The sequence below is a fragment of the Streptomyces alanosinicus genome (genome assembly GCF_014650595.1).
GTDB classification, from domain to species: Bacteria; Actinomycetota; Actinomycetes; order Streptomycetales; family Streptomycetaceae; genus Streptomyces; species Streptomyces alanosinicus.
On the sequence record NZ_BMVG01000034.1, the window covers coordinates 1 to 56,002 of the forward strand.

The window sequence follows — 56,002 nt, forward strand, 5'->3', positions numbered from 1 at the left end:
CGAGCCACCCGATCAAACGGACACGCCACTGGCGAGTGAACCTGACCAAGCCCTACTAGGTGCATTGATCACGAGCACTGTCAACGCCGGCCGGGCTCGGGCAGGCGCTCGCCGCGGGGCTCGGTAGCGGGGAGCAGTTCCGCCACGGCGTAGCCGAGGCACGGCCGGATCCACTCACCGTCGCGTTCTGTGCCGAGCACACCACCGAGGAAGGCCATCTCGAAGGTGCCGGTGGGCGTCTCCCAGCGGAACGGGACGCGGGAGATGTGCGAAGGGAAGTGCTCCTCGTCGGTGGTTCCCGGGCCGAACGACTGCTTGGGAAACGGTCCGTCGTCGGTGTATCGGTGGGCGAAGAAAGCGGTGATCCAGCCAGTGACCTTGTCGCCGCCGGAGGCCGACTCCCACTTGTAGAGCGAACGCCAGAACTCCTCGTCGATACCCCACCCCGAGGCCGTCGCACAGATCGAGTCCAGCACCGGGTGCAGGGCGGCGAACCACGGCCGTAGGCCGTCGAACCATCCTTCCAGCTCCCGTACCCGGGCCGCCAGCAGGCGCCAGTCCCGGTCCGTGCCCTCCAGTCGGATCCGGGGAATGCCGCAGAGCGAGACCCACCGGAAGCGGTAGTACGGGCTGACCACGTCCATCAGCGCCACCAGCGCGGCCGTGGCATCGGTGCGGGTGGTGGTCGAGAAGGCGGGCTGGAACAGGTCGGCTACGTCATCGCCGATGCGGGCACGCAGGGGCTGTTGGACCAGGTGGATCGAGCGCTCCCAATCCATCGGAGCCACATCGTCGCGGACGGCGATGGTCTGCTGGTGCCCCGGCGTTTCGGTGAAGAGTCCCGCGTAGGTGCCGGAGTTCAGGCGGACGTGGACGGCTACCTCGTGCACGACGGCGTACCAGAGCACGTCGGGTGAGAGGCTCAGTGGCAGGTGAGCCGTGAAGCACAGGTGGACGGCGCGCAGCAGGAGGCTGGAGGTGGGCTCGGTGTTCTCCGGAACATCGCCGGACCGGCCGACGAGGCGATCCGTGCTGCGGTGGTGGAAGCGTGCCTGGTCGCGTAGCACGGCCCGCAGGAAGCGCTCGTTGTCGAGTTCGGTGAGCTCGGAAGCGAGCCGAGCGGCCTCGGCGTCTTCAGCGAGCGGCAGGTCCATCTCGAAAGCCATCCGTATCCCCCGGAAACCGTGATCGGCCCTGATCCTAAAGGGCCGGTGAGACCCTCACGGCGGGCATGGCAGGCCAGGGCGTAGACGGGAGATCCCGGGAGCGCGGGAGCGTGTCGAGTGACCGGGTGGTCGGCGACGTACCCGAGGCTGTCGGCGGCGTCGGTCTCGGTCACGTGCTCCCGCGCTGCCGCGCTGCCGCAGGGCGCCGTCAACCTGTCTGATTTTGCCGGTCTGCGCTCTCGTCCGTGCCGGGTTTCCCGCTGATGGACTCCTGATAGACGTCCGCGTAGGTGCGTGAGTCCTTGACCAGGTCGTCACAGAAGGCGGCGACGTCGTGGCCGATGAGTTCCAACACTCCCTTGCCGGCCGCGACGCCTTCCTCGAAGAAGTCGACAATACCGGGGAGCAGGCGCCCGTCAGGTAGATCGATCGGGCCGACCTTGAACAGGTACCTCTGCATCTCCTTGTAGACGATCTGGTAGTCCGGCGGGAGCGCCTTGACCCGAGCCATGTGCGCCCGCCACTGCTTCTTGCCCTCGATGATGTCTTGGATGCCCACGTCAGCCTCCCAGCCGGCCCAATTTCCTTGCGACGTTCCTGTTCAACTGCTCGCGCCACCGGTCGCGATAGGTTCGGGCCCCCTCACCGCCGGCCAGTGCCGCGCAAAAGCCGGGGATGTCGTCGCCGAGCACCTCGTGGATGCTCTGCCGGTCCGCCGATGCCTCTTCGAGCAGCCCCAGGGCGGCGTCGAGGATCGGCATCAGGTTGCGACCGGTGAAGTCCGCGTAGGGGAAGAGGTGGCCCTTGATCTGGTCCCACGCCGGCCGGTAGTCGGCCGGCAATGCCTCTGCCCGGGCTTCGAACGCCTTCCATTCCCTGGTGAGATCGCTGCCTGTGATGGTCTCCCAGAAGTTCATCTCCCGCCCTCCTTGAGCTTGTCGATGCGTGATGAGAGGTACTGCCATTTCGCCCAGAACCTCGCGAGTTCCTCGCGCCCGGCGTCGTTGAGCGCGTAGAACTTGCGCGGCGGGCCCACCTCGGACGGCCGTTTCGTCACCTGGACGAGTCTGTTCCTCTCCAGTCGCAGCAAGATGGTGTACACCGTCCCCTCGACGACGTCGGTGAAGCCGAGCTCGTTCAGCCTGCGCGTGATGGCGTACCCGTAGGTCTCCTCGCCTGCGATGATTTCGAGCACGCAGCCCTCGAGCGTGCCCTTCAGCATCTCCGTCAGGTCGTCCATCGCTGCTCCTCTTCGCCCCTCCTGGTACCTCGTAGTACCGAGTACTGCTATACGGTACCACGCAGTAGACGGCCAAGCCCAGGCCGCGGGCGTCCAACTCACCTGCCAGCAGTAGCCGTCAGAGGTGAGCCCAGTCCCTCGATACGTACACACCACACAGCAGAGTGCGCCTGTGCGCCCCCGGTGCGGACATCCCAGCATCCGGGAGACCTCACAGGATGGAGGCTTGAGGCACAGGTGAGTTCGTTGAGGAGGACTACGGCATGACCGAGTCGCGCTCTGGCGGTATCAGCGGTGTGGCGGGTGGCAAGTCTCGGTTCGACGACATCTACGACCGGCCCGACCCGCGCGCGTACTTCGCCCGGCTGGCCCCGCTTCAGTACGAGATCCCGCACCACGCCCAGCCCGACTTCCGTCAGACCGCCGCCGAGCGGACCGCCCTCGACGACGGCCACCCACGCCCACCGGCGGTGCTGGACCTGTGCTGCTCGTACGGAATCAACGCCGCACTGCTCAACCACGACGTGACCCTGGCGGATATGTACCAGCGCTACACCTCCAGCACCGCCCAGACCATGTCGACAGCCGAGCTCACCGCCTGGGACAAGGAGTTCTACGCCGAACGCCGCCGGTCGGACGCGGTCCCCGTGTTCGGCCTGGACGTCTCCGGACCGGCCGTGGCGTACGCGCACGCGGTGGGCCTGCTGGACGTGGCGTTCACCGACAACCTGGAACAGGTCCCGCCCAGCCCCCGGCTGGGCCGCGCACTCGCACAGGTCGGCCTCATCACGCTCACCGGGGGCGGAAGCTATATCACCGCCCGGACCTTCACCACCCTGCTGGCCAAGGCCCGGCGGCCGATGTGGGTCAACGCGTTCGTGCTGCGGACCATCTCCTACGACCCGATCGAGCAGGCCCTGGCCGCACACGGACTGCGGACGACCTGCGATCCCTCCCGAACCTATCCGCAGCGGCGCTTCACCGACACCCGGGAACAGCGCTACGCCATCGAGGCGGTACGAGCACTGAGCCACGATCCCGCCGACCGCGAACAGGCCGGCCGCTTCCACACCCTGCACTACGCATCCCGCCCCGGCCCCGACACCTCCCGCTAGCCGAGCGCAGCCGCCCCTCCCCCGCACCGCGCACACGCCATGGCCACCCAGGTCGTCGCCTGTTGTCGGCACAGTGCTTGTGGTTGCTGGGGAAGAGCGGCTGTCCGGTGCACCTGTCCCGACCTAGGGCCTGTCCGGCCCTCAGGTCAAAGGCACCGCCCCACGCCCCCGGCCATCCCGCCGGCTTCAGCGAAGGCGGCTCGGAGCCCGGCACGAACGTCAGGTAGAGCGCGGCGCTTGTCGATGTCGTCGGGTCAGACGGCCGGCTTCTCGTCGGCGGTCGGCCTGGTGACGAGCAGTGCCGTGATCTCGTCGGCGAGGTGCGGGCCGAGCTGTCCCCAGCCGTCCTTGTAGCCGTAGACACTGGCCAGGGTGCGGGCCTCGTAGTCGCCGTTCATGATCTCGATGTCGTCGGCCGTGATGAGTCCCGGGTGGGCGACGCCGACGGCTCCCGACACCTTGATCAGCTCCCTGCGCAGGGTGCGCAGGTAGACGGCGGCCCGGGTGGCCTTCGAGGCCGGGTCGAGGCCACGGGCCAACCACGCGTTCTGGGTGGCGATGCCGGTGGGACACGTGTCGGTGTGGCATTTCTGCGACTGGATGCAGCCGATGGACAGCATCGCCTCACGAGCCACGTTGATCATGTCGGCACCCAGAGCGAAGGCGACCGCGGCGTTCTCGGGCAGGCCGAGCTTGCCGGAGCTGATGAAGGTCAGCTCGTCGGTCAGACCCAGCTCGGCGAAGGTTCCGTAGACCCGGGAGAAGCCCATCCGGAACGGCAGCGACATCGAGTCGGCGAAGATCCGCGGCGCCGCCCCGGTGCCGCCCTCACCTCCGTCGATGGTCACGAAGTCGACACCACGGTCACCGCGCGCCATCAGCGTGGCCAGCTCCTGCCAGAAGCCCATCTCTCCGACCGCGCTCTTGACCCCGACCGGCAGACCGGTCTCGGTGGCGATCAGTTCGACGAAGTCGAGCATCGAGTCGACGTCGCTGAACGCGGTGTGCCGCGACGGGGAGGCGCAGTCCTTGCCGACCGGGATGCCGCGGATCCGGGCGATCTCCGGGGTCACCTTCGCGCCCGGCAGCATCCCGCCCAGCCCTGGCTTGGCGCCCTGGGAGAGCTTGATCTCTATCGCCCTGACCGGAGCGCCGGCGACCACGTCCTTGAGCTTGTCGAGGTTGAAGCTGCCGTCCTCGTTGCGGCAGCCGAAGTACGCCGTACCGATCTGAAGGACGAGGTCGCCGCCATTGCGGTGGTACGGCGAGAGACCGCCCTCGCCCGTGTTGTGCATCGTGTCCGCCAGCGCCGCCCCCTTGTTGAGCGCCGTGATGGCAGCGCCGGAGAGCGATCCGAAGCTCATCGCCGAGATGTTCACCACGCTCGCCGGCCGGAACGCCTTGGCGCGCCCGCGCGGCCCGCCCAGCACCTTGGCCGAGGGCAGTGGCGCCTGCGGGTCGTGCGCGTCGGGCAGGGTTCCGGCGAACGTGCGCTGCTTCAGGTAGGCGTGCCCCTGCACGTGCTCGACGTCTACCTCGGTTCCGAACCCGAAGTAGTTGTTCTCCTCCTTCGCCGACGCATAGATCCAGGTGCGCTGGTCACGACTGAACGGGCGCTCCTCCTCGTTGGACGTCACGATGTACTGCCGCAGCTCCGGCCCGATCGTCTCCAACAGGTACCGGGCATGCCCGACCACCGGGAAGTTTCGGAGCAGTGCGTGCCTCTTCTGGACGAGGTCGCGGGCTGCCAGGAGCGCCACTGCGGTTGCCGCGGCCGCGCCGATCCTCCGGGCGTACATGAACGTTCCTCCTCGATGCACGACTCCATCGCCATGCGGTGGAGTCGTTGTGTCGCGTTGGGCGTTGGACGGCGGCCACGGCCAGGCGGGCATCAGCGTCCGTCGAAGAATGCGAAACGATATTAGGAGACCGCGCGCACAGGCATCTGCTCAGGGGGCCGGTCCGGGTCCGGCTCGCGCGGTACGGCGTGTGGGCGGCCGCGCCGGGTTCGCGTAGGCGCCGCAGCTCGCGGCCCGCGGCCCGCGGCTATCGCAGGCAGATCAAGGCGCAGGCCGACCTCCAAGAGGAGCGCCGCCACTGCCCGTTGGTGCGGCACCACATCGACATGCCCCGCGGACGGGTCATCCGAGCTTGCGGAGGTACGCCTCCAGTTCCGCGGCCCCGGTCAGCATCGCGCGCCCGCGGGCCGACAGCCGGCCGTGCCAGTCGCGCAGTGCGGCCTCCAGTGGCTCCAGCCCGCCGGCCGACCGGACCTGGGCGATCAGCGGAGCGATCTGCTCCAACAGGTAGCCGCCCCGCCTGAGCTGGTGAGCCAGCCGGGCGTCCCGTACGTCGGCCTCGTCGTAGACGCGGTACCCGGTGATCGGGTCGCGGCGCGGGCGCACCAGCCCGGCGCGCTCCCATTTGCGCAGCGTCGCGGGCCGGATTCCGAGCTTGTCCGCCAGCGGCCCGATGAACGTGCCCCCGGGCCCGGACACCGCGGCCGACTCGGACTCCGCGCCGGGCTCGGGCGCCGTAGCGGGACCAAGGTCACGGAGGGCGCTCTCCACGGCCTGGAGGGTCCGCCGGTCGTCGAGGAGCTGAGCGTGGCTCGCGTCGATGAGGCGGAGGGCCTCGTCGACCACTCCCTCGTTCACGGCCCGCATGATCGACGTCGCCGTCTGGTGGCCGTGGCCGGGCACCAGGGCGAGAAACGCGCGCAGGGCCCCCGCGTGCAGCGCGGTATAGACGCGGTAGCCGTGGAGTGTGCGATCCGCGGCGGGAAGGATGCCGGCCTCCTCGTAGTTCCTGACCGCCTGTGTGGACAGACCATGCCCGCGCGCCAGATCAACCGGCCTGAGCCGATCACCGTTTTGAAGGTTTCGCCCCATGGAACCGACGATATCGCGACCAAGTTTCAACCGAGGGTTCAGCGATAGCGTTGAAGGCATGGATGCTGACATCAAGGACACCGCCCATGCCGTCGAGGCTGCCGCCGTCATGAGGCTGCTCCCGGCCCGGCCGCGACTGCTCGCCCTGGGTGAGCCCAACCACGGCGAGGACGCTCTGCTCGACCTGCGCAACGAGCTCTTCCGACAGCTTGTCGAGCAGGAGGGCTACCGGACGATCGCGATCGAGAGCGACTGCATGACGGGCCTGGTCGTGGACGACTACGTCACCTCGGGCCAGGGCTCCCTCGACGAGGTCATGGAGCGTGGCTTCAGCCACGAGTGGTTCAACGTGTCGGCGCCCAACCGTGAACTGGTGCGCTGGATGCGCGCGTACAACGACGGCCGGCCCGCGTCCGAGCGGCTCCGCTTCGCCGGCTTCGACGGCCCGCTGGAGATCACCCACGCCGCAAGCCCCCGGCACGCCCTCACCGCACTCCACGGCTACCTCGTGGCCCGTGTGGACCCGGGCCTGCTCCCCTGCACCCCGGACACACTCGACCGTCTGCTCGGCGCCGACGACCGGTGGACCGCCCCCGCCGCGATGACGGACCCGGCCCGGTCCGTGGGGCAGTCGGCCGAAGCCGGCCGACTGCGGCTGCTCGCCGACGATCTGGTGGCACTACTCGACCAGCAGACGCCGCACCTGCTCGCGGCGACCTCACGGGACGACTGGGACCGGGCGCGCCTGTACGGACGCACCGCCGTCGGCCTGCTGCGCTACCACCACTGGATGGCCGACGCCTCCCCGGCCCGCATGACACAGCTGTGCGCGCTGCGGGGTTTGATGATGGCTGACAACCTCCTCGCCCTCGCCGAACGGGGCCCGGCCCTCGTCCACGCCCACAACTCCCATCTCCAGCGGGAGAAGAGCACGATGCAGCTGTGGGAGGGCGCGGTGGCGTGGTGGAGCGCCGGTGCGCTGGTGAGCGCCCGACTCGGCGAGGAGTACGCCTTCGTGGCCACGGCCCTCGGCACGATCCGGCACCAGGGAGTCGACGCCCCGCCCCCGGACACCGTCGAAGGACTCCTGTACGCGCTCCCGGAGGACCGCTGCGTCGTCGACGCCCGGCGGCTGGCCGCCGCCCTCGCCGGCATGCCGCCCGCCCCCCGCGTTTCCCCCTGGTTCGGCTACGCCCCGCTTGACCCGGCCCACCTGGCGAACAGCGACGGCATCGTGTACGTCAAGGACGTCCCGCGCAGCTAGGACCGTGTAGGTGTTCAGGACGGCCGGGTGTGTGTCTCCGGGGCGGCCGCCACCGATTCCCACAGCTTCGCGGTCACCTCGTCCAGTTGGTCGAACCGCTGCGTGATCCGCTGCCGCACCGACGGCGCGGACGTCGCCTCGTAGCGCAGGGCGAGCACACCCATGGCTTCCCAGTGCCGCGTGGCCTCCGCATGCAGGGTCAGGCTGCGCTCCGAGGCACCGGCGGCCCGCAGGGAGTGGGCCATCAGCTTCAGGCTGGGCACCGCGTAGAGGACCGAGGCGTGGTGGAACAGTCGACGGGCGCCGTAGGCGGCACGTTCGGACGAGCCTGCGAAACACTCCTCGCACAGCGCCTGATAGCGGCGGATCGCCTCCCGGAAGCGCTCCTCGGCGAAGAACCGCTCCGCCTGACGGGTCAGCGCACCGCTCAGCTCCGCGCCGTTCGGGCGCCCCTCGCCGTCGGCCGCGGCCGGGTCCGGGGAATCGGCCGCGAGGAGGTCGTCGGAGACGGCGTAGAAGAAGCCCATCGCGTCATGCGCGTCGCTCTTGATCCGGTCGGCCGCCGAGCGGACGAGGTCGTCGATGGTCACCACGGCCCGGCAGCTGTACGGCTGCGGGCCGACGACGAGGCTGTCGTGTACGTCGACGTGGCTGTGGTTGGCGGCGATGCCCTGGACCACGACCGCGTGCAGGTACGGGTTGTTGTCCCGGTAGACGTCGGCGTAGTTGAGGTGGGCCGTGTTGACCCACACGATGACCGCCCGGTGCCGTGCCAGCAGCGCCTGAAGGTGCGGGCCCGGCGCGTCGAAGTCGATGGGCTCCTTGTGCACCGTGAACCCCGACCGGGTCATGCCGAGCGCCCCCGCCTCCTCGACCGGGAAGATGTACTCGGGGTATCCCGACTCGTCCAGGCCGGCCTGGAACAGATAGCCGTCCCCGCACTCGAAGACGGTCTGTTCCGCCACGGGGCGGCCGGCGAGGCCGGCGAGGACCGAGTAGCTCCCGGTGAGGCAGTTGACGGCAGACTCGCCGTACCGCTCGACGATGTGGCTGTCCATCGGCGTCAGCCCCGCAGTTCCAGGGTGCAGCACTTCACGCTGCCACCCGCCTTGAGGAGTTCGGTGAGGTCCACCCCTATCGGCTCGAAACCGCGCTCGGCGAGCCGCCCGGCGAGTCCGGTGGCCGACTTCGGAAGCAGCACGTGCTTGCCGTCCGAGAGCATGTTCAGCCCGAACACCGCGGCGTCCTCGTCGGTCGCGAGCACGGCGTCCGGGAACATGGCGCGCAGCACCGCCTGGCTGCCCTCGGTGAACGCCTTCGGGTAGTACGCCACCTCGTCCTCGGACAGCACCGCGAGCGCGGTGTCCAGGTGGTAGTACGACGGGTTCACCAGCCGGAGTCCGGTGACGGGCAGCCCGAAGAACTCCTGTGCCTCGAAGTGCGAGCGCTGGTCGGTGCGGAAGCCCGTGCCGGCGAGCAGCCGGCGGCCGACGACCAGATAGTCGCCCTCGCCCTCGTTGATGTGCTCCGGCCAGTACAGCTCGTCGAAGCCCTGCCGCTGGAACCACTCCAGGTACAGGGGGCCCTCCGCGGTGCGCTCGACATGCCGGAAGCGAGCGCCGAACACCTTGCCGTCGACCACGGTGGCGCCGTTGGCCGCGAAGACCATGTCGGGCAGGCCGGGAGCCGGCTCGATCTCCAGCACGGTGTGCCCGAGTTCCCGGTACAGATCGCGCAGCCCCTCCCACTGGCGCAGCGCGAGGCCGCCGTCCACGGGCTTGCCGGGGTTCATCCAGGGGTTGATGGAGTAGGTGACGCCGAAGTGGCGCGGGGGGCACATCAGGAACCGGCGCGGGGTCGCCGTCCGGGTCCGGTTGTCTGCCACGGACTGGTTCGCAGTCATGCGTGTTGCTCTCCTGAATAGGCGAATGAATGGGCGAAGCGGGCGGCATCGAGGTCGCTCCCGCCGTCGAGGGCGGGGGTGGTGTGCGCGACGGCGGCAGCGATCAGCCGGCCGTCCGGGCTGCTCCAGTCGGCGAACCGCCAGTCGGCGAGGAGCCGGTCGGCGTGCCGCCCGTCGGCCGACCGCCGGCCGGCCGGTGCGCCGGAGGCCGCGAGGTCGGTTCCGCGCAGTTCGCCGAGCGTTGTCACGCCCACCTTCACCAGGGCCTCCTTGCGCACCCACAGCCGGAGGAAGGACCGTGCGGGGTCGGGGTCGGCGTGGACCGCGGCGAGTTCGGCGGGGGCCAGGGCCCGGGCGGCCACCCGCGGGGAGAACACCGCGTCCGCGGCGTCCTCCACATCCACACCGACCGGGCCCATGCCTGCGGCGCCGGCGACGGCGCCCCTGGCGTGGGAGAGGCTCACGCCCACGTCGGGCCGGTCGCGCAGGAACGGCCGGCCGTGGTCCTCGCCGCCGCACTCGGCGCAGCGTTGACCGAGCACCAGGGCGGCGGGGTCCACGTCCAGCAGACGCGCCGCGCACAGCCGTACCAGCACATGCGCGGCCAGGTAGTCCGCGCGGCGCTCCCCCGCCGGCAGCCGGGCGGCCCGGTCCCGTTCGTACGGGGCGAGCGTGACGGCGTCCAGCAGCGGCAGGACGTCCTCGGTGGCGCGAACCAGGGCGAGGGGGGTGGGCGTGCCGGGGCTCGGGCTCGTGGTACGCGGCGGCCGGGTGGACACTTCCTGTTCCTCCTCGTGTGGGGCGGATCCGGCCGTCCGTGCTGCGGTGCCGGGTGGTGCGCGTGCCGGGGTGCAGGTCAGTGGCCCATGCCGACCCCTCCGTCGACGCGCAGCACGGTGCCGGTGACATAGCCCGCGTCCTCGCCGGTGAGGTAGCCGACCGCCGCCGCGACCTCGTCCGGGGTGGCCATACGGCGCATCGGCACCGTCGCCAGCAGGCTCTGCCGCTTCTCCTCGGGCATGGCCGCCACCATGTCGGTGTCCGTGTAGCCGGGAGCGACGACGTTGACGGTGATGCCGTGGCCGGCCACCTCCCGCGCGAGTGACCGGGCGAAGCCGATCAAACCGGCCTTGGAGGCGGCGTAGTTGGTCTGTCCGACCGCGCCGGACAGCGCGACGGTGGAGGACATCAGGACGATGCGGCCCCAGCGGGCGCGCATCATGCCGCGCAGCACAGGCTTGACTCCGTGGAACGCGCCGAGCAGATTGGTGTGCAGCGGCGCCTCGAAGTCCTCGGCGGTCATGGCGGCGAACGGCCGGTCCCGGGTGATGCCCGCGTTGTGGACGAGCACCTCCACCGGGCCCAGTTCCGCCTTGACCTGTGCGCAGGCCTCGGTCACCGCCTCCGCGTCGGTGACATCGCAGCGTACGGCGGACAGCCCGGCGGGCGGCTCACCGGAGCGGTGGCTGACGGCGACCCGGTCGCCGCGGGCGGCCAGATGCCGGGCGACGGCCAGGCCGATCCCGCGGTTCCCGCCGAGTACCAGGGCAGTACGGGGCATAGTGCGAGCCCTTCTCCGTTTCGTGTCCGGTCCCACGGGACCGCTAGCGGTCCAGCTGCGGGGCGGTGTTGTCGAGCGCGTCCAGCGCCTTGGCCACCAGGTCGCCGATCTCCCGGGCGGGGCGGGCGTTCATCATCTCCATGTGGGCGCAGGCGATCCGGTGCTCCAGCAGCCGGCCCTCGACATACGGCAGCCAGGGCTCGCGGAAGGTCGGCGGCCGGCCCGGTTCCTCGGCGGCGACGAAGAACAGCACGTCGCCGCGGTAGCGTTCGGGACGGAACTGGTCGCGCACCCGGATCAGGTTCTCCACGACCGCCAGCAGCCGCTTCTCGTCGGGCACGACCTGGCGTACGGCGGCCGTCTCGGCCTCGATCAGCTCCCACACGTCCGCAGGGGTGTGCTCGTCGCCGGTGACCATCACCGTGTCCAGCATCGCGACCAGTTCGACCCGCTCGCCCTCGGCCTGCAGCCGTGCGGCCAGTGAGTGGGCGACCAGGCCGCCGAAGGACCAGCCGAGCAGCCGGTACGGCCCGTGCGGGCGGACGGCGCGGATCTGGCTCAGATAGTCGTCGAGCAGTTCCACGTAGCTGTCGGACATCTCGTCGGCGGTGGTGATGCCGCGGGCCTGGAGGGCGTACACCGGCTGTTCGGAGTCGAGCCTGCGCATCAGCGCGGCATAGCTCCAGCTGAGCCCGAATCCCGGGTGGACGCAGAACAGCGGGGGCCTGCTGCCGCGGGTGCGCAGCGGCAGCAGCACCCCGAAGTCGTCTGTCGGGGCCGCTTTCGCGGCGGCCGCTGCCGCCGGTGCGGCGGGGTCCGGGCGCAGCCGCTGCGCCAGGCCCTGCACGGTCGGCGTCTCGAACAGGTCACGCACGGTCAGCTCGGTGCCCAGCCGCGCGCAGATCCGGCGGACCAGCCGGATCGCCAGCAGGGAGTGTCCGCCGATGTCGAAGAAGCTGTCGGTGGCCGACACCTCGGGCAGACCGAGCGCCTCGGCGAACAGCGCGGCGAGGGTGATCTCGTCTTCGGTACGGGGCGGCCGGCCCGCGAGGGCGCCGAAGCCGGGGTCGGGCAGCCGGCCGCGGTCCAGCTTGCCGGCGGGCGACAGCGGCAACGCGTCGAGCGGTACGACGGCGGCCGGGACCATGTACTCGGGCAGCAGCCGGGCGAGCGCGGCGCGCAGTCGGTCCGGGGCCGGTGCGGCGCCCGGTGCCGGTGTGACGTAACCGACCAGCCGGCGTTCGCCCTGGCCGTCCTCGTGCACGACGACGACGGCCTGGGACACCTCGGGCTGTGCTCCGAGGACCGCCTCCACCTCGCTCAACTCGACCCGGAAGCCGCGGAGTTTGACCTGGTCGTCGGTGCGTCCGACGTACTGGAGCTGTCCGTCGGGCCGGCGCAGCACGATGTCGCCGGAGCGGTACATGCGCGCTCCGGGCTCCCCGAAGGGGTCGGGGACGAAGCGGGCCTCGGTGAGGTCGGGCCGGTGCAGATAGCCACGGGTGACGCCGGCGCCGGCGATGTACAGTTCGCCGGGCACGCCCACGGGCAGGGGCCGCATCCGGTCGTCGAGGACGTACAGGCGGGTGTTGCGCAGCGGGCGGCCGATGGGCGGCGCCTCCCGCGCGGCCCCGTCCGCTTCGGTGCCCTGGGGCGCGGACGCGCTGGCGTACACCGTCGTCTCGGTCGGGCCGTAGGCGTTGACCAGCCGGGCGCCGGGTACGGCGGCCCGCAGCCGGGCGGCGACCTGCGGGGTCAGTGCCTCGCCCGCGAGGACGAGGTGGTCGGCGCGCAGATCAGGGGCGCCGTCGGCGATCAGCCGGTCCAGGACCGAGGGGACACCGCTGACGAGTGTGCCCTGCCAGCCGCCGCGTTCGCCGATCTCCAGCAGGTCGCGGACGATTTCGATGCTGCCGCCGTTGAGCAGCGGCCCGAGGATCTCGAACACGGAGACGTCGAAGCTGAGGGAGGTAGCGGCGAGCACCCGCCCGAGCCCGTCACCGAAGGCGTCGGCCGCCCACGCGACGAGGTTGGCGATGTTGCGGTGGGTGACCGCGACGCCCTTGGGCCGGCCGGTCGAGCCGGAGGTGTAGATGACATAGGCGGTGTGGTCGGCGGTCACGGCGGACGCGAACGGGTCCTCGCCGGGCGCCTTGAGAAGGGCCGTCACCTGCGGGTCGTCCAGCAGCAGGACCGGGGGTGCGCCGGGCCCGGCCGGGAGGCTGGCGACGGCGGAGGTCTCGCTGATCACCAAGGCGGGGGCGGCGTCCTGCACCATGAACGCCAGTCGCTCTCGCGGATATACCGGGTCGAGCGGCACATAGGCGGCTCCGGCGCGCAGCACGGCGAGCAGGGCGACGACGGTGGTCGTGGAGCGGCGGGTCGCCAGGCCCACGAAGTCGCCCTCGCGGACGCCGCGTTCGGTAAGCAGCCGGGCCATCCGGGCGGAGCGCCGGTCGAGGTCGCGGTAGCTGAGGCGGTCCGTGCCGCAGACGACGGCGAGGGCGTCGCCCCGCCGGGCGGCCTGCCGGGCGAACAGGGCCGGCGCGGTGTCGTCGGTCCGGGGCGCGCCGGTGTCGTTCCAGTGGTGCAGGACGCGCCGTCGCTCCTCCTCGTCCATCAGGTCGAGGTCGGCGAGGGGGACGCGGGGATCGGTGCAGACGCCGACGAGCAGGTGGGCGAGGTGGTCCGCGAGGGCATGGACGGTACGCGCGTCGAAGCGCTCGGTGTCGTACTCGACGTAGAACCGGATGTCGTCCCCCGCCTCCACGAAGGTGAGCATCAGCTCGAACGCGGCCGTGGAGTTGGCTATCGGCAGCGACTCCACGAGCAGCCCGGCTTCCGGCTCTGCCGCGGGACCGGTGCGGACGTGGTTGAGGGCCAGTTGGAAGACCGGCTGACGGCCCGCGGACCGGGGCGGGTTGACGGCGTGGACCAGTTCGTGGAAGGCCACGCCCTGATGGCGCAGCGCCTGGAAGGTACGGCCCTGGACCTGGCGCAGCAGCGGCAGGAAGTCCTCGTCGGCGTCGAACCCGATGCGCAGCGGCATGGTGTTGACCGTCAGGGCGACCAGGCCTTCGGAGCCCGGTTCCAGCCGGGTGGACAGGGGCACGCCGAGCACGATGTCGCGCTCGCCGGTGTAGCGGCCGAACAGGGCGAAGGCACCGGCGGCCAGTACGGAGAAGAGGCTCGCGCGGTGTTCGGTGGCGAGCGCGCGCAACCGGGCCGCCACCGGTTTCGGCAGGTCCCGGCGGTGGGTGGCCGCGCGCCGGCGGGTGGTGCCGCCGAGCCGGGCCATGGGCAGGTCCAGGGTGGCGGGCGCGCCGTCGAGTTCGGTGCGCCAGTGTTGCAGGGCCCGGGTCCGGCGCCGGTCGAAGGCCTTGGAGAGCCGGGCGGCGACATGGTCGGCGTATCCGAGGGCGGGCGGCGGCAGCGGGTTCTGCCGTCCCTCGGCGCGGGCCGCGTAGAGGGGGCCGAACTCGCGGGCGAGTACGTCGAGGGAGTCGCCGTCCGCGATGCTGTGGTGCGCCACGAGCAGCAGGACGTGCCGCTGCCCGCCGAGTCGGAACAGGGCGGCCCGCAGCAGTGGCGCCCGGTCGAGCGGGAACGGCCGGTCCTGGGCTTCGGTGAAGTACCGGTCGAGGACGGCGTCGGCGGGGTCCTGGTCCGGGGCCGCGAGGTCGACCTCCTCCAGGGGCACGGTCACCGCGTCCGCGATCGTCTGCCGCGGCCCGCCCTCGTGCTCGGTGATGCTCACCCGCAGCGCCTCGTGCCGCTCGGTCAGCGCGCGCAGCGCGCCGTCGACGGCGGCGCGGTCGAGCGGGCCGGTGAGCCGCAGCGCCAGGGCCAGGTTGTGGGTGCCCGGCCGGCCGTGTGCCGCCTCGGCGAACAGCACGCTCTCTTGGGTGGGGAGGAGGGGAAGGCTCCTGGCCTCAGTGTTCATGTCTAGTCCCGTCGGCAGGGGGCGGGCGGTCCGACTTCCGGGCGGCTCGGGCGGAGTCCGGGGCGCGGGTGGCGAGGCGGTGCGGGTGCGATCCGGGCGGCGCGGGCCGCGGCCCGGGGATCACGGCCCGGGGACCACGGCCCGCGGAGCGCGGTCACGGTCGTGCCAGGGGGGTGCGGTGTGCCGGGCGGACGCGGTCGGCGGCGTCCGCCCGGCGGAATGCGCGGGCTGGCGGGGCCCGGACCGGAGCACGGCCCGGGGGTCGGTCGTTCGGATCGTGCCGGGGTCGGCGGCCCCGTCGGACGCCGTCGACCGGCCCGGGGCCGACCTGGCCCTGCGACCTGGTCCGGCGAACTGATCCGGCGGACTGATCCGGAACAAGAGTCCAGTCCTAGGCGGGGGTGACCCGCGGTGTGTTCGGGTCGGTGGCGAGGAATGCGACGGCGCGAGCGGCGAAGTCCTCAAGGGTCTCGTCCGGCGTCGCGGCGGAGATGTACATCGGCTCCTCGATGTCCGGCGCCAGGTGATAGCCGTCCTTCCGGATGCCCGCGTACAGCGTGGTGTAGGGCGAGTGCGGCTGGGCCGCGACATCCGCCTTGCGGCGGACCGGGGTGCCGCGCGGGACGAAGATGAACGCGAAGATGCTGCCGGTGCGCACGAAGTGGAAGTCGAGCCCCTTCTCGGCCCGGTGGCGCTCCACCGCCGCCTCCAGCAGGGCGCCCTTGCGCTCCAGCTCTTCGTAGAAGCCGGGCTCCGCGAGCACGTCGAGCGTGGCGAGGCCGGCCGCCATGGTCAGCGGGTTGCCGGCCAGGGTGCCGCCCTGCAGGACCCGCTCCTCGTCGAGCAGCCGCATGATGTCTCGGCGGCCGCCGAACGCGCCGACGGGCGTGCCACCACCGATGATCTTGCCGAACGCGGTGAGGTCGGGGGTGACCCCGAGCAGGTTGCTCGCGGGGCCGTAGGTGAGCCGGAAACCGGTGATGACCTCGTCGAAGATCAGTACCGCGCCCTCGCGGTCACAGATGCGGCGCAGGTCGGCGAGGAAGCCGTCCTCGGGCAGCACGAGGGACATGTTGCAGGCGATGGGTTCCACGACGACGGCCGCGATCTCGCCGGGATGCTCGGCGAAGGCGCGCTCGACGCTCGCGGTGTCGTTGTACTCGGCGTAGACGTTGGAACGCATCGCGGCCGGGTCGAGACCGGCGTCGCGCATGCGGGCCTCGTCCTTGTTCTGCACCAGGTCGAAGTGGCCGTGGTAACCGCCGTTGAAGCGCAGCACTCCGGTGCGTCCGGTGTAGGCCCTGGCCAGCCGGAGCGTGGACATCACGGCCTCGGTGCCGCTGCACACGAAGCGCAGTTGCTCCAGGTGTCCGGCGGTCGCGGTGATGCGCTCGGCCAGCTCGATCTCCTGCACGCAGTACGTGCCGAACAGGGTGCCGTCCACGGCCTGGCGGGCGATGGCGGAGCTGACGGCCTGCGGCGCATGGCCGAGGATCAGCGGCCCGAAGCCGTACATGAAGTCGATGTACCGGGTGCCGTCGATGTCGTGGAGGTACTGCCCGTGGGCCTCGGCGACGACCAGGGGCTCGGTCTCCACGTTGCGGCAGGCGCGCAGCGGCGAGCTGGCGCCGATCGGGATGGTGTGCAGGGCACGCTTGATTTCCGGCCTCATGAGGACTTTTCCGTTTCGGTCTCGATCGTGCAGTCGGTCATCAGGACATCCAGCAGTGCCTCGGCCTCTTCCCGGGTGTCCCGGGCGAAGTAGGCGGTCAGGACCGTCTCGAAGTTGAGTGGCGGAGCGAGCACGAACTGGCCGTCCTGGCGGTGCAGGTGCACGGTGGTGACGCCGTTCTTGCGGCAGACCTCGACCGCGCGGGCGGTGTTCCTGAGGAAGCCGCTGCGCTCGATGGGGGCGTCGTACTCCAGCGCCACCCGATGGTGCAGCGGCTTCGGGTCGACGGCCTCGCGGCCCAGCCGGTGCAGCAGGTCGTAGGCGTCGAGTCCGGTGCAGATGCGCAGTTGCTGGTAGGTGGTGGTGCCGCCGCCGCACAGGCGGGGGGCGAGTTCGAGGATGCGCAGGCGGCCCTGCCCGTCGAACCGGAACTCCGCGTGGAAGGGGGAGTTGTCCAGGCCGACGCCCGGGATCACGTTCTCCAGCAGGGCGGTGAAGTCACGGCCCAGTTCCGCGTCGAACGGCTCGGTCAGATAGGCCACTTCGTGGAAGAGCGGACCGACCAGGGGCGGCAGCTTGCGGTGGACCTGGAGCGGGATGATCCGGCCGTCGCTGACCATGCCGTCGACGGCGTACTCGTTGCCGTCGAGGTACTCCTCCGCGAGCATCCGGGACTGGCCGTTGCCCTCCCGCAGCACGGTGCAGACGCGCTTGGTCTGCAGGAACGCCTTCGGGAACTCATCCGGTGTCTCGGCCTTCACCACGCCCGCGCTGTAGAAGCCGTTCGACGGCTTGACCACGACGGGGAAGGACAGGTACTCGGTGACGGCGGCGAGTGCCTGGGGCGCCTTCGCCGAGGAATCCAGTTCGATGTGGCGGGTGATGTGGTCGCGGACCGCGGGGTGCGCCTTGAACCGGGTCTTGTCGGCGAGGCACAGCAGTGTGTCGATGTCCCGGGTGGGCATGCCCAGTTCACCCCGGAGCAGCTCCAGCTGGATCTGGTAGCTGTCGTGGAAGGAGATCACGTCGTCGAGGCCGGTGAGGTCCACGACGGCGCGCGCGGCGCCCGCGACGGTGTGCCGCCAGTTGTCGCGGTCGTCGGCGGCGAGCTGCGGAGGGGCGAAGAAACGGACGGTGATGCCCCGCTGCTCCGCGTAGTCGAGGTAGTCGCGGCAGTCTTCCTCGCGACCGAGAAGGAGGATGTTCACGGAAAAAGGCCACGCTCTCTGTCTGGTGGGCTGTCAGGCGGTCTGCTGGACCGGATCGGTGGTGTGGAGCCTGTTCTCCTCGCCTGCGACGGCACGCCGGACGCGCCACAGGCAGACCACCGCCATCGCGGCCTCGAAGGCGGAGAAGATCACCCACATGATCGGCAGCATGTCCGGCCTGTCTCGGTTGAGCAGCACGAACACGGTGATCGTGGGCACGCACAGGACCCACATGAGGACGATCCGTGCCACGAACCCGAAGCGGGCGAGGCCGAGGCACTCCAGGACGCCGGAGCCGACCATGGAGAACATGAAGGCTGCGGAGTACGTCCACAACACCCGCGAGGTGTCCACGGCGTGGCCGGTCACGGCGGAGTCGGCACCGTCGAGCCCGAACGGGCTCAGCAGGAGCGTCGGGGTGGCGATCTGGAGGACGGCGACCACGGCGACGTACACGCCGGAGGTCATCAGCGTGACCCGCATGATGTGCGGGATGTCGCGGTGCCGGCCGGCGCCGACGGCCTTGCCGCACAGGATGTTGCAGCCCATCCCGAGGCCGATCAGGGGGATGACGGCGGCGTAGTTCAGGGCCAGTGCGACGTTGTTCGCGGCGAGCGCCACCGACCCGAGGACACCGGCCAGCCACACGAACGCTGTCTGCCCCAGCTCCTCCAGGCTGAGCGAGCCGCCCGCGGGGGCGCCGCGCCGCAGCCGCAGCCAGAGCACCTGGGCGACCTGCCTGACCCCCTGGCGCACGAGCCGGACCAAGCCCGACGCGTAGCCGCGGGGCAGGCACACGACGTAGCCGAGGCACATGACGGACACGGCGCTGAGCGTGCCGAGCGCGGAGCCCCGCATGCCCATCTCCGGCAGTCCGAAGCGCCCGAAGACCAGCCCGATCGTCATCACGACGCCGACCGCCTGCCCGATGATGCCGACGGTCATCGGGATCCGGGTCCGGCCCATCCCGTTGAAGTACGACGACAGCGCCATGTTGAGGGTCATGACGGAGCCGTAGACGGTGGACAGGCCCAGGAACTGCGCCTCCAGTGCCTCGATGTGCGCGGGCTGCCCGCTCAGCTGCGGCATCCGGGTCAGCAGCGGGGTGGCGAGCAGCAGCAGCGCGGAGAGCAGCAGGGCGAGGACGACTCCGTTGGCCCCCTCGTCCCGCGCGCCGCGCTCGTCACCGCGGCCGTGGGCCTGCGCCACATAGGAGCGGGTGATGCCGACCGCCCCCGTGGTCACCATGATCACCGTGGTGGCGGTGAAGACGGCGGGCCCGGACGCCTTGAGGGCGTCCTCCGAGTAGCGGGCCAGGCAGATCCGGTCGACCAGCATCAGGACCAGGTTGCCGACCATGCCGAACATCAGCGGCACGGAGACACGGATGACCTCGCGCATCGCCCCCAGGTCGAGCAGCCGCGTCCGGGCGGTGCTCATCGCCTCTCACCGGCTCCGGACGCGGCGGTCACGGGGTCACTCCGGATTCCACGAGCAGTTCGTGGACGCTCTTGAGCAGGGCCTCGCGGTCGGACAGGTCGAAGGGGAGCACATCGCCGACGTCGAGCATGGCGTCGAGCCGCTCCTCCAGGCCGACCAGGAAGCGCATCTGGTCGAGCGAGCTGATGATGATCTGGGACGGTTCGGCGTCGGCCGGCACGTCCCGTGCCTGGGCGAGCTGCTCCAGCAGGTCGTCGACGACCTTCTTCAGGTCTTCCATGGAACTCATTCCCTCGATGGGTCGGTTTCGGTGTGCCGGCCGGGTCAGGCCGGGGTACCGAGCAGGCCGTACGACAGCAGCGCGTAGGTGAGCCGGTCCAGGCCGATCCCCGCGCAGCAGGTGCCTTCGGCCCCGAGGTCGCGCAGCCCGAAGGAGTCGGCGAACACCTCGCCGTGCGCGTTGACGCTGGCCACGGACAGTTCGCCGGTGCCGAGCGGGACCCGTACCTCGAACTTGCTCTTGTTGAGCAGCTGGGCCTCGCGGGTCATGGTCGGAGCGTCCCCGAAGAACGTGTCGGAGGCGCTGACGATGCGGTGCGGCACGCCGAGTTCGGCGAAGAACTGCGTGAACGCCTTCAGCATGCGCTCGAAGTCGTCCGCGACCTCCTCGGCATTGCCCATCCGGACGAGTTCGAACATCCGGAACTCGCCCAGCCGGGTCGGGCTGTGGTTGTGCGACTCGTGCCGGAAGACCGGACCCTCGATGGCGAACAGCCCGGTGCCGTAGCGGTCCCTCAGCTCGGCCGCGTTGGCGTAGACGTGGTAGCAGGTGACCGGGGTGAGAACGGTCTCGGCCGGCCGGTAGAAGGAGTCCCGTGCCTCGGTCTGGCCGGGCCGGAGCTGGGCGACGGTGACGCCGTCCCAGTAGTGGTCGCGGATCCGGGCGACCGCGTTCACCAGGTTCGGGAACTTCTGGTAGTACCCGGCCCGGACCAGCACGTCGCGGGCGAGCTGTGCCGGTCCGGCCAGCAGCGGTGCGCCGAACGGCTCGGCGAGCCGCTCCCGGCACAGCCGGCGCACCTGGTCCATCGCGGCGGTCCACTCCGGGCCCTGCAGATAGGCGCCCCTGGCCGCGGCCACGCGGTGGTCGTCGGGCACGGTGCAGGTCAGTCCGGGGCGTCCGGGATGCTCGGCGACGACCGTGACCGGCACCTCGCGATGGCCGCGCAGGAAGTGGCGGACCATCTCGCCGAGTTCGGGCTCGGTGGGACCGGCCGCGACGACGACCTCGACACCCTTGTCCAGCGGCTCCACGGTGACGTCGCCGTAGTGGAACGCGAGGGCCTTGCGCAGTTCGTCGGCTGCCTCGGCGCTCACCGGGCGCTCATGGCGGTAACGCACGCCGTTCATGTGCTGCCCCCTCAGATGCGGTGGCGCATGGGCACCCAGTCGGCCAGCAGGATGGCCCGCTCGCCGGGCCGGTCGGCGGCGCCCTTGCGGATGGGGCCGACGTAGTGGCTGACGAGGTGGTCGGTGATGGCGTACGCCTCCAGGGACTGTTCCATCTGGAAGTCGGCGAGGCGGTCCGCGGGCGGGACGTCCTCGGGCTGCTTGCCCCGGTACTCGGGAGTGGCGATGAGGTTGGCGCCGCCCTCGGCGTTGTCCCGGTAGATCAGGTGGGCGAAGACGTACGGCTCGCCGTCCTGGTGCAGCTCGTTCGGGGAGGAGACGGCCTCCCGGCCCTCCTCCTCGATGTGCAGTTTGATCAGGTGGACGCCGACGTAGAGCGGCCAGACCGCGTCGTCCTCGCTCCAGCGGGTCTGCGAGAAGTCGAACTGGATGATGTCCAGCAGGAGCTTGTTGTTGCAGACCTCATCGCTGATGGCCGGTAGATTTCGAGTGACGTTCACGTACTCCGGGTTGTTGTCACCCTGGTAGTAGCCGTTCATGCCCTCCCGGGCCTGGCTCTCCGTGGCCGGCATCCAGAAGAATTCCTTGGACCACGGCAGGAAGACGCCGCGGGCGTAGCGCCGGTATCGACCCGAGCCGAGCGCGTACGGGTCCTCCGGGAGATCGCCGTAGGCTGCCCGGAGCGACTGGTAGTCGCCGTCCGAATCATCGATTCCGAATTCCGTGCCGAGATTCCAGCGGTCCCAGCCCTGGCGTGAGAGAGTCGAAGGGTTTGCCGACATGACGAAATGTTCCCCCGTTTCGAATGCCACCAACAAACACCGGAATTTAGTGCGAGGCGACACACACCGGCAACGTGACGTGACTCACGAAAAGTTCCGTCTGCAGGGCGAGTTGGCTGGAAAAAGTGCCAGCCATTGGCGCATGAGCAGGCGATTCTTCTCCACCCCGAGCAGATCGTGCTGGCTGATTTCCGCTCTCTGGGTGCACTTTCCGATCAAGCCGGCCACATACAATCGCGCCCCGCTTTATTTCGCCAGGAGCGGCGCTGGAGTTCGCTCGGAACTCATTGACAAGCTGCTCGACACCTGGTTAGGGTCCGGGACTGTCAAGCGTCTCTTTCACAATGGGGGAAAGATGTCGGAGAACGTCATCGACGGTCGTATTTCCGAGGTGCTGAAGCAGATCGCGGAACTTCCGGAATCCTTTGAAATCACGGCTGACCAGGACCTCAAGACCGATCTGAACATCGATTCCCTCAAGCTGATCGATGTCGTCGTCCAGGTGGAGGCGGTTCTGGACGTCGAACTCGGCGACGAATTCTCCCGTGATCTCGTCACGGTGGGGGACCTCCAGCGGCACGTGAGCGAGCGGGTCGGCGGCTGACCGTCCGCGCGTCCCGCCCACCCGAAGCATCGCCTTGGAGAGTTGTGTTGTTTGAGTTCTTCCTGGGCCCGGTCACGCTGTGCGCGCCCGGCTCGACGAACGGCACGGACGACCGCGAGGGCCTGCCGCCCGACTGGCACGAGGTGATCGGCACCGCCGGCGACCAGTTCCGCGACGCGTTCACCCGGACCTGCCTGTATCTCGTCCTCGGCGCGGCGGACGTCTCCGAGGCGCTCACGGACGGCGGGACGCGCTCCGACGACACCGTGGTGATCGGCACGGAGTACGGCAACACCGCCGCGCTGGCCCGGCTCCAGCGCCACGCCGCGGAGAAGGGGAAGCTGCTGTCCGCCCAGTACTTCCCCAACGCCACGTCCAGTTCGGCGTCGGCGTTCGTCAACCTGCGCATCGGCGCGACCGGCCGGAACATGACGATCAACGCGGGTGTCCTCACCCCGGTCGTCGCCCTGTGGCAGGCGCTGTCCGCCCTGGAGCGCGGACGCTCCGACGTCAGCCGGCTCCTCGTCGGCGACGTCTACGCGCCGGAGGCCGTCGCGGACGCCCGGCTCGACACACCTGACGCACCCTGCCGGGACGGCGTCGCCCACGCGTTTCTGCGCACCGGCACCGACCTCACCGCCGAGTTCGACTTCGGCGCTGCCGACACCCCGCGGCCGAGCCCTCGGCCGGGCACTCGGCCGGGCCTGATGCGCACCGTCTGCAAGGCCGTCGCGCACGGCACCGACGCCGGCGACGCGGCGCCCGTGGCCTTCGCGGAGCGCAACAGCGCCTTCGTCACCCGCGCCTTCCTGGACCTCGTCCACACTCTGGAACCCGCCGAGCGGGCCGTCCTCGAATGCCATGCCCCGGACGGCCGCCACGCCACGGTGACGGTGACCCGGCGACACGCGAACAGCACGGACAGGGAGTCCCAGTGAGCCAGACGGCGACAAGGGTGAACCGGGGAGCGGCAAGGGTGAACCAGGGGGCGGCAAGGGTCTTCATCACCGGTGTCGGCATCATCTCGCCGGCCGGCGCGGGCGCGGCACCCTTCTGGGACGATGTGTGCGCGGGCCGCAGCCGCTTCGTGGAACTGCCTCCGCTGTACGCCGGCATGAAGCCCGGTATCCTCGGCGGCCGGGTACCGCGGGAGGCCCGCGAGACCGCCCTGGCCGAGGTGGACGCGGTCACCCGCGAACGCCCCCGTGACGCTTCCCTGTTCGCGGAGTTCGCCGCGCTCGAGGCGCTGCGGGACGCCGGGCTGGTCCCCGGCGACCCGGCGCTGCGCACCGCCGTCGTCTGTGTCGGCAGCAGCGACGGCCAGGCCGAGGCGCTGGAGGACGTGGTCGCCGGGCGCCGGGGCATCGCCGAGACCGGCGGCTTCTCCAGCTACTCCATCGCCCAGGGCGTGGCCCGCACCGTCGGCGCCGCGGGCCCGGCCTATCTGCTGCAGAGCACCTGCGCCTCCGCGAACGTGGCGCTGTCCTGCGCACTGGAGATGCTGCGCGCGGGCGTCGCCGACACGGCGGTCGTCGGGGGCTGCGACCCCTACTCGGAGAAGAACATCATCGGGTTCAACACCCTGCAGGCCATCGGCTCCACGCCCTGCAAGCCCTTCACCAAGAGCCGGCGCTATGTCACGCCGTCGGAGGGCGCGGGCATGTTCGTCCTGCAGACCGAGCGCGCCCTGCGCCCGGACGCCACCCCCTACGCCGAGGTGCTGGCCACCGCGGTCAGCAACGACGCGAGCCACCCCACCGCGCCCGACCGCGAGGGCGTCGCCGCCTGCCACCGCAGGTCGCTGGAGGAGGCCGGCCTGAAAGCCGACGACATCGATGTGATCTTCGCGCACGGCACCGGCAGCCGTGCCAACGACACCATCGAGGGCGGCATCTTCGCCGAGCGGTACCCGCGGGCCGCGGTCACCGCGATCAAGAGCACCATCGGGCATCTGATGGGCGCGGCCGGAGCGGCTGGTGCCGTGGCGGCCTGTCTGTCGCTGCGGCACCGCCTGGTACCGCCGACCGCGGTCGACCCCGACGACGTGGAGCTGGACCTCAACCTCGTCACCGGCGCCCCGCTGGCCTTGCCTGGCCTGCGGCACGTCCAGAACAACGCCTTCGGTTTCGGCGGCAACAACGCGATCAGCATCTTCCGGAGCGTGTCATGACGCTCCCCTCGTCTCTCACCGGCGACAACGCGGTCCTGCGGCTGACCTTCGACGGCCCGCTCGCCGTACTCACCCTGCACAGCCCGCCGTTGAACCTCTTCGACGAGGCCATGTGGACCGCGTGGAGGGACGCGGTGGCATGGTTGGCAGCCCATCCGCCGCGGGCCCTGCTGGTGCGGGCGCAGGGTCGTGTCGTCAGCGCCGGTGTCGACGTGCGTGTCTTCGCCGAGCTCGACCCCAAGGACGCCGAATCCTTCTGGCGGAGCCGGCTGGGCATCACCCAGGCGCTGGAGGCGCTGCCCTGCCCCACCGTGTTCGCCGCGCACTCGCTGACGCTCACCGCCGCCTTCGAACTGGCCCTGGCCTGCGACCTCGTGGTCGCCACCCCGCAGGCCCGGTTCGGCCTGGTCGAGCGGAAGGTTGCGTTCACCCCGGCGATGGGCGGCACCCAGCGGCTCGCCGAGCGCGCCGGAGGGGCCCGGACCCGCGAACTCGTCATGACCGGCGACCTGTACCGCGGGTCCGTTCTGGCTGACTGGGGCGTGATCAACGCCCTCTTCCCGCCGGAGTCGTTCGACACCGACGCGCACTCCTACGCGATGCGTCTCGCCACCGGGCCCACCCGGGCGCACCGGGCCACCAAGGAGGTCGTCCGCCGCTGCCTGGACGGCGGCGTCCCCGCAGCCGACGCCGCCTTGCCCGCCCTCGCCGCGGCGGTGACGGACACCGGCGACCACCGCCGCGCCGTCACCGCGTTCCTGACGGACGGTCCGGAACACACGACGGATTACCAAGGACACTGACCAGTCCCCCACCGAGGAAGTCCCGCGCCCACAACTCTCGCTTGCTACTTGAGGCCGCTGAGGACGACGCCGCGGATGTAGTACTTCTGCAGCAGCACGAAGAGGATCAGGACCGGCAGGATGCTCAGGACGAGGCCGGCCATGACGATGGGCAGCGTGCTGGCCGGGTCGACGTAGTCCTGCAGGAGCTGGATGCCGACAGGCAGGGTCATCAGGTTCGGGTTGGCGGTCGCGACGAGCAGCGACCAGATGTACTCGTTCCAGGCGTCGACGAAGGTCAGCAGCCCGAGCGTCACCATGACCGGCATCGTCTGCGGCAGTACGATCCGCCACCACACGGTGAACTCGCCGGCTCCGTCGACGCGTGCGGCGTCGAGGACGTCGTCCGGGATCGAGACCATGAACTGGCGTGTGAGGAAGATCCCGAAGTTGTTGACGAGGAACGGCATGACGAGCGCCGCGATGCTGACGGTCAGGCCCGCGCCGCCGCGCCCGAGCAGGTTGTTGCCGCCCGCCAGCGGCCAGTGCACCAGGATCAGGAAGTGCGGGATGAGGAAGAGGAACGGGGGGAACATCATCGTCGACAGCACCAGGCGGAAGAGGAAGTTCCGGCCGGGGAAGCGGAGTTTGGCGAGCGCATAGCCGGCGAGTGACGACGTGCACAGCACCGATGCGGTGATCACCGTGGTGGCGATGACACTGTTGCGGAAGAGCACCGGCAGGTCGAGCTGGTCGATCGCCGCCCGGTAGTTGGACAGGTCGAACGCCTTGGGCAGGAACCGGTACGGCAGCCTGCCGGACTCGCCGGGCCCCTTGAAGGACGTCATCACCATGTCGAGGAACGGCACCACCGTGAGCACGGCGCCGGTCACGACGACGAGGCAGGACAACCACGGGAAACGGCGGCGGATCATGCGTCCTCCCCCTTGCGCCGGAAGATCCACAACTGTGCCAGGGTGACCATGAGGACCACCACGAACAGCACGAAGGCGGCGGCGCTCGCGGTGCCCCAGTCGCCGTACGAGAAGGCCTGCTGGTACATCTCCAGCGCGGCCACGTCGGTCGCGTCGCCCGGCCCGCCCTTGGTCATCACGATGATCAGCGCGAACGACTGCAGGCCGGTGAGGAACTGGGTGATGCACACGAACAGCAGACAGGGCCGCAGCAGTGGCAGGGTGATGTCCCGGAAGACGACGACGGGCCCGGCGCCGTCGAGCGCGGCGGCCTCGTAGTACGAGGCGGGAACGGACTTCAGCCCGGCGGTCAGGACGAGGATCGCCGAACCGAACGACGCCCAGGCCTGTACGACCACGACCGAGGGCAGCGCGGTGTCCGGATCCTGCAGGAACGCCACCGAGCCGAGACCGAGGGTGTTGAGGGCGCCGTTGACCAGCCCGCCCGGCTCGTACATGTACTTCCATACGTTGCCGACGGCGACGACGGTCGTGACGATCGGCAGGAAGTACACGGTGCGCCACATCCCCTGGAATCGCAGCCTGTCGATGCAGGTGGCGACGAGCACCGAGCCGGTGAGCGCGAGGACCACGGTGCCCAGGGCGAACAGCAGCGTGTGGGTGAGGACCGGCACCAGGAACGTCGATCCGTCCGCGAAGAGGCGGGTGAAGTTGTCCAGGCCGACGGGACGGATGCCGCCCAGGTCGAACCCGGCCCAGTGGGACATCGACAGCAGCAGCGCGAACCCGAGCGGCAGGATCAGGAAGACGGCGAAGAAGAGCAGCGTCGGCGCCAGGAAGAGACAGGCGACGACGGTCTGGTGGCGACGGTGCCGGGTCCCCCCGCGACGGCCGGCGACCGGCCCGGCGGACCGCTGGCTCTGTGCCCGCTCAGTCGTCGCCGGGGACGGGGCGTTCACCATGGGCGCGACATCTCCTGATCAACCTGACGACGGGTGGAGCGCAGCGCCGCGTCGACCGACTGCTGGCCGGTCCACAATGCCTCGATGTTCTTGCGCAGCAGCGACTTGGCCTGCTGTGCGCCCGGCACATCGGGCTCCGGCACCGCGTACCCGAGCGCGTCCAGGAACGGGCGCAGGTTCGGATCGCCTTCCTTGCCCAGCAGGGTGCGCATGTCGTCGGCGCGGCCGGTCATGGAGCCGGCCGACACCTGCAGGGTGCTCATCCGGGTCGCCGTCGCGCCCTTCTCCGCGCTCTGTACGCTCATCTTCTCGGCGTTGAGCCAGCGTAGGAACTCCCAGGCCTCGCGCGGGTACGCACTGGCCGTGTCGACCCCCAGCATGAACCCGGTGGAGAGCGTGGCGCGCTTGTCGTCCGCCTCGGGCACAGGCACGGGCGCGACGCCGACATCTCCGTAGTTCTTGCCCATCAGGGCCTTGAGGCTGGCGGTCCACCAGCCTGCGCTGATCACCATGGCCACCTGCCCGGACGGGAAGGCCTGGTAGACGTTGACGCCCGGGGCGCTCGCACCGTTGACGACGAGGCGGTGCTCCAGATCGAACACGGCTCGGCCGGCCGGCGAGTCGATGGCGGTGCTCCTGCCGTCCGCGGAGACGAACCTTCCGCCGGCGGCGTTGAGCAGGGCGAGCGTCTGGCCGACGGTGGTGGAGTCGTCGTAGGTCGACAGCCCGAACCCCTGGACCAGCGTGTTGCCGTACCGGTCCCGTTCGGTGGTGCGGTACGCCGTCTCCTCCAGCTCCCGCCAGGTGCGCGGCGGGCGATCGATGCCGGCGGCGCGCAGCAGCCGCTTGTTGTAGTAGAGGGCGTAGGTCTGCACCTCGGTGGGATAGCCGTAGACCTTGCCCCCCACCGACGCGGAGCCGACCGCCGCCTCGCCGTACCCGCGAGTGATGTCCTCGGCATGCTCGGACGGAGCGGGCCGCAGGACGCCGGCCTGGACGAGCTGGCCGTTCCACAGGCAGTACGGGTGGAGGATGTCGGCACCCTGGCCCGCGGCCTGCCGCACCATGAACGTGGTCAGCAGGTCAGCGAACGCGACGGCCCTCGTGCGTACCTTGACCCGGTCATGAGTGGCGTTCCACTCGTCGACCGGGCCCTGCAGGGCCCTCTTGAGCACCCCGCTCGCGTAGTGGGAGAGCAGGGTGAGGACGATCGGGTCCCCGGGCCGCCCGGTGCCCTGACGTGGTGCGGCGCATCCGGTGGCGAGCAGCGCCAAGGGGAGCGCGCGCACGAAGTGACGGCGGCTCAGGGTGCCGGCGCGGCGTGACGGGGTCATCGGGCGGCCTCCCGGCGCATCACGCGGAACAGCCTGGTGGTGGTGAAACCGGCCTCGCGGTACAGGCGGCCCGCCGGGGACTGCTTGGTGGTCCACAGGAACCATGCGGAGTGCGCTCCGCGCGCCCGCATCCGTTCCAGGACCAGGTGGAGCAGGATCTTGCCAAGCCCGGTGCCGCGCATCTCCTCCAGCACGCCGAACGGGCCGAACCGCTCGTCCGCCGACTCGTACGCGCCGTGCATCGCCCAGCCGACCAGGCGGCCGGAAGGGTCCTGGGCGATGACGATCCGGTCGACCGGCGTGCCCGTGACCAGACACTCCCGGATAGCGTGGGCCCAGTCCGGCGTGAAGTGGCCCCCGGCGAGCGCGACAAGTGGCACCAGGTCGTCGTCGGACGGGGTCGCGAACCGGTAGCCCCGCGCGGTCAGTTCGGCCAACCGGCGCGCGACATCCTCCGGGAAGCGGTAACCGACCAGGCCGCGGTCCATCGCCGCTGCCTCGTACAGGGTGCGGAAGTCCAGGGACTCAAGGAGGCCGGCCGCTTCCGGGTACGTCTCGGCGTCCAGGCCGGGGAGGATGTAGTTCGGGGTGTACGAAGAGAAGTCCACCCGCATCCGGCCGTGGCGGTGCAGCCAGTCGAGGGCGTCGGTCAGCAGCCGACGGCCGAGGCCGCGCCCGCGGGCGGCCGGGTCGACGAAGAAGAACGGGATCCAGCCCTGCTCCGGCTCCCGGTCGGTGCCGGTCATCGGCGTCAGACGGCGGACCGCGTAGGCGGCGCCGACGACACGGTCACCGACGACGGCGACCCGAAGTCCCTCCGGATCGAAGTTGGCGTCGAGCAGCACCAGGGAGCGGAAACGGTGCGGGGTGATGGGGTCGGCCGGTGCACTGCGGTGCCACGCCTGCACCAACTGTGGGCCGTCTCCGACCCGAAATCCACGAATCCCGGCCCGGGATCTCACCGTGTGATCGGTCATCAACAGGGTTCGTCCTTCCATACGCAGACCGCCGGCGGCGTCGAACGTCGCCCGCAGCTCAGCCTCGGTCTGGTGCGGGTGCGCTGCACCGCGGCGGTCAGCATGCGGTCTGCGGCGGCGGGTTGGGCGAGGTGGGTGAGATGGATGGGGTGGGTGAGATGGGTGAGGTGGCCCGCCATCGCGCTCGCGTGCGGTCCTGCGCCGTCCGTCTAACCGATCTCGTCGGCCGCGGGGCGCGGGCGCATGCGCTCATCTCTCTCGATCCGCGGGGTCTGATGGTCAAGACGGGGTCTGATGGTCAAGACAGGTAGCGGTTCTTACGTTCCGGTGTCCGCCGGGCTGGAGTTGTGTCACCCGAATGGCGGGTGGGAGTTCACCGTGCTGGTGGCCACGCGGGCCAGTGCCTGGGAGAGAGTGAAAGAACCGGAGTACAGGGCTCGGCCGATGAGAGCGCCGTCGACTCCGTGCGGGGCCAGCGCGGCGACCGCCCACAGGTCGTCCAGGGTGGCGATGCCACCGGCGGCCAGCACGCCGGCGTCAGTCCGGCCGCATACCTCACTGAACAACTCCAAGTTGGGGGTGGAGAGGCTACCTTCCCGGCTGACGTCGGTGACCACGTAGCGGGAGCAGCCGGCACGATCGAGCACGGTGAGGGTCTGCCACAGGTCTCCGGCGTCCGTGCCCCGCCCCGGCCCGGCCAGGCGCGGGCCGCGGTCGGTCAGGCGGACGGGCAGGCTGACGCCGATCCGCTCACCGTGCCGGGCGATCACCTCGGCGCACCAGGGGAGGTTGGTCAGGGCGCTGCGGCCGAGGTTGAAGCGGGCGCATCCGGTGGAGAGCACCTGCTCAAGGACGCTCTCCTCGTTGACTCCGGCTCTGCACATCAGCTGGACGTCGACGCTGACAGCCTCGATAACGCGCCGGGCTTGCCCGAGGTCGAAGCCCCCGTCGTCCTCTTCCGCCATCACCAGATGCAGCCACGTGGCGCCCTGCTCCTGAAAGGCCAGCGCGGCCTCGACCGGATCGCTCCGGTCGAGTTCGGCTATGTGACCATCTCCGACCAGGTGCACCACCCGGCCACCGGCCACATGCACCGAGGGAAAGAGCTCGAACCGTGTGCCGGCATCGGCCCCCTGCGCGCCGACCGGAGCCTGCGAAATCCGTGGCACCCACACCACCGTCCCTCCCGAACCACGCCGAAGAACCCCACCCACTCCGGCAGCACAGTAAGGACGCTGCACCTCAGCCGTATACAGCACGAACCCGCCATGCTGACGACAACACTCACTGGCGGCTGCCCTCCCGGCATACGGGTGGTCAGCGTGGCCGTTGCCGGGTAAACCGTAGGTGTCGTCGTTCGGCCAGTTCCTCCACGCCGACCACGGTCAGGACCGGCGTAGCCGGCGGCGCGAACATGGTCACCACCAGCTGCGACTGCGCGTCCGGAAGGTTGTTGGCGCCCTGGTAGTGGATCACGTCGCCCCCGGGTTCGAACAGGGCGTCGCCGGCTTTGAGCACCCGCGGCGGCTGCCCCTCCAGCTCGAAGAGGATCTCGCCCTGGGTCACGTAGCCGAAGAGCGGCCCGGGGTGCCGGTGCGGCGGCGCGCCGGGGTCACCGGGCGGCAGAGTGACCCGGATGGTCCTGGCCTCGGCGCCGGCCGGGATCCGGGCCGCTGCTTCCGGCGGGGTCGTGATCACCTCAACGCCCGCGGGCAGATGTGTGTGCTCCGTACTCATGTGTTCCTCCAAACAGGGACTGTCTCCAGCGAAGACAAGACAGCCTCCCCGTTTGTGACAGCCCTGCGCCTCTGACAGCCCTGCGCCGCGAACCGCTCCAGGGCCGCCACACTGTCACGGCGCGATACGGGGCCTCAGCTTGCTCTCTGAGATCGACGGCGACGGTCGTCGTACCGGTCCTCGATGACCACAGCCACAGGGGCAGGGGGTGGGAGGGTGGGAGGACCCACCGTGCCTTGCACGAATCGCCGAAGGTGCGCACGCACGGTGTCGGGCTGCTCCAACCAGGGTTCGTGCCCAGCGCCCTCGATCCGCGTCATCGGAAGAGCGAGCCGGAGCGCGAGTGATTCGAGTGCCGACACGGGGCGGGGATCTTCGGCCCCGCCGAGGAGCTCCGCTCGCGTGGGCAGGCACGCGTGCAGCTCTGCGAGATGTTCATCGAGCGGGTCCGCGCGTCCTTCCCTGCCGAGCTCACCGTTCATAGCCCAGTTGACCGGGCGACGCCGCCGGGCGGCCTGCGCGGCCCAGTGCCACCCGCGTTCGGGACCGGCGTGGTCGGTGAACCAGGCCAGCGTGAGCAACTCGACTTCCTGCTCCTCCGTACGGCGCGGCAACTCCTCCAATTCGCGGAGCCGCTCCCGCTGCGCCGCGGACATGCGGTGGTCGCGCTCCGCTCGGTACCCGGTACGCCACTCACCGACGAACGGCCCGCACATCAGCAGCATCGCGGCAACCCGGTCAGAGTGCCTCAGGCAGAACCGGCTCGCCAGGTCGGCGCCATAGGAGTGCCCCATCAGCACGGCCTCGGACACGTCCCATGCGTCGAGCAGCTCGGCGAGATCGTCGGCATGCCGGGCGAGGGAATGGCGGCCCTCCCACGGGGATCGGCCGGTGCCACGCTGGTCGTACCGGTACACGGGCGCGAGGTCCGCGACCATGGGGGCGACATCGCCCAGGTAATCCGGCAACCCCGGACCGCCATGAAGCATGACCACGGGCAGCTGCCGAGTCGTGTCCCCCAACGCCACCCAACGTAACTGCGCCCCGTCGCTCATCGACGCGAGGCCCTGCGTCTCCATCAAGGTCACCGCGGAGAACCTACCGGTGTCGCCGAAGCTCCGCCAATAGGCGTATGAAGCGGTTGCGGACGAGCGTTTCCAGGGGTCGAGGGCTACGGCAGCGAGGTCGGCCAGGCTGCGTTTGACGCGCCGCCGGGGTCAGGCCGGATCTTTTGTCGATGCCTCGAAATGCCTGCCCAGCATGGACATCGCGGTACGCATGACAGGGTCGTCGGAGGCCCTGGCCCGCCGCCACACATCCCTGCCGACGGGAGGGAAATCGACCGCCGGTGGTGTTTCAGCGATGACAAAATCAACAGTGTCCCGGCATGTTCTTCGGACAGCGCGATACAGCACGGTCTCCCGCCCGAAATCGTTCATCCACCGCAGACCTTCACTCATGTTGTATTGCAAGGCGGAAACCGAGAGGTGTGTACAGCCCTCCGGTTCCTCACCGAACCGCCCGACCAGGACGTCCTTGTTGAGTCCGTGAAGTGCCTGTACGGATTTCACCCACCCCTCCAACTCCACCTCGACCCACCCCGTCGACTTCAACGGGTAGGCACGCGCCATCTGGTGGCTCGCCTCGGAGAAGAGATGACGCCTCACGACGGGATGGCAGTAGGCGCCCGTGTGATAAGCGCCGATGTCCTTGCGCTGCACGTCATACAGGGCATGCACCATTGTCACGGCATAGGACATCCGCAGGTGAGCCACCCCCGCCTCGTCCAACTGGCCCGAGCCTCTGAGGCCAATCCATTGGGCGTCCAACGCCCAATGGGTGCCCATAAGATCGGCGGGAGATCTCGGCCCGTGCGAACAGGTCCTCCAACTCCGCCAGACCGAGCGGGACCACTATTACGTACTCCCCCTCACTCACCTCCTTCGTCCTGCAGGTGAAGAAGGGCGAGTTCACCAACTCCAGTCGCGTGCGGACCCCGGTCCTGTTGTCGCCTTCGCTCAGCCACGCGCGCGAGAAGAGTAAGGTGCCCGTGCATATCTGGGACAGGCGGTCCCGGAGAAAGGGAGGATAGTCCTCGCTCGTGACGGCTCCTCCGGTTGCCGCTACGAACTCATCCGCAAGCAAGTGACTACGGCCCTCACTCGTCACCACTGCATATCTTGCGGACACCCACATAAGCGACCTTGACCGCAAGCACGGTGACCGGGACGTCGACCTTGAAGTTCACATTCAGCAGCGCATCCACGATCGCCACGGCCAGCAGCTGATCGTTCTCCCCCGGATTCTCCAGCACCCGCTCGATCGCCTCCTGCCCCGCAGATGGCGCTGCGCAGCCTCCCCCGCAGCGAGGCGAACCACCGACCCGCGCCGGAGAGGTGCGCGAGGAACTCGGCATCGCACTGGAGATTGGTCTCCTGCTTGCCGTCGACTAGGCTCCTAGCTCCTCGGAGGGCGACAAGGTGCTCTGTATCTTCGATGGCGGCATGCTGTCCCCAGAGGAACAGGGCGATATTCGGCTGCAAGCCTCTGAGATTGCCAGGTACGGCTTCCACCAGGCTTCCGCGATCCCGGGCCTCACGATCCCCCGATTGGCGCGCCGCATCTGCGCGACCGCCGCTGCTCGGGCAGAGGGACTCACGGCCCCCTGGAGTACGGCCGCCAAGCAGGATCGCTTTCGCCCGCATGTTGCCGCACGAACCGATCCGGCCCACGAACTCGATGCGCAATCTATCTCTTAAGACGACTTCGCATCGCCAGCAATGCCAATCCAAGGAATACTGGCTCGATCGCCCTGGAAACCATTTCGATGTATGTTCCAGATGTCGTCAGTACTTGGCCGGATGACCGGAATACAACAGAGTTGACCACAACCCGCAACCCCTTTTCGAAGCGCTGGGAGGTGGCGCGACTGGAAAGCGAGCCAGTCGGATTTACCGGCTTCGGCACATTCGTGACTTCCTGGAAATTGTGGCCGCTTATCACGCCACTGGAGACGGCTGTTGGCGCCTGAGACGGCAATCCCCAAAAAACCATAGCAACCAGAGTTGCAACGATTGTTACCCCGAACCACAATAGTGCGCGGCCAGCACGGAGCCCGTATCCAGAGACGAGACAGTAGAGCGCAAGTAGATAGCGCTCCGAATGCGGTCGATTCGAGTCATTCCGTCGCATCTCCATTTCACCGTAGTAAAAGTCGGCTGCGTCGGGTTCATTTTTCGAATCCTCGAAGGATTTACGCAGATGCCTGTAAGTGGCAGATAGGGCCGCAGGGGTCACACTTGTTGTTGCGGACGGGGCCCTCCAGCCGCTCGGCCATGGCCTGCCTGCTCGCCACTCGGCCTCTTCCGCCAAAACCCGTCGCTGACTCCATCGCGCTATCCGCCAGCCATCAATATGGATTCCGCGTGGAGAGTTGCTAAACTGACACTCCCCTTCAAGGCGGATTTGATCAAGGTGCATCGCGCCAGCGAATCTACATTCTCGAAGGTCGACATCCACAAGCAAAAGCCTTGAGACGTCTGCACCTTGTAGTGAAGTTATCTTAGCAGGAACGGATTCACCAATGCGCGAGTCGTCGAGAGCGCCGCCGTCTGAGTAAAGGAAGAATGTGGGCATGGTTGCGACGATCATGGGTGCTGCGAAAGTGGCACCACTCAAGTTAACGCTGGCATATCTGACCCGTAGCACGCCCGTGGATGACCACTCTGTTTGTTGAAACCCGAGATGCGCGGCAGATGCTTCGATAATCAACGGGCTTCCGAACGATGCCCCATTGAATATGATGGATTTTTCGGAGACTATGGGGCCTATGTGTTTAGCTCGTTCGAAAATAGCTCCCACAAAATGGGCACCCTGATTGAATCGCGAATCGCGAAATAGCGCCGCCTTGCGAAAGAGTGCGTTTGCGAAATGAGCCCTATCGTTAAACTGCGCTTTACTGAAGATTGCGTCATCAGAAAAGGTAGTATCGTTGAAGCCGCCTCGACCGAAGGTCACATTTTCAAAGTCAACCTCGCGCGCAAAAGTGACTCCAGTGAAAGTTCCGCTGGTTATTGAAGAGTCTGTGAACTTGGCCGCAGAGTGAAACTGAGCCGCCAGGAACTGCACCCCCCTCTGGAACGAGCTGGCGGAGAAGTCTGCCGTGCGAAAAAACTCAGTATGGGAGAATCTTGACTTCCTGCCACTGAACGTTGATCCAGTAAAGGTGCATCGATCTCGGAATTTCGCCCTCATGAAGGAGGCGGTGTAAAATCGCGCCGATCGATACTCCGCCGCATCTGCGAAGGTACAGTCCGCAAAAGAAGTGGCCTTTCGGAATGAGGCGTTGCTGAAGTTGGCGAGTCCGAGAAACTTGGCTCGTTCGAATCTCCCGTCACCTTCTATTTCAGATTCCGCAAATTGGGCCCCCTTGTGAAATATTGCCCCGGCGAAGTGTGCGTCTTCGTGGAATTTGACCCTAAGGAAAGTGGCGTCTCTCAGGAAGTCGACGGAGTCAAAATTTGCTGGGCCGATAAATGTGGCCCCGGAGAACTTGGCCGAACCGAAGCCGGCTCGTTCGGCTTCTGGGTCGCGCATGAATTGCAACAGTTGGTTAAGTAGCTCGCTTGTAAATGTAGTTCCGCTGAAGTCAACGTCCTGGCCGTAAGAAAGAGATGTCAAGAAGGAAAGTCTTGCCTCTTCGGACATATGAGCTAAGCAGCGACCGGAGGGCAGTCGACGGCCGGGGCATGGCGGCTGATCTGGTTGGCTGTAGCAACAGGCGTTACGGCGAGGTGGTCGAACCATGCAGTGAAGGACACGCGGATTGGCAGCTTGGTTGCACTTGTCTCACCGAGCCGTTGTCGGAGTGCGCCAGTACGCCTACTGGACACCCGTCGGCAAGGCGGGCCCCGACCAAGGACTGGCCCGCCCTCGCGCGAACGCGGAGATCTTTTCCACCCGCTCCATCGCGCAGACCATAGCGGTGCCCGCCGACTTCATCGGCGACGTGCGCAGCCGCCTCCAGCTCCGGGCGCATGGGCACCTGGGTGAATGTCCCGTACGCCTCGGCCTGCTCATCAGTCAGGAACTCCACCGGCACGACCGGACCGTAGCCAGCGCCAACCGCCGCCCGGTGATCTTTCCACTAACCCCAGCGGCAGCCGCATCCCATGTCCTGGCCGACCGTGGTCAATCTCAGCGGCACTTTCTGTACCGCAACTACTCACCCGTGTCTGCGGTGGCGCGACGCCAACACGCCACGACGTCCTGGCAGCCGAACGCAAGAAGCGCGCCCGTATCCGAAGTGAGAAAAGTGTCCGCTGGAGAGGTGCCGATCCCTCGACTCGACGCCTTCGCCTGGCCGTTTGCCTCCTTCCGGCTCACAGTTCAGGCCGGGTGTTGACGGGCGGACCGATTCTGCGGTGGGCCATCAGGCTGACAGGCCACCCCGCGGGTGGACGACGGCACTCGGCGATCGATAGCAAGGACATCCCACTCCCCCGCTTCCCAGGTGGTGCCCATGCCTCTTCCCGCCAAGGTCAAGCCCGGTGACATCGTCCTCTCCCGCGGAACCGGATGGATCTCGCAGGCGATCTGTCTGCTCGACGGCAGCGAAGTCAGCCATGCGGCGCTCGCCTTGGAAGCAGACCGTGTCGCCGAGGCCGTCGGTGAAGGCCTGCGGACCATCAACGGTGACGAGGTGATGAAGGACCACGACCTGATGGTCGCCAGGACCCTGGCGGCGCCGGCCGACATGGCACCGGTGATCGGTGTGGGCAACACCTACCTGCGGCGCGGCGCCAAGTACGCCCACCAGCAGGTCGTGCTGCTGGCCGTGCTCTGCGTCTCACGACGCATCCCCCTTCCCCGGGGAGGCAAGCAGATGGTGCGCACCGTGCTGGACCAGGCAGCCGCAGCCGTCAACACCATGCTGGAGCGCGGACAACAGCCCATGATCTGCTCGGAGTTCGTCTATCGCTGCTACAGCGAGGCCCAGCCCCACGCCCCGTACACGCTGAGAATCGGGCAGGAGCAGGAGGTGCAGGGGGATGGGACCCTCCTCGACTGGGCCCGGACGCACCCCGCCCTCAGCGCGCTGCGCCCGCCCCAGCCGACCGCAGGCTTTGCCACGGCGGCAGCGGAGACCGCACTCGCTCCGCTGGTGTCCGCCTACGCGGCGGCCACCGGACAGGCCGCGCCGCTGCCCAAGGTCCCGCTCACCGCCGGGCTGCCCGACCCCAGTGACGAGGAGCTGCTGTCGTCCATGACCTCTTTCGGTGCGGCCCTGCACAAGGCCAGGACCGGACCGGACGGAGCAGCAACCTCCGAGCAGGCCCTCGACGCGATCCGGGCCAAACACGCAGAGCCGAACTTCGTCACCCCCGGCGACCTCCTGCGTACCGCATCGCTCGGCCAAGTCCACCGCCAGAGCGCCCCGTCCACGCCCCTCCGTGGAGCATCCGCACTCTCCGGGTGAGCAAGCTCGGAGGCTCGTACCCGTGCGTGGGTGTTGAGGTGTTTCTCAACCGGGCTGGCGGGCTGCTTCCTGGCGGAGCGCACGGATGATCTCGGTAACGGCTGGCGGGCATGGTCCTGGCAGGCGGGCGAGGACCACCCGTCGGCGTTCAGCGGGGCCGCCCTGGACCTCGACCAGCCGCACGCCGGGTGGGACCGTGTCGGCCAGGCCGGGTGGCACGGTGGTGATGCCGCATCCGGCCGCGACCAGATGAAGTTTGGTCAGCCAGTCGCGGGCGGTGTGGACGATCCGGGGCCGTCCTGGCGCGCCGGGCCAGACGCCCATCGTCGGTTCGGCGGTGCTGGACGGGCCGGCGATCCAGTCCTGGTCGGCGAGCGCCTCAAGCTCCACGGTGTCCCCGGCCGCCAGGGGGCTGCCGGCCGGTACCGCGAGGAGCAGCGTCGTCTCGCTGAGGGTCAGGCTTTCCAGAGGCGGAGCCTGGTCGTCCAGCTGCCGATGCGGTGGCCGGGAAGCGAGGACCGCAAGGTCGATAGTGCGCGCTCGAATCGCCCGAACCAGCGCCGGGGTCGTGGCCTCTCGCGTGGTGACTCTGATACGGGGATGCGTGCGACGCAGCGCTGCCAGGGCCCGTGGCAGGATCAGCACTCCGGCGCTGGGGAAGGTGCCCAGTCGAACGATGCCGTGCTCGGGCGGAAGGCCCTTGAGTTCGCGGTCGGCCGCGGCGACGGCGTCGAGTGCCACCACGGCGTGCCGCAGCAGGGTGAGCCCGGCGGCGGTCAGCGTGACGCCGCCGACCTGGCGGTCGAACAGGCGCTGTCCTGTGGCGCGTTCCAGCGCGGCGGCCTGCCGTGAGACGGCTGACTGCGTATACCCGAGCTGCGTAGCCGCGGCGGTGAAGCTGCCGCGTTCAGCGATCTCGCGCAGCACCCGCAGGCCGGTGAGTGAGGGGTCCATGACGGTAAGGCATACCAGCCATGCCGGACTTTCGCTGGCCGCATGGAGTGCCCGGACCTAGCGTTGCCGGTGTCAGCCGCGCCGATGAGCGCGACGGCGGATCCTTCCCGATACCCGAGGAGCCTTCCCGTGCCATTCGTCGAGATCTACCTCCGCAAGGGCAAGACGCCGGAATTCCGCAAAGCCGTGTCCCAGGCAGTGCACAAGTCGATGCGGCAGGTGTTCCAGATCCCCGAGGACGACTTCTTCCACATCGTGCACGACATGGAGCCGGGCGACTTTCTCCAGGCGCCGACGTTCTTCGGTCTCAAGCGCAGCGCCGACTCAGTGATCATCCGGATGACGTTCAACCACCGGCCACCCGCGCAGAAGGCCGAGCTGTTCGAAGCCGTCGCCGACCACCTCGTCGAAACCGCGGGGATGCGCCGCGAGGACGTCCTGCTGACCATCCTGGAGACCGCCGCGGAGAACTGGTGGGCACAGGGGCGGACCATCGATCCTGAGACCGGGTTCGACACCCGGATGAGTCCCGAGGCCATGGCCGCCGGCCGACTCGACTGACGCCAGCACCACTGCCGGGCCCCGGGGCGTGCCGCGAAGCAATCGGCACCTGGCGCCCCGCCTGGTGTTCACCCTTCACCTGAACGAGTCGCTGCTGCGGGAGCCAGTACCCGCGGTGATCGGTGTCCTCGTCCGGCGCAGCGCCGACTTCGCGTCGGCCGAGGATGCCGTGCAGGAGTCCATGATGCGCGCGCTGCAAAGCCGGCCGGACGGTCCACCGCGCGATGCGAAAGCCTGGCTGGTCGCGGCCGCCTGACGCAAGTACCTCGACTCCGCCCAGGCCGAAGCCTCGCGGCGCGGACGGGAACTCGCCGTAGAAGTCGAGCCGCCGACCGGTCCGGTACCGGGCACGGACGACTCGCTGTGGCTCTACTTCCTGTGCGCGCACCCGTCGCTGCCCCCCGTTCCGCCGTCACGTTGACGCTGCGCGCGGTCGGCGGCCTGACGAGGCGGCGAGGCGGTGGTGCATCGTTGTGCGCCGTGGCGACGGTGACAGTGATCGATACCGGGTTCTGACGGACACACGGTGGGAATCTGTCGAGCTGTTGCTGCCGCAATCCGAGCGGCATGTGGGCCGTAACTTCGCCAGCAATCGGGGGCTGACTGCGCTGCTGGCGCTAGGCGATATCACCGGCTATCTGGACCGGATGGAGTCGATCGACTCCACGGGTCGTCGCCGCGGCTCGGCTGTGATCGTCGCTCGACTGGGCATCCCGAATCATGCGCACGTTTGGCAGTCTTTCTCGCCAGTGCTCTCGCTCGCCTGTGGTCTTGAATCCGTAGCGCTCGTAGAAGCGGACCGCTCGCTCGTTGTATTCGGTGACCCACAGGCGTATGGGTGAACTTCCCACCCAGGTGAGGAACTCGCTCATCATTCGACCTCCGATACCGTGGCCCTGAGCTTCGCTCAGCAAATACATCGGCCCGAGGGTGACCACCTCGTCCCGGCGACCGCAGAGGAAGCCGATGATCTCCGTCCCCGAGCGGACAACACGACAAAACAGCAGGTCCGGTTGCTGCTGCGCCGCCTCGATGAACTCCCGCCACTGGGCGATGCCTTCAGCCGTGGCGGAGGCACCGCGGTGCTCACGGATCCAGGTCTCGTCGATCCCTGCCGCCTCGTTGGGATATGTCTGTAGCCAGATCCTCAACTGCAGAGGCCCGAGAAACGCAGCGTCGTCGGCATGGGGGGCTTCGATCACATGGGTCATGGCGGCCATTCTCGCCGATGCTGAAGCACCTGACCCGGGCGGCCGTGGCACGCTGGGCGGCGGCGGGGTGCTTCCAGGCCGCGCAGGGCGAGCGTCGTACCAAGCGGAGGGGCAGTTGGAAGGTCGTACGGGCGATCCGGTTCGACGCCTACGGAGGACGCGAGGTGACGCCGGCCTTCCAGGCGATGGCGGAACGGCACTCCTCCAACGCCTGGATCGGTGCGCCGACGCGCTGCCGGTGGGCGCCGAGAAGCCGCAGGCGCTCCGCCTCGTTGCCCGTACCGTGCCGCACCAGTTCGGCGAACCGGTGCGCCCAGCGCACACAAGCACGGCACGGCACTGACGAAGTGGCTTCATCCAACTCCGGCTCGGCACTCCCCCCGGCTCCGCACCATCGGCAGACTCACCGCGGACCGCTGTCTCCCCTACCGCGACCTGACCGCTGGGGCCGCGGTGGCGGCCGGGGTGAGGCGGTAGGCGGGCAGTCCGCGTCGGCGGATCATCAGCTCGGCGATGACCAGGTTGGGCAGCCAGCTCAGGAAGGGCAGTGGAGCGTACGCGTTGTTGAAGATGCGCGTGCCGTCGACGGATCCGTGAGCGGTGAGCACCTGGACGAGGATGAGCACGCCGAGCCAGGCGCGGAGTGTGACCGCGGCGTAGGCGAGGGCGAAGCTCCGGATCATCCATGCGCGGTGGCTGGGCAGGTCGCGGTCGCGGATGGCACGGTAGCCGCGCCAGGTGGCCCAGGCCCACAGCGCGGCAAGGCCGCCGAACCCGAAGAAGCCGTCGAAGGCGATCGAACTCGCGAAGGACATGACGACGGCGGCCACCGATCCGACGGCCACACCGAGGACGTACACCCGGCCGCTCCAACGGTGGACGGCCGGGAACCTCACCCGCAGCACGGTGGAGAACTGAAATGGCCCGGCCAACAGGGCAAGCGAGGCCATCATGATGTGGGTGTAGAAGGCGACTTGGATCGCTATCGGCCGATGCGCATACGTCGCGGACAGGCCGTGGCTTCCCGGCCTGATCGGCAGGCGCGCTTCGGCGTAGTTGGCAACGGCGTATCCGACGACGCCCAAGGAGGTCAACAGGAGGACACTCCAGCGCACTCGTGCGCGCCACCGCGCCTTCGAGGCGGTGGCGTTCGCGGCGGGTGCGGCGGTGATGGTCATGGGTGATCCCCCGTTCTCCTCTGCGTGAGACGGACTCGCGTACGCGGGGCGGGGGTGTCCTGTCTCCCTGCCCGATTCGAGCCCGCGCGAGGCCAGAACCGCACTTCGCGGGCCACGAAGTCAGCGCTGTGTCCAGCGGGCACGACCTCCGGCCCAGGCCCGTCGCGGGTCGCGGGTCGCGGTATCGGGGGCATCCCTGAGCAGGAACGCGGTGTGCGTTCCCCTCGCAAATCTAGAACGCCCAACACACCTTGTGAAGTGGCCAGTTGCACAGTGAGGGACCGGTTCCGGTGCCGCAGTGCACAGCGAGCACGGCGCGCACACCTTCACACATCTCACGGCACAACTTGCCCATATCCGTGAGGACGGGCTACAGTCATCTCACGGTTTACCAGAATCTATCCGTGAGGTGTTGGGGTGTCTGTTCTTCCCGTAACGACCAACCAGTTCCCCGTCCGTGTTTTCGGCGGCCCGACCGCCCTCTTCGAGTACGGCGGCCTGCGGTTCCTGACCGATCCGACCTTCGACGAGCCCGGCGACTACGGCCGGCCCGGCCGCCCGGTCCTGACCAAGACCGCCCCTTCCGCCATCGCCACCGCCGACCTCGGCCGCATCGACGTGGTCCTGCTCTCCCACGACGAGCACGCCGACAACCTCGACATCTCCGGCAGGTCCCTGCTCGCCGACGTTCCCCTCACCTTGACCACGCCCAGCGGCAGCGAGCGCCTGCAGGTGAAGGCCAAGGGCCTGGCCGACTGGGAGTCAATCGAGCTGCACCGCCCGGACGGCGGCACGATCACCGTGACCGGTGTCCCTGCCATCCACGGCCCCGGCTCCCGTGAGCAGGTCGAACCGATTGCCGGTCAGGTCGTCGGCTTCGTTCTGACCGGACAGGGCCTGCCCACCGTCTACGTCAGTGGCGACAACGCCTCACTCGACGCGGTCCGGGAGATCGCCGACCGCTTCGCCCCGGTCGACACGGCCCTCCTCTTCGCCGGCGCCCCTCGCTTCCCCGTCCTCTTCGACAACCAGCCGATCGTCCTGGACAGCGCCCAGGCCGCGGAGGCCACCAAGATCCTCGACGCCCGCCGCGTGGTGCCCGTCCACTACGACAGCTGGGCCCACTTCACCGAAGGCCACGAGGACATCGACGCCGCCTTCACCGCCGTCGGGCTGGCCGGCCGTCTGGACTGGGGGCAGCGGAACTGACCTCCGCCGCCTCAAGCGCCGACGCAAGCGGCGAGTTCTCCCACACCGCTCACATTCCAACGAAGCTCGCAAGCAGCCTTACGGGACTCGGATCGCCAGCGTGCAGCCTGCCTGCCGTGGGCGTGATCCGCCGGGCAGCCTCAGCCTGCTGGATCAGCCTGCAGCGGGCGCTCCGGACACGAAGAGATGGGCCGGTTGAGGGCCGGTTGGGGGCGTGCCGTGACCGCTGGGAGGCCAGAGCGCTGGTCCCTTCGGTAGCCGATCTCTGGCAAGGGTGACATGCGGTCAAACCGCTCCGCGCTCGGGCTGGGAGCCAAGATCGATTGTCAGTGGTGCGTGAGACGGTAGGAGCATCGAGTCGGAACGAGGGGGAGCGGCCATGTCCGGAAGCCAGAACTACATCAATCACGTTGCTCTTGTGCTGGATGCCAGTTCGTCGATGAGGCACCTGAGCGGCAAGGTCGTCGAGGTCGCCGACCAGCAGATCTCCTATCTTGCCCGCCGGTCGAGGGAACTGGACCAGGAAACCCGCGTCACGGTCTATGTCTTCGCGGACAAGGTGGAGTGCGTCATCTATGACAAGGACGTGCTGCGGATGCCCTCGCTGAAGCAGCTGTATCGGGTCGGTGGGATGACGGCCCTGCTGGCGGCTGCACTGAAGTCACAGCGGGAACTGGCACAGACAGCGCAACTGTACGGCGACCACAGCTTCCTGACGTTCGTACTCACCGACGGACAGGAGAACGCCAGTCATCGCTGCCCGGACGCACCTGCCACGGATCCGCGTGAACTGGTCGCGGCCGTGGCCGAGATGATCGAGGCACAGGAGGACAACTGGACGCTGGCCGTCCTGGTGCCGGACCAGATGGGCAAGCGCGAGGCCACACAGTGCGGTTTCCCGAAGGACAACATCGCCATCTGGGACGCCACGAGCACACAGGGGCTGGAGGAGGCCGGGCAGGTCATCCAGCAGGCCACCGAGAAATTCATGGTGGGCCGCTCCCAGGGCATCCGGGGATCGCGGGCGGTGTTCTCCACGGGTGCCGAGGCGGTCAACAAGGACACCATCAAGGCCGCCGGCCTCACCCCGGTGGATCCGTCGCAGTACGAGCTGATCCCGGTCGCCCGTGACGCGGCGATCCGGGACTGGGTCATCGAGTCCGGGCACACCTACCGCACCGGTGGCGCGTTCTACCAGCTCAGCAAGTCGGAGAAGGTCCAGCCGCGCAAGCAGATCGCGGTGTTGGAGAAGAAGACGGACCGGGTGTACACAGGGCCCGAGGCCCGGGCCCTGCTCGGCCTGCCGGACGTGGACGTGCGCGTCAAACCGGACCACAACGACGACTTCACCATCTTCGTGCAGAGCACCAGCGTGAACCGGAAGCTCGTACCGAACACACGGCTGCTGCTGATGCTCTGACGCCTTGGCAACCCCGATCGCGGACAGCTTCTAGAGCGGCAGTCCGCGATCGGGATGTGGCGGCCGTGATGAGTGCCGTCGTGATGAGTGCAGTCACGTGCCTGGCAGTCACCTGCCTGAGGGACGTATCAGCTCAGTCCCACTGCGCTTCGGCGAGAGAGCTGACCGGCTGCGGCTTGCCGATGACGGCCAGGGCTATGAAGAAGTTGATCTGGCCGATCGCGATGGTGAGAGTGGCCAGCGCCTTCGCGTCGTAGTGCTTGGCCGCCTCGGCGTACAGCTCGTCGGAAACCCGCTCCTTCCCGTGCGGGGCGGGCTGGAGAGTGGCCTCCACCAACGCAAGGGCGGCACGCTCGGCGTCGCTGAAGTACGGGGCGTCCTGCCAGGAGGAGACGGCCGTGATGCGCTCCTCCGACACTCCGGCCTTGCGCAGGAAACCGGTGTTCAGGACGGTCAGGTAGGTGTTGCCGACGATCTGCCCGGCGCGCAGGTGGACAAGGTTCATCGTGGTCCGCGGCACCGAGCGGTTGCCCGTGGCCCGGAAGAGAGCCGCGCTGATGTCGTTCAGCTCGGGCACGAACTCAGCCGGGTTCGGCATCCGCGAGATCGAGGCGTTCGTCATGACTGCACTCCTTCACATCCTGCTGGTCAACGACTTCACCGCACTGACGGACCGGCGCAGCAGAATGTGACAGGAAACCGGAAACTCCCTTCCCCGGCCGGCGACACGGCGACCGGTCAGGCGGTACGACGACGGCCGGCGGCACGATCTGCGCAGTCGGCGGCGGCGCCTCGCAAACCGCAGCTCACCCTTGGGCCGGTGGCCACCCGTCGGCGGGCTGCCGAGCGAGCCGGGTTGAAGGCGCACCCGTGGCCATGGCGGATCATTGCGACGTGGTGGACAGGTCGTCTCTCGCCGCCGTCAGCGCGCCCTCCAGGGCTCCGCGGAGCACCGGTTGGCTGACGATCTCCGCCAGGGCGAGGGGGACGTCCACCGCGGCGAGTTCTTCCGTCTCGGCCTCCAGCAGCCGCAGCAGCGGCTCGCCGCCGGCATGGACCAGGTGGCCCACGAGCACCACCGCACCGGGATCCAGCACGGCGGAGATGGTGGCGAGCCCGATGGCGAAGCCGTTCGCGAACCGCTCCAGAAGCTCGCGGTACGGCCCGTCGTCCGCGGCGGCGCCACGGCGCAGCAAGGGTCCTCGGCGGTGTGGGTGGCGAGGGTCCGGCCGGTGATGTCGGCGACGGACGCCCGGACCAGCGAGGGGGTCACGTCCACCCCCACCGCGTAACCGGCCGTGGGATCGACCCCGTGGAGCTGGGCGCCGGACCGCGGCGCCCTTCAGCGCTGGGGCAGCGGAACGCACTACGGCGACGTCACCGTCGCCGGGTCCCTGCTGCTGGTCAACAACGGCACGCGCGGCAGCGGCCACGGCTGGTCCGACGCGAACAGCACCGCGTACAACTGTGCCACGCAGAGATACAAGACCCCGCCACGGGCAACAGCCACTGAAGGCCCACCGGTGCGCGGGGCGCAGGGGTGCAGGGGTGCAGGGGCCCAGCGTCCATCTGACCCACGACGACGCGACCGCGGCGCGCCGTCTGCCCGCGGAGCCATTGCCTTTGTCCGGCAGGGCAGCCAAGTGTGCCCCTGCATCCCTGGTCACGGCGGGCGGCCGCGGCGTAGAAGGGAGAGCTGTCTCGACCGTCCAGAAAGGCCACGAATGCGCGCTCACGAATCGGACCACACGTCGGCCCGCCATGAGCAGCGACGACAGTCGAGGCGCGCCCCGGCAGAGGCGACCGGCCCGAAGGGCTCACAGGGTCTGCTGGCCCTCCAGGCCGCCGTGGGCAACGCCGCCGTCGTGCAGATGCTCCGCCGGGCCGACCGCGTCGAGGACGTCGAGGGCATGGGGAACACCGAGGCAGTCGAGGCGTCCGCGGCGACGGAAACCCACCGGCACGCTCCCGGCTGCGGCCACGGGGAGGCCGACCCGCCCTCGGTACAGCGCTCTTCCGTCGCCGGGGTGCTGCGCAGCGCGGGCCGTCCCCTCGACGGCAGGACGCGCGACGAGATGGAACGCCGGCTCGGCGCCGACTTCTCCGACGTCCGTGTGCACACCGACAGCGCCGCAAGGGCGTCGGCGACCGAGTTGGGTGCCCGTGCGTACACCTCCGGCAACCATGTCGTGATCGGCAAGGGCGGCGGGGACAAACACACCCTGGCCCACGAGCTCACCCACGTCGTCCAGCAGCGCAATGGGCCGGTGTCGGGCACCGACACCGGCCGGGGGTTCTCCGTGTCCGACCCGGGGGACCGCTTCGAGAGGGCCGCCGAGGCCAACGCGCGCAGGGTCATGTCCGGTCCGGTGCCGGACGTACAGCGCCACGTGGAGGCCGGGCCGCCCGTCGCGGCAGGGGCGGCAGGAGCGGACATGGTGCAACGGACCAGCTCCACCCAGCTTGAGGACGCGGTCGTCTCGCACTACCACCCCGGCAAGCGTGGTGCCCGGCTCGCCCAGAACCTCACCGTCAAACGCCCGCGGAGGGTCACCGGCAAGATCAAGCCCACGGGTACTTCCGACCGGAAGCAGGCGCCGGAGCCGGTCGCGGTCACGTCGCTCGTGACGTCGTACCGGAGCGCCATGGGCTCGAAAGGGGCGCCCGACAAGAAGCAGATCTGGAAGGACCTGTTCGGCGGGGCGGGCTACGACCGCGGTCACGTGATGGGCCTGGAGGTCGGCGGAAGCGATGTGGACGTGAACATCGTCCCGCAGTGGTCCCTGAACCAGGGCACCGGCATGTGGCGCCAGATGGAGAAGAAGATGGTCGACGCGAAGTCGGGCGACCTCCAGTTCGATGTGCACTACGGCACCGCTCAGGGCAACCACCGCCGGGTGATGATCCCGGAACGGATCGATATCACCCTCAACAACCTCCACTACGACACCTGGAGCAACGAACCGGACGTCAACGACCTGATCAGGTCGGGGCAGGACCCGAGCGACCTGGCGTACTTCTACATGCAGACGAAGCAGCGGCTGAATGGCAAGACGACGCTGACAGAGGGCGAGATGGACGCGTTCGCCCTGGAGGCGCTGGCCGGCGACAAGGGCGCCTTCCTCTGGCACGAGGACTACGAGCAGAACAGGGCCCAGGGCAAGACCCCCGCCACCAGCACTGCCGACACGCACGCGCAGGGCATGACCCGAAGCGACATTCCCAAGGACCGCCGGACCAAGCTGATCGAGGCGTACATCAAGGCGGGCTGGGTGACCAAGGGCGGCAGCGGCGCCGCGGCGACCTACACCCTGAAGGACGCCCCGGAGCCGGTCTTCTCCGACGTCGAGAGCAGTTCCGACAGCGACTCCGACGTCCAGATGTCCGACGGATCCCAGTCGCCGGGACAGCTCTTCGCCACCATCGACTACGGCTCACAGGACGACAGCAGCCAGGACCCGGACTACGAGGACAGGATGTCGACCGGCTCCTGACGAAGCCGCTGTGTGCTGCCGGGGCCGGTCATGCCGGGCACCGCAGGCAGGCGCGGACCTCCCGGCCGCTGCGCGTCTGGTGGATCTCGGTCGACTGCGCGAGGTGTGTGACGATGCCGGTGCCCCGGCCGTGTTCGTCCGGGGCGACGTCGTGCGGACGGCGCTCCACCGCGGTTCCCGAGTCACTGACCACGATGTGCAGGGCGTCGTGATCGAGGACGAGCACCAGCGTCATGCACTCACGGCCGTACTGGGCGGCATTGGCGGTGAGTTCGTCGACGATGAGAACGGCCGAGTCGCGCTCGCTCTCGGGAACGCTCCAGCACTCCAGCAGCTCCGCCGTGAAGTGACGGGCCGCGGACACATGAGCCTCCCGTGCGGGCAGGGTCAGCGTCGCCCGGTGGGAACAGGTCCCTGAGCCGGTGCGCTCGGGATTGGTCACGAACATGGTCTTCTGGCTCTTCTGTGTGGATCCGGAGGCCGGATTCGAGGTGGGGACTCTATGGGAGCGCTCATCCCGTAATACGAACGGCCAGCGGCAAATGGTTCGAGCAGTTCGCACTTTTTACCCATTTTTCTCGACGCTCGACGTCCGATGTCCGATGTCCGACGTCTGACGCCCGGCTTCCGGCTTCCGGCTTCCGGCTTCCGGCCGACCTCAGGCCCGGACCGTGACCAGCTTCTGGCCGTTCCCGGCGACGATCTCGAAGCGCTCGATGGCTCCCGGAGTCATGGGGACCGCCCCTGGAATCTTCGTTCCGGGCGGGTACGCACCGGCCCGCCAGGTGGCGGCGTCCGCCCTGGTCCCGCCGGGCCCGATCGCCTGCAGCCGGCAGATCACGCCGGTCGGCGCGCCATGGGCCGAGACCTGCAGGACACTGCCCCAGGCCGAGGCGAACACCTTCACCGAGGCGGTGACGCCGGTGCTGGAGTCGCTTCCGGAGAAGGTCCGCGACGGCGTCGGCGCGGCAGACCCTGGTTGCCTGCCCTGACTCGTCACCGATGTGCCGGCCGCCAGCCAGGTGCCACCGACTGCCGCCGCCGCGACCAGCATCAGGGAGGCGGCCACGCCGGCCAGCTGCAATCGCCAGGTTCTGCGACGCCTGATCGCGGCCTGCTGAAGCATCCTGTCGACCAGTCCCGCCTCGGCCGCCTGAGGCGCCGCGGACACGCCGGACGGTGCCTGCGGCGCGCCCTGCGCGCCCTGCGCCCCCTCGGCTGCCCGCCGCACCAAGCGGTCGGCCAGGTCCTCGTTGCCGGCGGGCACCGTCCGGCCTGCCGCTTCGGCCGCCGTGACCATCGCGAGCAGCGCCGGCAGCCCGGCCAGCTGCTCGTACTCCGCCCGGCATGCGTCACATGTCGCCAGATGAGCGCGCACCTGTTCCGTCTCGGCCGGGGACAGCGCGCCCAGGACATAGCCTCCCAGCGCCATCCGCAGGGCGTCGTGGTCCGCGTTCATGGCCGGCACCTCCTCCATGCCTCGGTCATGGCTCGATGCCTCGTTCCTGCAGCGCGAGCCGGAGGGCGTGCAGGGCGTAGTACGTCCGCGACTTGACGGTGCCCAGCGGGATGCCCAGCACGCCCGCGGTCTCCGCCATGGTCCGGCCCCGGTAGTAGGTCTCGACCAGTACAGCGCGGTGGTCCGGGGACAGCGTCCGGATGGCGTCGGCCACCGCCCAGCTCTGCAGTGCCTGCTCGATCTGGTCCTCGCCGACCGCCTGCTCGGCGGCCCGCTCCAGGGCCTCGCCGCCGGTCTCCGCCGGCCTGGCCCGCCGGGCCCGGTGGGCGTCGATGACCAGGTGCCGGGCGACCGTGAACAGCCAGGCCCGGGCAGGACCGCGCCGGGGGTCGAACGCGGCGGGGTGCTGCCATGCCCGCAGCAGCGTCTCCTGTACGACATCCTCGGCCCACTGCCGGTCTCCTGACGTCAGTCGCAGCGCGTAGTGGAACAGGGGACCCGCGTGCTCGGCGTACAGAGCGCGGATCAGCTCCTCGTCCGCGGCCGAAATGATCCCTTCATCAGAGACACGGCGCGCGGAGCGATCCGTATCAGCTGTTTGGCCACGTTTGCGGGCATTCCATGGCATAAGTCGATCATTACCCACATACGCAATTTTGTCGTGCCGCGTATCGGTCGAACCGGACGGCATCGTCGCCCGTGAAGTCGGATGAGAACTGAGATACACGGGGCGAGACGAGCGGCCGTGGCACACGGATCCCCTCTGCGTCGGACTGTCGCGCACTCGGCCACCGCCTTCCCCTCCCTCTTCCCGCCTCTTCCCGCCTCTTCCCGCCTCTTTCTGATCGGTGAGGAACGAACACCATGAACCCACACCTTGGTCATGTCGGCCGACGATCACGCGTCGCTGCCGGGCTCGCAACCGTGGCGGCAGCAGCCCTGGGGCTCCTCAGCGCGTGCGGCCAGTCCCCGCATTCCACCGCGGCCGGTGCCATCACGGCCGGTCCCGGCCAGCGACAGGTGGCCGGGATGCCGGGCGCCTCCGCGCCGGGACATACGGCGAGCGCCGCTTCCGGCGTCGCCTCGCCGATGCCCAGCATGAGCATGCCCATGAGCTCGCCGAAGACGGGTGCCGTCGATGCGCCGGTGACCGGAGACGCCGTGGCGATCAAGAACTTCGCGTTCTCCCCGACCACGCTGAAGGTCAGGGCCGGCACAACGGTGACCTGGACCAACCAGGACGCGGACGCCCACACCGTCAGCAGCGCCGCATCGGGCGGACCGTTGCACTCGCCCGCTCTGGCCACCCACGCCACCTACAGCCACCGGTTCACCGAGCCGGGCACCTATGTCTATCTCTGCACCATCCATCCCTTCATGACGGCCAAGGTGGAGGTGACCCGATGACCGGGTACCGTGACGCCCACAATCCAGTCCCCGACGGCGCCGCCGACCAGCCCGCCGGAGAACACGGCATGACACGGCGTCAACTCATCCGGCACGCGGGATGGTTCGGCGGGGCCGTCGTGCTGACCGTGGCCGGCGGCGAGGTGATCAGCCACATCGCCGGCCCTCAGGACACCGTCGCCGAGACTGCCGAGGCCGCCGCGGTCACCAGCGGCGCTCTGCGGTTCGTACAGGTCTCCGACAGCCACATCGGCTTCCACGGGCCGGCGAACATGGACGTGGCCCGCTCATTCACCGCAGCGATCGATCAGGTCAACACACTCGGCTTCCGGCCCGACTTCGTCATGCACAGCGGCGACCTGACACACCTGTCCACGCCGGGCCAGTTCGACCAGGTCAGGCAGATGTTGTCCGGACTGCAGACGGACCGCGTCTTCACCGTGCCCGGCGAGCACGACTCCATCGGCGATGCGGGCCGCGCCTACCGGCAGATCTTCGGGCAGGGCACACTCGGCGACGGCTGGTACAGCTTCGACACCCACGGAGTGCACTTCATCGCCCTGGTCAACACCCTGAGCCTGGAGAAGCTGGGCCACCTCGGCACCGAGCAGATCGACTTCGTACGCAAGGATCTGGCGGGACTGCCATCGGACACCCCGATCGTGGTCTTCAGCCACATCCCGCTGTTCGCCATGTACCCCCAGTGGGGCTGGAGCACGGACGACGCGTTGAAAGTGATCGCACTCCTGCGCCGCTTCTCCTCGGTGACCTGTCTCAACGGACACGTGCACCAGCTGTTCACCAAGACAGAGGGCAATATCACCTTCCACTCCGCCACCACCACCGCCTACCCGCTGCCGAAGCCGGGACGGGCCCCCGCCCCCACCCCCCAGGTCGTCCCCGCCCGCCGGCTCAAGGCCGCGCTCGGCATTCGCACCGTGGGCTACCGGCAGGGCGACCGGGAACTGGCGATCAAGGACGAGAGGCTGGCCTGAGCGCCTGATCCGGCAAACCGCGCCACGGCGCTCTGACGGGTCGGGGGCGGTTCCTCGTCTTGGCCCACAGGGACAGAACGAGGGCGCGTTCGCGGCCCCTCAGTCGAGACAGAACTCGTTGCCCTCGATGTCCTGCATCACGAGGCATGACTCGTTGTCACCATCGGCAGGCAGCAGTCGCACGCGTACCGCGCCGAGCGCAATGAGTCGCGCGCATTCGGCCTCGAGTACGGCGAGGCGCTGTTCACCCACGAGCCCGGTGCCGACCCGCACATCAAGATGCAGCCGATTCTTGACGACCTTCCCTTCGGGAACGCGCTGGAAGTAAAGTCGCGGGCCCACACCTGAGGGATCACTGCATGCGAACCATGCGTCCTGATCCTCAGGTGGCAGCGAGCAATTGAAATCGTCCCAGGTGGCAAACCCCTCCGGCGGCGGCGGTGCGACGTACCCCAACACCTCGCACCAAAAACGAGCGACGCGCTCAGGTTCCGCGCAGTCGAAGGTGACTTGGAACTGCTTGATCGATGCCATCGGCCCACCATAGTGGCGCGGGGGCTCGATCTGGCACGGCGTCATCTTCACCGGTCTCATGGTCGCCGCGGGATTCCTGCCGGCCGTCGCGTCCCTGGTCGCCTCCCACTTCGCGGTCGTGGGCCTCGTCGTCCGCCTCGCCTACGGCGCCGTGCTCGGGTCAGGCGGCAGCCGGCGCCGAGCGGTGGTGTCGGTGCAGCAATCGTTGCGCCGGAGTGGTGCGCAGGCACGCGGCGAGTGTGATGACCGCGGCTGCTGCGCCGTACGCCCATGCCTGGAGGGGGAAGCCGGGGAGCAGACGGCCGGCGAGGTAGAGGACGGTTCCGGCCAGGGTGACGGTCAGCCACTCCCAGCGGCCGTCGAGGGCGACGAGGGCGACCACGAGCAGGGAGTACCAGGGGTAGTTGGGTGAGATCAGGAGCAGGGCCGTGCCCGTGAGCAGCAGGGCGCCGCGCCAGGGGCGAGCGGGATCCCCCCGCAGCCACACATAGATCGCGGTCAGGGCGAGCAGCACGACCGCGGCCACGCCCGCGGCGGCGTCCGGCAGCAGAAGGCGCAGCAGGGCGAAGCGTTGTACGTCGCCCGGTTCGTAGCCCTCCTCCTGGAGGTAGCCGGGCAGGTAGCCGAGGACGCCGGTGCCGGAGGCGAGGACGTAGGGCAGGTAGGCGAGTGCGACTGCGCCGACCGCTGCCGATGCCACGCGGAGGACCCGAGCCGGGCTGCGCTGCCCCGACAGCGCGCCGGGCAGAGCGAGGACGGGCAGAACCTTCACCGCGATCGCGGCGCCGAGGAGTGCGCCGCGTCGGGTACCTGCGGCGGTACCCAGGGCGAGCACGGTGAGCAGGACACCGAGCGTGTCGATGTGGGCGTTGTTGACCGCCTCGAAGGCGACAGCAGGGCACCAGGCCCACAGCGCGGCCCGGGCCGGGGCCCGCTGCGGATCGCCACGCCGGCGCACCACCGTGAGCAGGGCAAGGGTGGTGCCGAACGCCAGGACGGCGCCGCCGATCTGGATCGGCTTGTGGCGGCTGCCGGGCGGGGAGAGGGCGTGGACGGCGAGGAACCAGCCCTCGGCCACGGGTGGGTAGATGGTGGGGACGGTGGGGCGGTTGATCCGCACGCACAGCCCGGTGTCGGTGCGGTGCAGGCCCCAGCCTGTACAGGAACCATGGGTGGGGAAGAGCCAGTTGTCGCGCAGGCCGGAAAGCCGCGGTGCGGCGGGTGGGTGGGCGTAGGGCGAGATGCCGGCGGCCTGGACGCGGCCGTCCCAGGCGTAGCGGAACATGTCGTCGCTGGTACGGGGCGGGGCGGCGAGGGCCGCGACGGCGACGGCGACCGCACCCGTCAGGACCAGGACGCTCGCCGCGCGCGCCGGGACCTTGCGCACGGCCCATACGGCGGCGCCGAACAGTGCCCAGGCAACGGCATACCCGGCAAGGACGTGGCCAGGGTTGCTCTGATTGTCGCCGGCCCGGACGGTGTCGGCGACGACGGCCGCGAGCGCGGCGAGGAGTACGGCGGTGATGGCGATACGCGCCCGCCCACGACCGGTGGCGTGGCTCACGAGCACGGCGGGGTGCCCGGACCGGGGCTCGGCCCGCCCGGGGTGCGCCCGGCGTTGGGTGACGGCACGCGTCATGGCTGGTCGATCCCTCCGATATGCGGGGCAAGGGCCCGGAGGGCCTCACGATGCGGGGCAGGGGCCTGGAGTACCTCACGGCGAGCGGCCCGCATCGGGCCGAGGTCGTGCAGGCGTAGTCCGCCACATCGCCGGATCAGCCGCGCTGGCTCCCGGTCGGCCGACCTTGCGTGCGGGGGCCGGGCACCGAAGTCTCGGCGCGGCTCACGCGCCACATGTGCCCCGACAGCGCGGGCTATGTCCGCCGAGTTGCCCGTGGAGCGGGTGTCGACGACGATCGCGCGCCGGACCGAGGGTATGCGGCCCAGCACCCACGGATTGACCTCGGCCTCGTCGGGGCAGGGCAGCACCACGTCAACGGGAGCGGACGAAGGGGAGGGTGTCTCGATCACCTCACCCACCCTACGGACGCAAAACAGGCATAAGGGATTCGGTGATCTTACGGACCGCTGACGTCCGCGGCCGCTGCCGCCGAACCGCCTGCCGTGGTGCTGCTGGACCTGATCCCACCCGTCCGACGCTCGTGCCGCCCGCGCCGCCCGCCCGCACGGCACACCGAGGCCGACGAGGCGGTGCGGTCGGTCGGCGGACTCAGGACGGCGGACGGCGCCGATGCCGGCTGAATCCCTTCGCGGCGAGCACGAGCGCGGTGACCGTGGCCACTGTCAGCAGCGTGAGCAGCCAGTTGCGCGGATAGTCCAGCGGCAGAACCGAGGAGTTGGCCCTGGGCCCCGGGCGCAGCAGCACCGGCAGTGCCACGGCCGTCAACGCGCCCGCCACCAGCAGCGCCCCGCGGACGGGCCCGCGCACGCCGCCGCGGACCAGGACCAGCCCGGCGAGCAGCACCAGCGGCGCGATGAACGCGTCGTGCAGGACCAGGGCCCCGCCGAGCCAGACCAGGACGTCCATCAGATCGGGCACGTCCAGCAGCGACGACGCCCCCACGCCCATGAGCGCCAGTCCGGCCACGCCGGCCAGCACCCGTGTCACGCTCACCTTCGCGCGCCTGGGCTTCATGACAGCACCTCCAGTCGGCCGACCCACTTGGTCTGCAGCACACCGGGCCGGTTCGGCGCGATGAGGCGGGCCGGGTAACCGTGGTCGGGTGTGAGTTCCTCTCCGTTGAGGCGCAGCGCGAGCAGGGTGAGCGGGTCGCGGGCTTGCTCGTGACTCATCTCGGAGACCCGGTAGCCGCCGCGGAGTTGCAACGACACCACCCGCACGCGCGCGTGCGACGGGGCGCCGGCCCGCTCCAGCAGGTCCGTCACGCGCACACCGGTCCAATGCGCCGACTTGCTCCAGCCCTCCACACAGGCGATCGGCAGTTCCACCTCACGCTGCGGCAGGCCGCGCAATTCTGCCAGCGTCAGTGTGTAGGGCCGCGGCCCGTCCACCACCAGACGGTAGGACTCATCGGGTATCCGGCCGACGCCGGCCGCAGCCGCGGTGCGGTTGACCGGCAGGCCCTGCGGGCCGTGGTCCGGGTGGCGGGGCGCGAGCAGATCGAGCTTCTTCAGCGGGGTGAAGGACTGGCCGACCGTGGTCAGCGTGACCGCACCCACCGCCGCGGCCACCGCGGCCAGCAGCGAGCGCCGGTCGGGGGCGTCCTCGGCGGACAGGGCGAGCGTTCCGGGTGACCGTCGGCTCCAGTGTGCCTTGATCTCGGGGGCCTTGACGGCGATGTGCAGCACCAGCGCACCGGCCACCAGCCAGGCAACCGCGTAGTGCACAGGCACGAACGAGAACGGCCACGGGTACCACTGAGCGGTGTTCAGCAGCCCGGTGACCAGCTCGAACGCCGCTCCCGCCACCAGCAGTCCGATCGACAGCCGCTCCAGTGCGTGCAGCACCGAGCGCACCGGCGGCCAGTCGAACAGCCGCGGGTACACCGCCCACAACTTGGCCGGCAGCAGGGGAATGGCGGCGATGCCGGAGGCGACGTGCAGGCCCTGGGTGAGCCGGTAGCCCCACGCCGGGCGGCTCGGCAGCTCGTTGGCCAGCCAGCCCGGCGGATGCTGCAGGAAGTGGCTGATCAGTCCGGTGACGAAGCACACGGCGAACGCCAGGCCCAGCCACCGCCCGATCGAGGTCGCCGTCCGGGCGTCGTGCAACCGCCCCCTGAACACCGGCGGCCGGAGCGAAAGAATGCGCGATCTCATGTCTTCCATCACAGCCGCCGCGACCTCGCAACGGAATGTCCGACGCCCTTACGGAACACGGACATCATGTCCGGCATACGGTTCCGGTATGAAGCGTCGATCTCGGACGCGGCCAGGGCTTCGGGCGCGTCCGGAGCGTGACCCGAAGGCTTCGTTCAGACGTTCGGGCAGTTGCCGGGGTACCAGTTGCCCCAGGGCGTGCCGGTGC

At 69.3% G+C, this 56,002-nt stretch carries 55 protein-coding genes and 2 pseudogenes (1 of these 57 cut by a window edge); 15 read left to right on the forward strand and 42 right to left on the reverse strand.

From position 1 onward, the window contains the following. Positions 1-80 precede the first annotated feature (80 nt). The 4 genes from IE277_RS37135 to IE277_RS37150 form a co-directional block, all read right to left on the reverse strand. Entirely contained in the window at positions 81-1,166 is a 1,086-nt protein-coding gene (locus IE277_RS37135) for a DUF4419 domain-containing protein (RefSeq protein WP_229882236.1), read from the reverse strand. A 208-nt stretch (positions 1,167-1,374) separates the two neighbouring features. Next, positions 1,375-1,725: a DUF1048 domain-containing protein gene (locus IE277_RS37140; protein ID WP_189958146.1), complete on the reverse strand. Its 351-nt coding sequence runs from the start codon at positions 1,723-1,725 to the stop codon at positions 1,375-1,377. Between the two features lies 1 nt (position 1,726). Continuing rightward, entirely contained in the window at positions 1,727-2,083 is a 357-nt protein-coding gene (locus IE277_RS37145) for a DUF1048 domain-containing protein (RefSeq protein WP_189958147.1), read from the reverse strand. Then, positions 2,080-2,406 carry a PadR family transcriptional regulator gene (locus tag IE277_RS37150; protein WP_189958148.1) on the reverse strand — a complete coding sequence of 109 codons (327 nt, stop codon included), beginning with the start codon at positions 2,404-2,406 and terminating at the stop codon, positions 2,080-2,082. Before IE277_RS37150 ends, IE277_RS37145 begins: the two co-directional genes overlap by 4 nt. Positions 2,407-2,669: 263 nt before the next feature. Here IE277_RS37150 and IE277_RS37155 point away from each other — a divergent pair, with 263 nt between their 5' ends. Then, positions 2,670-3,521 (forward strand): hypothetical protein, encoded by an 852-nt coding sequence (locus IE277_RS37155; protein WP_189958149.1) that lies wholly within the window; start codon positions 2,670-2,672, stop codon positions 3,519-3,521. A gap of 254 nt (positions 3,522-3,775) precedes the next feature. Here the strand turns inward: IE277_RS37155 and IE277_RS37160 are convergent, their stop codons facing one another. Then, a complete protein-coding gene (locus tag IE277_RS37160) occupies positions 3,776-5,320 on the reverse strand; it encodes an FMN-binding glutamate synthase family protein (protein ID WP_189958150.1) in 1,545 nt (514 codons plus the stop codon). A gap of 342 nt (positions 5,321-5,662) precedes the next feature. Then, positions 5,663-6,412: a TioE family transcriptional regulator gene (locus IE277_RS37165; RefSeq protein ID WP_189958151.1), complete on the reverse strand. Its 750-nt coding sequence runs from the start codon at positions 6,410-6,412 to the stop codon at positions 5,663-5,665. Positions 6,413-6,470: 58 nt separating this feature from the next. Between IE277_RS37165 and IE277_RS37170 the strand changes: the two genes are divergently transcribed. Then, positions 6,471-7,676: an erythromycin esterase family protein gene (locus tag IE277_RS37170; protein WP_189958152.1), complete on the forward strand. Its 1,206-nt coding sequence runs from the start codon at positions 6,471-6,473 to the stop codon at positions 7,674-7,676. A gap of 14 nt (positions 7,677-7,690) precedes the next feature. On the opposite strand, the gene IE277_RS37175 is transcribed toward IE277_RS37170, so the two are convergent. The 11 genes from IE277_RS37175 to IE277_RS37225 form a co-directional block, all read right to left on the reverse strand. After that, entirely contained in the window at positions 7,691-8,734 is a 1,044-nt protein-coding gene (locus tag IE277_RS37175; protein ID WP_189958153.1) for a hypothetical protein, read from the reverse strand. Between the two features lie 5 nt (positions 8,735-8,739). Continuing rightward, a complete protein-coding gene (ddaH, locus tag IE277_RS37180; protein ID WP_189958154.1) occupies positions 8,740-9,579 on the reverse strand; it encodes a dimethylargininase in 840 nt (279 codons plus the stop codon). Then, on the reverse strand, positions 9,576-10,358 hold the full coding sequence (locus IE277_RS37185) for a 4'-phosphopantetheinyl transferase family protein (RefSeq protein ID WP_189958155.1): 783 nt from the start codon (positions 10,356-10,358) through the stop codon (positions 9,576-9,578). Before IE277_RS37185 ends, ddaH begins: the two co-directional genes overlap by 4 nt. A 77-nt stretch (positions 10,359-10,435) precedes the next feature. Beyond that, positions 10,436-11,140: a 3-oxoacyl-ACP reductase FabG gene (gene fabG / locus IE277_RS37190; protein ID WP_189958156.1), complete on the reverse strand. Its 705-nt coding sequence runs from the start codon at positions 11,138-11,140 to the stop codon at positions 10,436-10,438. 43 nt (positions 11,141-11,183) lie between these two features. Then, the gene (locus tag IE277_RS37195; RefSeq protein ID WP_189958157.1) at positions 11,184-15,083 is read right to left on the reverse strand and encodes a non-ribosomal peptide synthetase; all 3,900 of its coding nucleotides are present in this window, start codon (positions 15,081-15,083) and stop codon (positions 11,184-11,186) included. 391 nt (positions 15,084-15,474) lie between these two features. Continuing rightward, positions 15,475-16,755 (reverse strand): aspartate aminotransferase family protein, encoded by a 1,281-nt coding sequence (locus tag IE277_RS37200; RefSeq protein ID WP_189958158.1) that lies wholly within the window; start codon positions 16,753-16,755, stop codon positions 15,475-15,477. Continuing rightward, positions 16,752-17,963, reverse strand: a complete 1,212-nt coding sequence (locus IE277_RS37205; protein WP_189958159.1) for an ATP-grasp domain-containing protein — start codon at positions 17,961-17,963, stop codon at positions 16,752-16,754. Before IE277_RS37205 ends, IE277_RS37200 begins: the two co-directional genes overlap by 4 nt. Before the next feature lie 33 nt (positions 17,964-17,996). Then, complete coding sequence (locus IE277_RS37210; protein ID WP_229882237.1) at positions 17,997-19,403, reverse strand: MATE family efflux transporter; 1,407 nt, start codon at positions 19,401-19,403, stop codon at positions 17,997-17,999. 28 nt (positions 19,404-19,431) lie between these two features. Then, on the reverse strand, positions 19,432-19,683 hold the full coding sequence (locus tag IE277_RS37215) for a hypothetical protein (RefSeq protein WP_189958160.1): 252 nt from the start codon (positions 19,681-19,683) through the stop codon (positions 19,432-19,434). Between the two features lie 44 nt (positions 19,684-19,727). Continuing rightward, the gene (locus tag IE277_RS37220) at positions 19,728-20,813 is read right to left on the reverse strand and encodes an aminoacyl--tRNA ligase-related protein (protein WP_189958161.1); all 1,086 of its coding nucleotides are present in this window, start codon (positions 20,811-20,813) and stop codon (positions 19,728-19,730) included. An 11-nt stretch (positions 20,814-20,824) separates the two neighbouring features. Next, a complete protein-coding gene (locus tag IE277_RS37225) occupies positions 20,825-21,595 on the reverse strand; it encodes a 2OG-Fe dioxygenase family protein (protein ID WP_189958162.1) in 771 nt (256 codons plus the stop codon). A 79-nt stretch (positions 21,596-21,674) separates the two neighbouring features. Between IE277_RS37225 and IE277_RS37230 the strand changes: the two genes are divergently transcribed. The 4 genes from IE277_RS37230 to IE277_RS37245 are packed head-to-tail and all read left to right on the forward strand — an operon-like array spanning position 21,675 to position 25,172. Continuing rightward, positions 21,675-22,199 carry an acyl carrier protein gene (locus tag IE277_RS37230; protein WP_189958163.1) on the forward strand — a complete coding sequence of 175 codons (525 nt, stop codon included), beginning with the start codon at positions 21,675-21,677 and terminating at the stop codon, positions 22,197-22,199. Positions 22,200-22,246: 47 nt separating this feature from the next. Next, on the forward strand, positions 22,247-23,137 hold the full coding sequence (locus tag IE277_RS37235) for a beta-ketoacyl synthase N-terminal-like domain-containing protein (RefSeq protein ID WP_189958164.1): 891 nt from the start codon (positions 22,247-22,249) through the stop codon (positions 23,135-23,137). A 38-nt stretch (positions 23,138-23,175) separates the two neighbouring features. Continuing rightward, complete coding sequence (locus IE277_RS37240; protein WP_189958165.1) at positions 23,176-24,369, forward strand: beta-ketoacyl synthase N-terminal-like domain-containing protein; 1,194 nt, start codon at positions 23,176-23,178, stop codon at positions 24,367-24,369. After that, positions 24,366-25,172, forward strand: coding sequence for an enoyl-CoA hydratase/isomerase family protein (locus IE277_RS37245; RefSeq protein WP_189958166.1), 807 nt, complete (start codon positions 24,366-24,368; stop codon positions 25,170-25,172). The genes IE277_RS37240 and IE277_RS37245 overlap by 4 nt, the downstream gene beginning before the upstream one ends. Positions 25,173-25,216: 44 nt before the next feature. On the opposite strand, the gene IE277_RS37250 is transcribed toward IE277_RS37245, so the two are convergent. The 10 genes from IE277_RS37250 to IE277_RS37295 form a co-directional block, all read right to left on the reverse strand. Next, positions 25,217-26,086, reverse strand: coding sequence for a carbohydrate ABC transporter permease (locus IE277_RS37250; protein WP_189958167.1), 870 nt, complete (start codon positions 26,084-26,086; stop codon positions 25,217-25,219). Continuing rightward, positions 26,083-27,048, reverse strand: a complete 966-nt coding sequence (locus IE277_RS37255) for a carbohydrate ABC transporter permease (protein ID WP_189958168.1) — start codon at positions 27,046-27,048, stop codon at positions 26,083-26,085. The genes IE277_RS37250 and IE277_RS37255 overlap by 4 nt, the downstream gene beginning before the upstream one ends. After that, complete coding sequence (locus IE277_RS37260) at positions 27,042-28,382, reverse strand: ABC transporter substrate-binding protein (RefSeq protein WP_189958169.1); 1,341 nt, start codon at positions 28,380-28,382, stop codon at positions 27,042-27,044. The genes IE277_RS37255 and IE277_RS37260 overlap by 7 nt, the downstream gene beginning before the upstream one ends. Then, a complete protein-coding gene (locus IE277_RS37265) occupies positions 28,379-29,290 on the reverse strand; it encodes a GNAT family N-acetyltransferase (protein ID WP_229882245.1) in 912 nt (303 codons plus the stop codon). Before IE277_RS37265 ends, IE277_RS37260 begins: the two co-directional genes overlap by 4 nt. A gap of 419 nt (positions 29,291-29,709) precedes the next feature. Beyond that, positions 29,710-30,528: a HisA/HisF-related TIM barrel protein gene (locus tag IE277_RS37270; RefSeq protein WP_229882238.1), complete on the reverse strand. Its 819-nt coding sequence runs from the start codon at positions 30,526-30,528 to the stop codon at positions 29,710-29,712. Positions 30,529-30,676: 148 nt separating this feature from the next. Next, positions 30,677-31,096, reverse strand: a complete 420-nt coding sequence (locus IE277_RS37275) for a cupin domain-containing protein (RefSeq protein ID WP_189958171.1) — start codon at positions 31,094-31,096, stop codon at positions 30,677-30,679. A 134-nt stretch (positions 31,097-31,230) separates the two neighbouring features. Then, a complete protein-coding gene (locus IE277_RS37280; RefSeq protein ID WP_229882246.1) occupies positions 31,231-32,175 on the reverse strand; it encodes an alpha/beta fold hydrolase in 945 nt (314 codons plus the stop codon). Between the two features lie 138 nt (positions 32,176-32,313). Further along, complete coding sequence (locus IE277_RS37285; protein WP_189958172.1) at positions 32,314-32,817, reverse strand: hypothetical protein; 504 nt, start codon at positions 32,815-32,817, stop codon at positions 32,314-32,316. Positions 32,818-33,254: 437 nt separating this feature from the next. Next, positions 33,255-33,410, reverse strand: a complete 156-nt coding sequence (locus IE277_RS37290) for a hypothetical protein (protein WP_189958173.1) — start codon at positions 33,408-33,410, stop codon at positions 33,255-33,257. 434 nt (positions 33,411-33,844) lie between these two features. Continuing rightward, complete coding sequence (locus tag IE277_RS37295) at positions 33,845-35,803, reverse strand: pentapeptide repeat-containing protein (RefSeq protein ID WP_189958174.1); 1,959 nt, start codon at positions 35,801-35,803, stop codon at positions 33,845-33,847. A 160-nt stretch (positions 35,804-35,963) separates the two neighbouring features. Here IE277_RS37295 and IE277_RS50170 point away from each other — a divergent pair, with 160 nt between their 5' ends. Beyond that, positions 35,964-36,500, forward strand: a complete 537-nt coding sequence (locus tag IE277_RS50170; RefSeq protein ID WP_189958175.1) for a hypothetical protein — start codon at positions 35,964-35,966, stop codon at positions 36,498-36,500. Positions 36,501-36,617: 117 nt separating this feature from the next. Next, positions 36,618-37,574 (forward strand): C40 family peptidase, encoded by a 957-nt coding sequence (locus IE277_RS37305; protein WP_189958176.1) that lies wholly within the window; start codon positions 36,618-36,620, stop codon positions 37,572-37,574. 45 nt (positions 37,575-37,619) lie between these two features. On the opposite strand, the gene IE277_RS37310 is transcribed toward IE277_RS37305, so the two are convergent. Further along, positions 37,620-38,528 (reverse strand): LysR family transcriptional regulator, encoded by a 909-nt coding sequence (locus tag IE277_RS37310; protein WP_189958177.1) that lies wholly within the window; start codon positions 38,526-38,528, stop codon positions 37,620-37,622. A 129-nt stretch (positions 38,529-38,657) separates the two neighbouring features. Between IE277_RS37310 and IE277_RS37315 the strand changes: the two genes are divergently transcribed. Both IE277_RS37315 and IE277_RS37320 read left to right on the forward strand, forming a co-directional pair. Beyond that, the gene (locus IE277_RS37315) at positions 38,658-39,089 is read left to right on the forward strand and encodes a tautomerase family protein (RefSeq protein ID WP_189958178.1); all 432 of its coding nucleotides are present in this window, start codon (positions 38,658-38,660) and stop codon (positions 39,087-39,089) included. 79 nt (positions 39,090-39,168) lie between these two features. After that, positions 39,169-39,581 (forward strand): annotated as a pseudogene (locus IE277_RS37320) (sigma factor); the annotation flags it as partial. 125 nt (positions 39,582-39,706) lie between these two features. Here the strand turns inward: IE277_RS37320 and IE277_RS37325 are convergent. The 3 genes and pseudogenes from IE277_RS37325 to IE277_RS37335 form a co-directional block, all read right to left on the reverse strand. Continuing rightward, positions 39,707-40,300 (reverse strand): GNAT family N-acetyltransferase, encoded by a 594-nt coding sequence (locus IE277_RS37325; protein WP_189958179.1) that lies wholly within the window; start codon positions 40,298-40,300, stop codon positions 39,707-39,709. A gap of 148 nt (positions 40,301-40,448) precedes the next feature. Then, a pseudogene (locus tag IE277_RS37330) lies at positions 40,449-40,607 on the reverse strand (MerR family transcriptional regulator); the annotation flags it as partial. Positions 40,608-40,725: 118 nt separating this feature from the next. Then, positions 40,726-41,478 (reverse strand): DUF2306 domain-containing protein, encoded by a 753-nt coding sequence (locus IE277_RS37335; RefSeq protein WP_189958180.1) that lies wholly within the window; start codon positions 41,476-41,478, stop codon positions 40,726-40,728. A gap of 417 nt (positions 41,479-41,895) precedes the next feature. Here IE277_RS37335 and IE277_RS37340 point away from each other — a divergent pair, with 417 nt between their 5' ends. Beyond that, entirely contained in the window at positions 41,896-42,687 is a 792-nt protein-coding gene (locus IE277_RS37340) for an MBL fold metallo-hydrolase (RefSeq protein WP_189958181.1), read from the forward strand. 379 nt (positions 42,688-43,066) lie between these two features. After that, positions 43,067-44,107 (forward strand): vWA domain-containing protein, encoded by a 1,041-nt coding sequence (locus IE277_RS37345; protein WP_189958182.1) that lies wholly within the window; start codon positions 43,067-43,069, stop codon positions 44,105-44,107. A 133-nt stretch (positions 44,108-44,240) separates the two neighbouring features. Here the strand turns inward: IE277_RS37345 and IE277_RS37350 are convergent, their stop codons facing one another. Both IE277_RS37350 and IE277_RS37355 read right to left on the reverse strand, forming a co-directional pair. Then, positions 44,241-44,729, reverse strand: coding sequence for a carboxymuconolactone decarboxylase family protein (locus tag IE277_RS37350; RefSeq protein ID WP_189958183.1), 489 nt, complete (start codon positions 44,727-44,729; stop codon positions 44,241-44,243). Positions 44,730-44,991: 262 nt separating this feature from the next. After that, a complete protein-coding gene (locus IE277_RS37355; protein ID WP_189958184.1) occupies positions 44,992-45,303 on the reverse strand; it encodes an ROK family protein in 312 nt (103 codons plus the stop codon). 528 nt (positions 45,304-45,831) lie between these two features. Between IE277_RS37355 and IE277_RS37360 the strand changes: the two genes are divergently transcribed. Then, positions 45,832-47,601 (forward strand): eCIS core domain-containing protein, encoded by a 1,770-nt coding sequence (locus IE277_RS37360; RefSeq protein WP_189958185.1) that lies wholly within the window; start codon positions 45,832-45,834, stop codon positions 47,599-47,601. A 28-nt stretch (positions 47,602-47,629) separates the two neighbouring features. Here IE277_RS37360 and IE277_RS37365 read toward each other — a convergent pair whose 3' ends face one another. The 3 genes from IE277_RS37365 to IE277_RS37375 all read right to left on the reverse strand — a co-directional run bounded on the left by IE277_RS37365 (position 47,630) and on the right by IE277_RS37375 (position 49,688). Next, the gene (locus IE277_RS37365) at positions 47,630-48,049 is read right to left on the reverse strand and encodes an ATP-binding protein (RefSeq protein WP_229882239.1); all 420 of its coding nucleotides are present in this window, start codon (positions 48,047-48,049) and stop codon (positions 47,630-47,632) included. Between the two features lie 210 nt (positions 48,050-48,259). Then, positions 48,260-49,060, reverse strand: coding sequence for an anti-sigma factor family protein (locus IE277_RS37370; protein WP_189958186.1), 801 nt, complete (start codon positions 49,058-49,060; stop codon positions 48,260-48,262). A 25-nt stretch (positions 49,061-49,085) separates the two neighbouring features. Next, on the reverse strand, positions 49,086-49,688 hold the full coding sequence (locus IE277_RS37375; RefSeq protein ID WP_189958187.1) for a sigma-70 family RNA polymerase sigma factor: 603 nt from the start codon (positions 49,686-49,688) through the stop codon (positions 49,086-49,088). Positions 49,689-49,984: 296 nt separating this feature from the next. Between IE277_RS37375 and IE277_RS47985 the strand changes: the two genes are divergently transcribed. Together IE277_RS47985 and IE277_RS37385 are read left to right on the forward strand one after the other, a co-directional pair. Further along, on the forward strand, positions 49,985-50,467 hold the full coding sequence (locus IE277_RS47985) for a plastocyanin/azurin family copper-binding protein (protein ID WP_229882240.1): 483 nt from the start codon (positions 49,985-49,987) through the stop codon (positions 50,465-50,467). Then, a complete protein-coding gene (locus IE277_RS37385; RefSeq protein WP_189958188.1) occupies positions 50,464-51,462 on the forward strand; it encodes a metallophosphoesterase family protein in 999 nt (332 codons plus the stop codon). Before IE277_RS47985 ends, IE277_RS37385 begins: the two co-directional genes overlap by 4 nt. Positions 51,463-51,561: 99 nt before the next feature. On the opposite strand, the gene IE277_RS37390 is transcribed toward IE277_RS37385, so the two are convergent. From IE277_RS37390 to IE277_RS37415, 6 genes are all read right to left on the reverse strand, one after another. Continuing rightward, the gene (locus tag IE277_RS37390; protein ID WP_189958189.1) at positions 51,562-51,996 is read right to left on the reverse strand and encodes a VOC family protein; all 435 of its coding nucleotides are present in this window, start codon (positions 51,994-51,996) and stop codon (positions 51,562-51,564) included. Between the two features lie 160 nt (positions 51,997-52,156). Beyond that, positions 52,157-53,635 carry a glycosyltransferase 87 family protein gene (locus IE277_RS37395; RefSeq protein WP_189958190.1) on the reverse strand — a complete coding sequence of 493 codons (1,479 nt, stop codon included), beginning with the start codon at positions 53,633-53,635 and terminating at the stop codon, positions 52,157-52,159. Then, positions 53,632-54,027, reverse strand: a complete 396-nt coding sequence (locus tag IE277_RS37400) for a glycosyltransferase family protein (protein WP_189958191.1) — start codon at positions 54,025-54,027, stop codon at positions 53,632-53,634. The genes IE277_RS37395 and IE277_RS37400 overlap by 4 nt, the downstream gene beginning before the upstream one ends. 199 nt (positions 54,028-54,226) lie before the next feature. Next, positions 54,227-54,652: a hypothetical protein gene (locus IE277_RS37405; protein WP_229882241.1), complete on the reverse strand. Its 426-nt coding sequence runs from the start codon at positions 54,650-54,652 to the stop codon at positions 54,227-54,229. After that, positions 54,649-55,794: a molybdopterin-dependent oxidoreductase gene (locus IE277_RS37410; protein WP_373310969.1), complete on the reverse strand. Its 1,146-nt coding sequence runs from the start codon at positions 55,792-55,794 to the stop codon at positions 54,649-54,651. The genes IE277_RS37405 and IE277_RS37410 overlap by 4 nt, the downstream gene beginning before the upstream one ends. 155 nt (positions 55,795-55,949) lie before the next feature. Then, on the reverse strand, positions 55,950-56,002 hold the end of the coding sequence (locus tag IE277_RS37415) for a hypothetical protein (RefSeq protein WP_189958193.1). 475 nt of this gene lie beyond the right edge of the window; only the last 53 of its 528 coding nucleotides appear in the window; the start codon falls outside the window, past its right edge — the gene reads right to left on this strand; the stop codon is at positions 55,950-55,952.

What these genes read in the sequence shown, in the direction of transcription:
- IE277_RS37135 (WP_229882236.1), bottom strand. Translation starts at nt 1,166, where the DNA reads ATGGCTTTCGAGATGGACCTGCCGCTCGCTGAAGACGCCGAGGCCGCT.
- IE277_RS37145 (WP_189958147.1), bottom strand. Translation starts at nt 2,083, where the DNA reads ATGAACTTCTGGGAGACCATCACAGGCAGCGATCTCACCAGGGAATGG.
- IE277_RS37150 (WP_189958148.1), bottom strand. Translation starts at nt 2,406, where the DNA reads ATGGACGACCTGACGGAGATGCTGAAGGGCACGCTCGAGGGCTGCGTG.
- IE277_RS37155 (WP_189958149.1), top strand. Translation starts at nt 2,670, where the DNA reads ATGACCGAGTCGCGCTCTGGCGGTATCAGCGGTGTGGCGGGTGGCAAG.
- IE277_RS37160 (WP_189958150.1), bottom strand. Translation starts at nt 5,320, where the DNA reads ATGTACGCCCGGAGGATCGGCGCGGCCGCGGCAACCGCAGTGGCGCTC.
- IE277_RS37165 (WP_189958151.1), bottom strand. Translation starts at nt 6,412, where the DNA reads ATGGGGCGAAACCTTCAAAACGGTGATCGGCTCAGGCCGGTTGATCTG.
- IE277_RS37170 (WP_189958152.1), top strand. Translation starts at nt 6,471, where the DNA reads ATGGATGCTGACATCAAGGACACCGCCCATGCCGTCGAGGCTGCCGCC.
- IE277_RS37175 (WP_189958153.1), bottom strand. Translation starts at nt 8,734, where the DNA reads ATGGACAGCCACATCGTCGAGCGGTACGGCGAGTCTGCCGTCAACTGC.
- ddaH (WP_189958154.1), bottom strand. Translation starts at nt 9,579, where the DNA reads ATGACTGCGAACCAGTCCGTGGCAGACAACCGGACCCGGACGGCGACC.
- fabG (WP_189958156.1), bottom strand. Translation starts at nt 11,140, where the DNA reads ATGCCCCGTACTGCCCTGGTACTCGGCGGGAACCGCGGGATCGGCCTG.
- IE277_RS37195 (WP_189958157.1), bottom strand. Translation starts at nt 15,083, where the DNA reads ATGAACACTGAGGCCAGGAGCCTTCCCCTCCTCCCCACCCAAGAGAGC.
- IE277_RS37200 (WP_189958158.1), bottom strand. Translation starts at nt 16,755, where the DNA reads ATGAGGCCGGAAATCAAGCGTGCCCTGCACACCATCCCGATCGGCGCC.
- IE277_RS37210 (WP_229882237.1), bottom strand. Translation starts at nt 19,403, where the DNA reads ATGAGCACCGCCCGGACGCGGCTGCTCGACCTGGGGGCGATGCGCGAG.
- IE277_RS37215 (WP_189958160.1), bottom strand. Translation starts at nt 19,683, where the DNA reads ATGGAAGACCTGAAGAAGGTCGTCGACGACCTGCTGGAGCAGCTCGCC.
- IE277_RS37220 (WP_189958161.1), bottom strand. Translation starts at nt 20,813, where the DNA reads ATGAACGGCGTGCGTTACCGCCATGAGCGCCCGGTGAGCGCCGAGGCA.
- IE277_RS37225 (WP_189958162.1), bottom strand. Translation starts at nt 21,595, where the DNA reads ATGTCGGCAAACCCTTCGACTCTCTCACGCCAGGGCTGGGACCGCTGG.
- IE277_RS37245 (WP_189958166.1), top strand. Translation starts at nt 24,366, where the DNA reads ATGACGCTCCCCTCGTCTCTCACCGGCGACAACGCGGTCCTGCGGCTG.
- IE277_RS37250 (WP_189958167.1), bottom strand. Translation starts at nt 26,086, where the DNA reads ATGATCCGCCGCCGTTTCCCGTGGTTGTCCTGCCTCGTCGTCGTGACC.
- IE277_RS37255 (WP_189958168.1), bottom strand. Translation starts at nt 27,048, where the DNA reads ATGGTGAACGCCCCGTCCCCGGCGACGACTGAGCGGGCACAGAGCCAG.
- IE277_RS37260 (WP_189958169.1), bottom strand. Translation starts at nt 28,382, where the DNA reads ATGACCCCGTCACGCCGCGCCGGCACCCTGAGCCGCCGTCACTTCGTG.
- IE277_RS37275 (WP_189958171.1), bottom strand. Translation starts at nt 31,096, where the DNA reads ATGAGTACGGAGCACACACATCTGCCCGCGGGCGTTGAGGTGATCACG.
- IE277_RS37280 (WP_229882246.1), bottom strand. Translation starts at nt 32,175, where the DNA reads ATGGAGACGCAGGGCCTCGCGTCGATGAGCGACGGGGCGCAGTTACGT.
- IE277_RS37295 (WP_189958174.1), bottom strand. Translation starts at nt 35,803, where the DNA reads ATGTCCGAAGAGGCAAGACTTTCCTTCTTGACATCTCTTTCTTACGGC.
- IE277_RS37305 (WP_189958176.1), top strand. Translation starts at nt 36,618, where the DNA reads ATGCCTCTTCCCGCCAAGGTCAAGCCCGGTGACATCGTCCTCTCCCGC.
- IE277_RS37310 (WP_189958177.1), bottom strand. Translation starts at nt 38,528, where the DNA reads ATGGACCCCTCACTCACCGGCCTGCGGGTGCTGCGCGAGATCGCTGAA.
- IE277_RS37325 (WP_189958179.1), bottom strand. Translation starts at nt 40,300, where the DNA reads ATGACCCATGTGATCGAAGCCCCCCATGCCGACGACGCTGCGTTTCTC.
- IE277_RS37335 (WP_189958180.1), bottom strand. Translation starts at nt 41,478, where the DNA reads ATGACCATCACCGCCGCACCCGCCGCGAACGCCACCGCCTCGAAGGCG.
- IE277_RS37345 (WP_189958182.1), top strand. Translation starts at nt 43,067, where the DNA reads ATGTCCGGAAGCCAGAACTACATCAATCACGTTGCTCTTGTGCTGGAT.
- IE277_RS37350 (WP_189958183.1), bottom strand. Translation starts at nt 44,729, where the DNA reads ATGACGAACGCCTCGATCTCGCGGATGCCGAACCCGGCTGAGTTCGTG.
- IE277_RS37360 (WP_189958185.1), top strand. Translation starts at nt 45,832, where the DNA reads ATGCGCGCTCACGAATCGGACCACACGTCGGCCCGCCATGAGCAGCGA.
- IE277_RS37365 (WP_229882239.1), bottom strand. Translation starts at nt 48,049, where the DNA reads ATGTTCGTGACCAATCCCGAGCGCACCGGCTCAGGGACCTGTTCCCAC.
- IE277_RS37370 (WP_189958186.1), bottom strand. Translation starts at nt 49,060, where the DNA reads ATGAACGCGGACCACGACGCCCTGCGGATGGCGCTGGGAGGCTATGTC.
- IE277_RS37375 (WP_189958187.1), bottom strand. Translation starts at nt 49,688, where the DNA reads ATGCCATGGAATGCCCGCAAACGTGGCCAAACAGCTGATACGGATCGC.
- IE277_RS37385 (WP_189958188.1), top strand. Translation starts at nt 50,464, where the DNA reads ATGACCGGGTACCGTGACGCCCACAATCCAGTCCCCGACGGCGCCGCC.
- IE277_RS37390 (WP_189958189.1), bottom strand. Translation starts at nt 51,996, where the DNA reads ATGGCATCGATCAAGCAGTTCCAAGTCACCTTCGACTGCGCGGAACCT.
- IE277_RS37395 (WP_189958190.1), bottom strand. Translation starts at nt 53,635, where the DNA reads ATGACGCGTGCCGTCACCCAACGCCGGGCGCACCCCGGGCGGGCCGAG.
- IE277_RS37405 (WP_229882241.1), bottom strand. Translation starts at nt 54,652, where the DNA reads ATGAAGCCCAGGCGCGCGAAGGTGAGCGTGACACGGGTGCTGGCCGGC.
- IE277_RS37410 (WP_373310969.1), bottom strand. Translation starts at nt 55,794, where the DNA reads ATGAGATCGCGCATTCTTTCGCTCCGGCCGCCGGTGTTCAGGGGGCGG.